Origin of the sequence: Brevibacterium sp. Marseille-P9724 (assembly GCF_902500275.1) — a bacterium.
Taxonomy (GTDB): domain Bacteria; phylum Actinomycetota; class Actinomycetes; order Actinomycetales; family Brevibacteriaceae; genus Brevibacterium.
The window spans coordinates 1-56519 of sequence record NZ_LR722996.1 but is presented as its reverse complement, the minus strand read 5'-3'; the positions used below and the strand labels follow the sequence as shown (position 1 = coordinate 56519).

At 63.5% G+C, this 56519-nt stretch carries 56 protein-coding genes, 2 pseudogenes and 1 riboswitch (1 of these 59 running past the window's edge); of the genes and pseudogenes, 11 read left to right on the top strand and 47 right to left on the bottom strand.

Translation table 11 applies throughout. The annotated features are described in order from the left end of the window. The 4 genes from infB to rimP form a co-directional block, all read right to left on the bottom strand. Nucleotides 1-2319, bottom strand: partial view of a translation initiation factor IF-2 gene (gene infB / locus GC119_RS08535; protein WP_151952910.1) — the 5' portion only. The gene continues 573 nt to the left of window position 1, outside the view; 2319 of the gene's 2892 nt are visible here — the first part of the coding sequence; its start codon is at nt 2317-2319; its stop codon lies off the left edge, out of view. A 110-nt stretch (nt 2320-2429) separates the two neighbouring features. After that, entirely contained in the window at nt 2430-2681 is a 252-nt protein-coding gene (locus tag GC119_RS11280; protein WP_226829380.1) for a YlxR family protein, read from the bottom strand. Between the two features lie 71 nt (nt 2682-2752). After that, nucleotides 2753-3712, bottom strand: a complete 960-nt coding sequence (nusA, locus tag GC119_RS08525) for a transcription termination factor NusA (RefSeq protein ID WP_070574291.1) — start codon at nt 3710-3712, stop codon at nt 2753-2755. 64 nt (nt 3713-3776) lie between these two features. Then, a complete protein-coding gene (gene rimP, locus GC119_RS08520) occupies nt 3777-4244 on the bottom strand; it encodes a ribosome maturation factor RimP (protein WP_070574289.1) in 468 nt (155 codons plus the stop codon). 107 nt (nt 4245-4351) lie between these two features. On the opposite strand from rimP, the gene GC119_RS08515 reads away from it, so the two are divergent. Both GC119_RS08515 and GC119_RS08510 read left to right on the top strand, forming a co-directional pair. Continuing rightward, nucleotides 4352-5239, top strand: coding sequence for a DUF4439 domain-containing protein (locus GC119_RS08515; RefSeq protein ID WP_151952909.1), 888 nt, complete (start codon nt 4352-4354; stop codon nt 5237-5239). Continuing rightward, entirely contained in the window at nt 5236-6255 is a 1020-nt protein-coding gene (locus GC119_RS08510) for an aminoglycoside phosphotransferase family protein (RefSeq protein ID WP_151952908.1), read from the top strand. Before GC119_RS08515 ends, GC119_RS08510 begins: the two co-directional genes overlap by 4 nt. Before the next feature lie 97 nt (nt 6256-6352). Here GC119_RS08510 and GC119_RS08505 read toward each other — a convergent pair whose 3' ends face one another. After that, nucleotides 6353-8176, bottom strand: coding sequence for a proline--tRNA ligase (locus tag GC119_RS08505; protein ID WP_151952907.1), 1824 nt, complete (start codon nt 8174-8176; stop codon nt 6353-6355). Between the two features lie 102 nt (nt 8177-8278). On the opposite strand from GC119_RS08505, the gene GC119_RS08500 reads away from it, so the two are divergent. After that, entirely contained in the window at nt 8279-8671 is a 393-nt protein-coding gene (locus GC119_RS08500) for an RNA-binding S4 domain-containing protein (RefSeq protein ID WP_151952906.1), read from the top strand. 76 nt (nt 8672-8747) lie between these two features. On the opposite strand, the gene GC119_RS08495 is transcribed toward GC119_RS08500, so the two are convergent. The 6 genes from GC119_RS08495 to dxr all read right to left on the bottom strand — a co-directional run bounded on the left by GC119_RS08495 (nt 8748) and on the right by dxr (nt 16815). Further along, on the bottom strand, nt 8748-9629 hold the full coding sequence (locus GC119_RS08495) for a DUF4081 domain-containing GNAT family N-acetyltransferase (protein WP_151952905.1): 882 nt from the start codon (nt 9627-9629) through the stop codon (nt 8748-8750). Beyond that, the gene (gene ispG, locus GC119_RS08490; protein WP_070574448.1) at nt 9626-10774 is read right to left on the bottom strand and encodes a flavodoxin-dependent (E)-4-hydroxy-3-methylbut-2-enyl-diphosphate synthase; all 1149 of its coding nucleotides are present in this window, start codon (nt 10772-10774) and stop codon (nt 9626-9628) included. The genes GC119_RS08495 and ispG overlap by 4 nt, the downstream gene beginning before the upstream one ends. Nucleotides 10775-10857: 83 nt before the next feature. Beyond that, nucleotides 10858-12909 (bottom strand): TRAP transporter permease, encoded by a 2052-nt coding sequence (locus tag GC119_RS08485; protein WP_083318918.1) that lies wholly within the window; start codon nt 12907-12909, stop codon nt 10858-10860. A gap of 94 nt (nt 12910-13003) precedes the next feature. Beyond that, on the bottom strand, nt 13004-14008 hold the full coding sequence (locus tag GC119_RS08480; protein ID WP_151952904.1) for a TAXI family TRAP transporter solute-binding subunit: 1005 nt from the start codon (nt 14006-14008) through the stop codon (nt 13004-13006). A 171-nt stretch (nt 14009-14179) separates the two neighbouring features. After that, nucleotides 14180-15613, bottom strand: coding sequence for a M50 family metallopeptidase (locus tag GC119_RS08475; protein WP_151952903.1), 1434 nt, complete (start codon nt 15611-15613; stop codon nt 14180-14182). After that, the gene (gene dxr / locus GC119_RS08470; RefSeq protein ID WP_151952902.1) at nt 15610-16815 is read right to left on the bottom strand and encodes a 1-deoxy-D-xylulose-5-phosphate reductoisomerase; all 1206 of its coding nucleotides are present in this window, start codon (nt 16813-16815) and stop codon (nt 15610-15612) included. The genes GC119_RS08475 and dxr overlap by 4 nt, the downstream gene beginning before the upstream one ends. 130 nt (nt 16816-16945) lie before the next feature. Here dxr and GC119_RS08465 point away from each other — a divergent pair, with 130 nt between their 5' ends. After that, the gene (locus tag GC119_RS08465; RefSeq protein WP_070574272.1) at nt 16946-18142 is read left to right on the top strand and encodes an acyl-CoA dehydrogenase family protein; all 1197 of its coding nucleotides are present in this window, start codon (nt 16946-16948) and stop codon (nt 18140-18142) included. 126 nt (nt 18143-18268) lie between these two features. Here the strand turns inward: GC119_RS08465 and GC119_RS08460 are convergent, their stop codons facing one another. The 6 genes from GC119_RS08460 to pyrH all read right to left on the bottom strand — a co-directional run bounded on the left by GC119_RS08460 (nt 18269) and on the right by pyrH (nt 23171). Further along, on the bottom strand, nt 18269-18919 hold the full coding sequence (locus tag GC119_RS08460) for a hypothetical protein (protein ID WP_151952901.1): 651 nt from the start codon (nt 18917-18919) through the stop codon (nt 18269-18271). 10 nt (nt 18920-18929) lie between these two features. Further along, complete coding sequence (locus GC119_RS08455) at nt 18930-19487, bottom strand: DivIVA domain-containing protein (RefSeq protein ID WP_151952900.1); 558 nt, start codon at nt 19485-19487, stop codon at nt 18930-18932. Between the two features lie 41 nt (nt 19488-19528). Beyond that, the gene (rlmN, locus tag GC119_RS08450) at nt 19529-20857 is read right to left on the bottom strand and encodes a 23S rRNA (adenine(2503)-C(2))-methyltransferase RlmN (protein WP_070777137.1); all 1329 of its coding nucleotides are present in this window, start codon (nt 20855-20857) and stop codon (nt 19529-19531) included. Nucleotides 20858-20923: 66 nt separating this feature from the next. Beyond that, on the bottom strand, nt 20924-21823 hold the full coding sequence (locus tag GC119_RS08445; RefSeq protein WP_226829376.1) for a phosphatidate cytidylyltransferase: 900 nt from the start codon (nt 21821-21823) through the stop codon (nt 20924-20926). Between the two features lie 19 nt (nt 21824-21842). Continuing rightward, complete coding sequence (gene frr / locus GC119_RS08440; protein ID WP_070574263.1) at nt 21843-22400, bottom strand: ribosome recycling factor; 558 nt, start codon at nt 22398-22400, stop codon at nt 21843-21845. A gap of 27 nt (nt 22401-22427) precedes the next feature. Beyond that, complete coding sequence (gene pyrH / locus GC119_RS08435) at nt 22428-23171, bottom strand: UMP kinase (RefSeq protein ID WP_070574261.1); 744 nt, start codon at nt 23169-23171, stop codon at nt 22428-22430. Nucleotides 23172-23336: 165 nt separating this feature from the next. Between pyrH and GC119_RS08430 the strand changes: the two genes are divergently transcribed. Then, the gene (locus GC119_RS08430) at nt 23337-24359 is read left to right on the top strand and encodes a YeiH family protein (RefSeq protein ID WP_070777135.1); all 1023 of its coding nucleotides are present in this window, start codon (nt 23337-23339) and stop codon (nt 24357-24359) included. Nucleotides 24360-24507: 148 nt separating this feature from the next. On the opposite strand, the gene tsf is transcribed toward GC119_RS08430, so the two are convergent. Both tsf and rpsB read right to left on the bottom strand, forming a co-directional pair. Beyond that, nucleotides 24508-25335 carry a translation elongation factor Ts gene (tsf, locus tag GC119_RS08425; protein WP_070574257.1) on the bottom strand — a complete coding sequence of 276 codons (828 nt, stop codon included), beginning with the start codon at nt 25333-25335 and terminating at the stop codon, nt 24508-24510. A gap of 41 nt (nt 25336-25376) precedes the next feature. Continuing rightward, on the bottom strand, nt 25377-26234 hold the full coding sequence (rpsB, locus tag GC119_RS08420) for a 30S ribosomal protein S2 (RefSeq protein ID WP_151952898.1): 858 nt from the start codon (nt 26232-26234) through the stop codon (nt 25377-25379). Between the two features lie 393 nt (nt 26235-26627). On the opposite strand from rpsB, the gene GC119_RS08415 reads away from it, so the two are divergent. Further along, complete coding sequence (locus GC119_RS08415) at nt 26628-27638, top strand: peptidoglycan DD-metalloendopeptidase family protein (protein ID WP_151952897.1); 1011 nt, start codon at nt 26628-26630, stop codon at nt 27636-27638. A 19-nt stretch (nt 27639-27657) separates the two neighbouring features. Here GC119_RS08415 and GC119_RS08410 read toward each other — a convergent pair whose 3' ends face one another. The 21 genes from GC119_RS08410 to GC119_RS08310 all read right to left on the bottom strand — a co-directional run bounded on the left by GC119_RS08410 (nt 27658) and on the right by GC119_RS08310 (nt 47547). Next, nucleotides 27658-28620, bottom strand: a complete 963-nt coding sequence (locus GC119_RS08410; protein ID WP_151952896.1) for a tyrosine recombinase XerC — start codon at nt 28618-28620, stop codon at nt 27658-27660. Nucleotides 28621-28642: 22 nt separating this feature from the next. After that, on the bottom strand, nt 28643-29851 hold the full coding sequence (dprA, locus tag GC119_RS08405) for a DNA-processing protein DprA (RefSeq protein ID WP_151952895.1): 1209 nt from the start codon (nt 29849-29851) through the stop codon (nt 28643-28645). Beyond that, nucleotides 29848-31479 carry a YifB family Mg chelatase-like AAA ATPase gene (locus GC119_RS08400; RefSeq protein ID WP_226829374.1) on the bottom strand — a complete coding sequence of 544 codons (1632 nt, stop codon included), beginning with the start codon at nt 31477-31479 and terminating at the stop codon, nt 29848-29850. Before GC119_RS08400 ends, dprA begins: the two co-directional genes overlap by 4 nt. Beyond that, complete coding sequence (locus GC119_RS08395) at nt 31469-31852, bottom strand: YraN family protein (RefSeq protein ID WP_070574129.1); 384 nt, start codon at nt 31850-31852, stop codon at nt 31469-31471. The genes GC119_RS08400 and GC119_RS08395 overlap by 11 nt, the downstream gene beginning before the upstream one ends. 153 nt (nt 31853-32005) lie before the next feature. After that, the gene (locus GC119_RS08390; protein WP_070574127.1) at nt 32006-32323 is read right to left on the bottom strand and encodes a DUF2469 domain-containing protein; all 318 of its coding nucleotides are present in this window, start codon (nt 32321-32323) and stop codon (nt 32006-32008) included. A 24-nt stretch (nt 32324-32347) separates the two neighbouring features. Then, a complete protein-coding gene (locus GC119_RS08385) occupies nt 32348-33013 on the bottom strand; it encodes a ribonuclease HII (RefSeq protein ID WP_151952894.1) in 666 nt (221 codons plus the stop codon). Continuing rightward, nucleotides 33010-33681, bottom strand: a complete 672-nt coding sequence (gene lepB, locus GC119_RS08380) for a signal peptidase I (RefSeq protein ID WP_070574123.1) — start codon at nt 33679-33681, stop codon at nt 33010-33012. The genes GC119_RS08385 and lepB (GC119_RS08380) overlap by 4 nt, the downstream gene beginning before the upstream one ends. Nucleotides 33682-33690: 9 nt before the next feature. Further along, nucleotides 33691-34290 (bottom strand): signal peptidase I, encoded by a 600-nt coding sequence (gene lepB, locus GC119_RS08375; RefSeq protein WP_151952893.1) that lies wholly within the window; start codon nt 34288-34290, stop codon nt 33691-33693. 57 nt (nt 34291-34347) lie between these two features. Beyond that, nucleotides 34348-34689 (bottom strand): 50S ribosomal protein L19, encoded by a 342-nt coding sequence (gene rplS / locus GC119_RS08370; RefSeq protein WP_070574120.1) that lies wholly within the window; start codon nt 34687-34689, stop codon nt 34348-34350. Nucleotides 34690-34932: 243 nt separating this feature from the next. Beyond that, the gene (gene trmD / locus GC119_RS08365; RefSeq protein ID WP_070574118.1) at nt 34933-35697 is read right to left on the bottom strand and encodes a tRNA (guanosine(37)-N1)-methyltransferase TrmD; all 765 of its coding nucleotides are present in this window, start codon (nt 35695-35697) and stop codon (nt 34933-34935) included. Then, nucleotides 35694-36200 carry a ribosome maturation factor RimM gene (rimM, locus tag GC119_RS08360; RefSeq protein ID WP_151952892.1) on the bottom strand — a complete coding sequence of 169 codons (507 nt, stop codon included), beginning with the start codon at nt 36198-36200 and terminating at the stop codon, nt 35694-35696. Before rimM ends, trmD begins: the two co-directional genes overlap by 4 nt. Nucleotides 36201-36567: 367 nt before the next feature. Further along, a complete protein-coding gene (locus tag GC119_RS08355) occupies nt 36568-36795 on the bottom strand; it encodes an RNA-binding protein (RefSeq protein ID WP_070574113.1) in 228 nt (75 codons plus the stop codon). A gap of 2 nt (nt 36796-36797) precedes the next feature. Next, on the bottom strand, nt 36798-37229 hold the full coding sequence (gene rpsP / locus GC119_RS08350) for a 30S ribosomal protein S16 (RefSeq protein WP_151952891.1): 432 nt from the start codon (nt 37227-37229) through the stop codon (nt 36798-36800). Nucleotides 37230-37398: 169 nt separating this feature from the next. Next, a complete protein-coding gene (ffh, locus tag GC119_RS08345) occupies nt 37399-38991 on the bottom strand; it encodes a signal recognition particle protein (protein WP_151952890.1) in 1593 nt (530 codons plus the stop codon). Nucleotides 38992-39120: 129 nt separating this feature from the next. Beyond that, the gene (gene ftsY / locus GC119_RS08340) at nt 39121-40239 is read right to left on the bottom strand and encodes a signal recognition particle-docking protein FtsY (RefSeq protein ID WP_151952889.1); all 1119 of its coding nucleotides are present in this window, start codon (nt 40237-40239) and stop codon (nt 39121-39123) included. A gap of 10 nt (nt 40240-40249) precedes the next feature. Further along, complete coding sequence (locus GC119_RS08335; RefSeq protein WP_193215642.1) at nt 40250-40639, bottom strand: hypothetical protein; 390 nt, start codon at nt 40637-40639, stop codon at nt 40250-40252. Between the two features lie 108 nt (nt 40640-40747). Further along, on the bottom strand, nt 40748-44290 hold the full coding sequence (gene smc / locus GC119_RS08330; RefSeq protein ID WP_151952887.1) for a chromosome segregation protein SMC: 3543 nt from the start codon (nt 44288-44290) through the stop codon (nt 40748-40750). A 27-nt stretch (nt 44291-44317) separates the two neighbouring features. Beyond that, nucleotides 44318-45382 (bottom strand): ThiF family adenylyltransferase, encoded by a 1065-nt coding sequence (locus tag GC119_RS08325; protein ID WP_070777649.1) that lies wholly within the window; start codon nt 45380-45382, stop codon nt 44318-44320. Beyond that, nucleotides 45379-46191, bottom strand: a complete 813-nt coding sequence (locus GC119_RS08320) for a thiazole synthase (RefSeq protein ID WP_083304123.1) — start codon at nt 46189-46191, stop codon at nt 45379-45381. Before GC119_RS08320 ends, GC119_RS08325 begins: the two co-directional genes overlap by 4 nt. 1 nt (nt 46192) lies before the next feature. Further along, nucleotides 46193-46429: a sulfur carrier protein ThiS gene (gene thiS / locus GC119_RS08315; protein ID WP_151952886.1), complete on the bottom strand. Its 237-nt coding sequence runs from the start codon at nt 46427-46429 to the stop codon at nt 46193-46195. Beyond that, the gene (locus tag GC119_RS08310) at nt 46426-47547 is read right to left on the bottom strand and encodes an FAD-dependent oxidoreductase (protein ID WP_151952885.1); all 1122 of its coding nucleotides are present in this window, start codon (nt 47545-47547) and stop codon (nt 46426-46428) included. Before GC119_RS08310 ends, thiS begins: the two co-directional genes overlap by 4 nt. Continuing rightward, a riboswitch (TPP riboswitch) is annotated at nt 47533-47639 on the bottom strand. (Overlaps the previous gene by 15 nt.) A 238-nt stretch (nt 47640-47877) precedes the next feature. Here GC119_RS08310 and GC119_RS08305 point away from each other — a divergent pair. Continuing rightward, nucleotides 47878-49440 carry an ATP-binding cassette domain-containing protein gene (locus GC119_RS08305; RefSeq protein WP_151952884.1) on the top strand — a complete coding sequence of 521 codons (1563 nt, stop codon included), beginning with the start codon at nt 47878-47880 and terminating at the stop codon, nt 49438-49440. Next, nucleotides 49437-50402 (top strand): roadblock/LC7 domain-containing protein, encoded by a 966-nt coding sequence (locus GC119_RS11080; RefSeq protein ID WP_226829372.1) that lies wholly within the window; start codon nt 49437-49439, stop codon nt 50400-50402. The genes GC119_RS08305 and GC119_RS11080 overlap by 4 nt, the downstream gene beginning before the upstream one ends. 100 nt (nt 50403-50502) lie before the next feature. On the opposite strand, the gene GC119_RS11275 is transcribed toward GC119_RS11080, so the two are convergent. Both GC119_RS11275 and GC119_RS08290 read right to left on the bottom strand, forming a co-directional pair. Then, on the bottom strand, nt 50503-50694 hold the full coding sequence (locus GC119_RS11275) for a zinc finger domain-containing protein (protein ID WP_370919386.1): 192 nt from the start codon (nt 50692-50694) through the stop codon (nt 50503-50505). 96 nt (nt 50695-50790) lie between these two features. Further along, nucleotides 50791-52266: a HEPN domain-containing protein gene (locus GC119_RS08290; protein WP_151952883.1), complete on the bottom strand. Its 1476-nt coding sequence runs from the start codon at nt 52264-52266 to the stop codon at nt 50791-50793. 625 nt (nt 52267-52891) lie between these two features. Between GC119_RS08290 and GC119_RS11270 the strand changes: the two genes are divergently transcribed. Beyond that, nucleotides 52892-53089, top strand: a complete 198-nt coding sequence (locus GC119_RS11270) for a helix-turn-helix domain-containing protein (protein ID WP_141759580.1) — start codon at nt 52892-52894, stop codon at nt 53087-53089. Between the two features lie 68 nt (nt 53090-53157). Here GC119_RS11270 and GC119_RS11190 read toward each other — a convergent pair whose 3' ends face one another. The 4 genes from GC119_RS11190 to GC119_RS08270 all read right to left on the bottom strand — a co-directional run bounded on the left by GC119_RS11190 (nt 53158) and on the right by GC119_RS08270 (nt 55637). Continuing rightward, on the bottom strand, nt 53158-53280 hold the full coding sequence (locus GC119_RS11190; RefSeq protein WP_256278268.1) for a hypothetical protein: 123 nt from the start codon (nt 53278-53280) through the stop codon (nt 53158-53160). Nucleotides 53281-53295: 15 nt separating this feature from the next. Further along, entirely contained in the window at nt 53296-54588 is a 1293-nt protein-coding gene (locus GC119_RS08280; RefSeq protein ID WP_070574087.1) for a nucleotide-binding domain-containing protein, read from the bottom strand. After that, a complete protein-coding gene (locus tag GC119_RS08275) occupies nt 54585-55187 on the bottom strand; it encodes an SLATT domain-containing protein (RefSeq protein WP_070574084.1) in 603 nt (200 codons plus the stop codon). Before GC119_RS08275 ends, GC119_RS08280 begins: the two co-directional genes overlap by 4 nt. A gap of 213 nt (nt 55188-55400) precedes the next feature. After that, nucleotides 55401-55637 (bottom strand): hypothetical protein, encoded by a 237-nt coding sequence (locus tag GC119_RS08270; protein WP_070574081.1) that lies wholly within the window; start codon nt 55635-55637, stop codon nt 55401-55403. 106 nt (nt 55638-55743) lie between these two features. On the opposite strand from GC119_RS08270, the gene GC119_RS08265 reads away from it, so the two are divergent. Continuing rightward, complete coding sequence (locus GC119_RS08265) at nt 55744-56136, top strand: arsenate reductase ArsC (protein ID WP_226829370.1); 393 nt, start codon at nt 55744-55746, stop codon at nt 56134-56136. Nucleotides 56137-56171: 35 nt separating this feature from the next. Here GC119_RS08265 and GC119_RS08260 read toward each other — a convergent pair. Beyond that, nucleotides 56172-56371: pseudogene (locus GC119_RS08260) on the bottom strand (zinc finger domain-containing protein); the annotation flags it as partial. Nucleotides 56372-56395: 24 nt separating this feature from the next. Here GC119_RS08260 and GC119_RS08255 point away from each other — a divergent pair. Continuing rightward, nucleotides 56396-56482, top strand: a pseudogene (locus GC119_RS08255) (zinc finger domain-containing protein); the annotation flags it as partial. Between the last annotated feature and the right edge of the window lie 37 nt (nt 56483-56519).

The following is a 56519-nucleotide window of genomic DNA, read 5'->3' as shown; positions in this document are numbered from 1 at the left end:
TTCGACAGCACCCGACACATCACCCTTGAGGATGAGGTTGAGCATGTCGATCTTGCCCTCTTCGATCGCCTTCGTGAAGTCTTCGAGGCTGATGCGCTTGCGGCTGCGCGCAGCTGCCGCGTTGCGCTCAAGAGCGTCGCGCTTCTCAGCGATCTGACGCGCCGTGCGGTCATCGCCGACGACCATGAACGAATCGCCTGCCCGCGGCACGCTCGACAGACCGAGCACCTGCACGGGACGCGACGGACCGGCTTCTTCTACCGTGTTGCCGTTTTCATCGAACATGGCCCGAACGCGGCCGTGGCTGGATCCGCAGACGATCGCATCGCCCTGGCGCAGGGTTCCGGAGTCGACGAGCACAGTTGCAACAGCACCGCGACCGCGGTCGAGCTTCGCTTCGATGGCGACACCGCGTGCTTCCCGGTCCGGGTTGGCCTGCAGGTCCAAGGCGGCGTCGGTGGTCAGCAGCACGGATTCGAGCAGTTCGTCGATCCCGGTGCCCTGCTTGGCCGAGATCTTCACGAACATGGTGTCACCGCCGTACTCTTCGGCAATGAGGTTGTACTCGGTCAGCTGCTGCATGACCTTGTCCGGGTTGGCCTCGGGCTTGTCGACCTTGTTGACCGCCACGACAATCGGCACACCGGCTGACTGCGCGTGGTTGAGCGCTTCGATGGTCTGCGGCATAACGCCGTCGTCGGCGGCCACAACGAGGACCGCGACGTCGGTGGCCTTCGCACCGCGGGCACGCATAGCCGTGAAGGCTTCGTGGCCCGGGGTGTCGAGGAAAGTCATCTTGCGCTCTTCGCCTTCGTGTTCGACCGTAACCTGGTAGGCGCCGATGTGCTGGGTGATGCCGCCGGACTCACGGTCAATGACGTTCGTCTTGCGGATCGCATCCAGCGTGCGCGTCTTACCGTGATCGACGTGACCCATGACGGTGACCACCGGCGGGCGAGGCTGCAGGAGGTCGTCGTCTTCGTCTTCAGCCTCTTCTGCTTCGAGGTCATAGCCGAAGCTTTCGAGCAGTTCGCGGTCTTCGTCTTCGGGCGAGACGATTTCGATCCTGTAGCCGAGCTCTTCGCCCAGCACCTTGAAGGTGTCTTCATCCAGCGACTGCGTGATAGTCGCCATCTCACCCAGGTGGAACAGAATCGTCACCAGGTTTGTGGGATCGGTTTCGATGCGCTCGGCGAAGTCCGCCAACGACGCACCGCGGCGCAGACGCAGCGGGGTGGAGCCGTCACCGCGGGGAACCTTGACGCCGCCGACTGACGGCGCCTGCATTTCCTCCATTTCCTGACGCTTAGCCCTCTTGGACTTGCGCCGGCGACCGGAGGGGCCACCGCGTCCGAAAGCACCCTGTGTTCCACCGCGGCCGGGACCGCGACGGCCTCCGCCGGGACGACCGCCGCCGCGCGGAGGACCGCCCGGACGACCAGCACCGGGTGCACCGGGACCGCCGGGGCCTCCGGGACCGCCCTGCCCGCCGCGGCCGCGACCGGGTGCGGGCTGGTTGAGCGCTGAGTTTTTGAGCATCGCCGGGTTGGGGCGAGGAGCACCGGGACGAGGACCGGGGCGACCGCCGCCGGGCTTCGGTCCGGGCTTGCCGCCCTGCCCGCCGGGACGCTGGTCGCCCTTCGGCATTCCCTGCTTGGGAGCGAAGGGGTTGTTGCCGGGGCGTGAGCCACCGGGGCGCGGGCCAGGGCGGGGACCCCCCGGACGAGGACCGGGCGTGGGCATGCCCTGCTTGGGAGCGAAGGGGTTGTTGCCGGGGCGTGAGCCACCGGGCCGAGGTGCTGCCGGACGAGGTGCCGGGGCTTCTTCGCTCTTTGCCGCCGACTTGGAACCGGGCTTCGCTGTGGGCTTGGGGGTTGGTTTGGGGGCCGCTGGCTTCTTGGCAGCCGGGGCCGACGGCTTCGGTGCGGCGGGCTTGGGAGCTGCCGACTTGGGTGCGGGTTTGGGGGCAGCCGGTTTCGCGGCGGTCGACTTCGCTGCCGGCTTCTCAGCGGCCGTCGATTCAGCAGTTGTCGCCTTTGCTGGGGTCGGCTTGGCTGCCGGCTTTTTGCCTGCCGTCGATTTTGTGCTGGCCGACTTCGCGGCGGGCTTCTTCGCCGCCGGTTTCTCAGCAGCCGACGCTGCGTCGGCTGCGGGCTTGTCTGCACCGTCAAAGGCCTCGCGGACCTTGCGCACGACGGGAGCTTCCAGGGTTGACGATGCCGATGTTACGAACTCGCCCATTTCCTGAAGCTTCGCAAGCACTTCTTTGCTTGTCGTTCCCAGCTCTTTTGCAAGCTGGTGAACACGGGGCTTAGCCACTTTTCTCCTGTCCGGGTCCCCTCCAGACAGGAGAGAACCTCATCGAGTCGGAACAGTGCTCATTTCACTGTCCACGTCCGTAAGTCTTGGGTGTCATTTCTGAGCACTCACTACTTGTTATCCATCTTCTGCAACCACTTTCCGTGATCTTCGTATGCGCTGCGCGGGATTCTCTGCTTGAAGGCAGCTGCGAATGCGCTCTTCTTCACTGCCTTTTCAAGGCAGTCTGCCTGCGGATGAATCCAAGCGCCCCTGCCGGGAAGCGCTCGGTCCTCATCGACTGCAATCCGAAGGGGCTCGGTTTGCAGCACCAGACGGAGGAGGTCGTTCTGCGGCGCTCTTGCACGGCACCCGATGCACATGCGTTCGGGCGCGCTGTTTGAAGAGACCACGCCGTTCAGTCTACAGCACGGGCTCGGCCAGCCTGTGGGCACTAGGCTTCGACGATGTCGATCTTCCACCCTGTCAGCTTGGCGGCCAGGCGGGCGTTCTGTCCTTCCTTGCCGATTGCAAGCGACAGAAGGTCCGGCCGCACATAGGCTCGTGCCATCTTCGAGTCGGCGTCCAGGACTTCGACCCGCTCGACTTCTGCCGGGCTCAAAGCGTTGGCGATGAAGGCGCACGGGTCTTCGCTGTAGTCGACGATGTCGATCTTCTCTGCACCGAGCTCATTCATCACCGCGCGCACTCGAGTGCCCATTTCCCCGATGCAGGCGCCCTTGGCGTTCAGCCCCGGCACGGTCGCCCGCACGGCGAGTTTGGTGCGGTGCCCAGCTTCGCGCGCAACCGAGACGATCTCCACCGAACCGTCGGCGATCTGGGGAACTTCGTGGGCGAACAGCTTGCGCACCAGGTTCGGGTGCGTACGCGAAACCGTAATCGACGGCCCCTTGTTTCCAGGGCGAACGTCAGCGATGAACACGCGGATGCGCCGTCCGTGCGGATAGTCTTCGCCCGGAACCTGTTCGTGCGGCGGCAGCAGAGCTTCGACTTCACCCAGGTCCACCTGGATCATGGCGGCGTTGCGTCCCTGTTGGATGATGCCGGAGGCGATTTCGCCCTCTTTGTCGCGGAACGATCCGAGCACGCCTTCGTCTTCAACTGCCCGCAGACGCTGGTGGATAACATTGCGGGCCGTCATAGCGGCAATCCGACCGAAGTCCTCAGGTGTGTCGTCAAACTCTCCGATGGGGTTGTCATCAGCGTCGAACTCCGTGGCCCAGATGGTGGCTTTGCCGGTTGTCAGGTCGATGTCCGCACGGGAGTCCGGGTAGTGGCCCTCCATGTTGTGGTACGCGCTCAGCAGAGCCTGCTCAATCAGGCCCACCAGCGTCGTCATCGGGATTTCGCGCTCGCTTTCAATCAGCCTCAGTGCGCCAAGATCGATGTCCACTGCCCGCTCCTCTTCTGTCCTGTCGGTCCTGTTCAACCCTAGTTCATGCTGGCGCAGTGCCGCATCAGCGGAACTTGAGAACCACCTGGGCTTTTTCAATTCCGTCGAATGAGAACTCCACCGGTTCACGGCCCGAACCGGGTTCGAGCACAATGCCCAATCCGGTCACCGCGGTCAGAACACCGGCTGTTTTCCTTCCACCAACAGGCCTTACTTCGATGGTGCGTCCGACGTTGCGGCGAAAGTGACGCGGTTCGGTCAGGGGTCGCAGCGCGCCCGGGGACGACACTTCGAGTTCATAGGGCTTGTCGTTGAACAGCGGGAGCGGATCGATCACATCGGAAATGGCGCGAGTGGCCTGTTCGATGAGATCCGAAGAGACGGCCTCAGTCGTGTCGCCTGCAAGATCCACTGTGACCGTCAATCGCCGGTGCACACCCGCGGCGTGCATTTTCACTTCTTCCACCAACAAGCCCAGTTCTTCCAGCGGGCCCGCGGCTGCCTGGGCGATGTCGTCTTCTGAATAAGCCATGCCCCTATTCTTGCTGCACGCCGAACACAGGGACAACGCACCCTCCGACAGGCCGCGGACGGGCTTTCACTTCACAGCTGGGCACCCGCGGCGAGTAGGATGAGCAGATGGCCAACACCCGCCCAAAGCACACCAGCAGGCGCGCATTCCTCGTGCTCAGCGCGACTGCTGCGCTGTCGGGATGCGGCCTGCGCCTGGGCTCGCCAGAAGACCGTATGCAGGCAGAAGCCGAAGAGTCCTCCCGCGGCCGGATTGCCGCAGTCCTGTCTTCCATTGACGACCACGACCACCAAGAAGAGCGCACCAGACTCACCGCCGCGATCGGTCCGCCGTGGTCTTCAGACAGAGCCGACTCCGCAGAGACTCCACAGCCGCAGAGCTTCGTTTCAGCCATGCACTCCATCGTCGACCTCGTGCTGCGCGACATTCACACACTCGGCGGCCCGCAGACGGCAATCATCATCGACGTGGCCGTCGGCGCATCGAACCTCGTACCGGAATGGAAGCCAATCCAGGAGCGCTTCGCCAAGCTTCCCGCACAGGGCTTCCCGGAACTCTCAAACCGACCGGCATACCGCCCCGACGGCGGCACCGACCCCCTGCGCGAATTCGCCAAGGCCGCGTTCAAAGCCTCCTACGGCTATTCCCAGGCGGCCCTTGCAGTAAAACCCGACAGCCGCGAGCGCACATTGGCAACCACCCGCATGGAAGCACTGGCCAACGCCGCCGCAGACGCCAACACGCTCCTGAAGCAGGCCGAACGCGAAGAAGCCGCAAACCGGCCCGCGTGGCGCCTGCCGCACAATCCGTCTGATCCGGCATCAGCGCGAAAACTCGCCCAACAATTGGAAGACACCGTCGCTGCCGCGCTGTTCGGGGTGTTCGAAGACCCCGCTGCGGTGTCCCTGGCCAGCCGCGAACTCAAAGCGAGTGCTGACGCTCGCATCGGCTTCGGCGGCTCTCAGCTGCTGCGCTACGAAGGAGAAGCCCAGTGAAAGTGCCCGCAGTGCTGCTCAATTCGGCAACGCAGACCCAAGGCGAAGAACGCGCACAGGCCTGGGCTGCGGCGCTGGACCACATTGTGTTCGAGCTGTTCGACCGGTGGAAGCTCACGGCGGACCCCCAGCCGGGCTCACCCTGGGCGGGCGCTGAAAGCCTCGTCATTCCGGTTCGGCTGCACGACGGTTTTCCCGCCGCACTGCGCATAGCCGCCCCGAACGCCGACAATCCGACCGTGCACGAACAGACCATTCGGGCGCTGCGCGCCTGGGGCGGACACGGTGCCGTGCGCATCATCGAAGACGACCCGTCCCTGCGCGCCACACTGCAGGAAAGGCTGCGCACCGAAGTCAATCTGTCGACAGAACCGCTGCACGCCGTAGCACCCATCTGGGGCCAGCTTGTGCAGGCGCTGCGGGTGCCCGGCACCAGCGGATTCGTGCGCGTGCAGGACATTGCCGCGGCGTGGCTCAAGCGCTTTGATGTCGATGTCCGCCTGGTTGAGGACTTCCCCGCCTTCACACCCGCCGACCAACAGGTGATCGCTACGGCCCTGTCGTGGACGAAAGAGCTCGCCGGCGCTGCCGACAGCTGGCTGCTGCACGCCGACCTGCACTACTACAACATCCTTGCAGGCAATCCCGATGCCGCCGGAATCGCCACGTGGAAGGCCATCGACCCTCAGCCGCTGACAGGCCCCACCGAATACATGCTTGCTCCGCTCATGTGGAACCGGCTGGGCGAAATCCCAGGGGCAGATCCCGAAGGGCAGGCTGATTGGCTGCGCGGCTTCGCTGCAGAGCTATCGCACTGCGCACAGATCAATCCCAGCGGGGCGATGGGCGCGTCCGTCGCTCGCGAAGTCCAGAACATGTTCTGGTATCTGCGCGCTGCCACAGAAGGCAGTCCCCGGCTGCTCGAAGACGCAGAGCGCTCGCTGTGGGTTGCCCGCGCGCTCACCGGAGTCAGCGTGCAGGGAATCACCGCTCAGCAGCTCAAACCGCTGGGCTGAGCCGCCGATCACAGAGCCAACGCCGGTGGCCCAGCCTTTTCGCGTGGGGCGCGGGCGTTGGTCTGCAGCTGACGCTTCGAGTGCCAGCACGTGACGGCTACAGAAGTTCGATGGCGTCCTGTTCGGCGTACTGCTGCCGCAGACGGGCGATGACTGCGTCGGCTGCCTGGTCGACAGGCAGTTCGGTCGATTCGCCCGTGAAGCGATCGCGCAGCTCTACGAGCCCTTCTGCCAGGCCGCGGCCGGCGACGAGCACGTTCGGCACGCCCAGCAGTTCGGCGTCGCCGAACTTCATGCCCGGTGAAACTTTCGGACGGTCATCGAGCAGAACCCGGAAACCGGCTTCTTCGATGGCCGCGGTGAGCTTCTCAGCAGCTTCCAGGGGTTCGTCGCCCTTGCCGGTGGCAACAATGTGAACGTCCGCCGGAGCCAAGTGCACCGGCCACAGCAGACCCTTGTCATCGGCGAACTCTTCGACCAGACAGGCGAGAACACGGGTGACGCCGATGCCGTAGCTGCCCATTGTGACAACACGGGACTTGCCGTTTTCATCAAGCACGTTCAAGCCGAGAGCTTCTGCGTAGCGGGTGCCCAGTTTGAAGATCTGGCCGATTTCAACACCGCGGGCCAACTGCAGCGGACCCGAGCCGTCCGGGGCGGGGTCGCCCTCGCGAATCTCAGCCGCCTCGATATAGCCGTCTGCGGTGAAGTCGCGGCCGGCGGTGAGGTTGAAGACATGCTTGCGGTCTTCGTTCGCTCCGGTGATCCACTGCGTGCCCTCGGAGACCCGGGGGTCGAGGAAGTAGCGGATGCCCGTCGAGCTCTCCGCACCCAGAACAGCGGCGTCCAGCGAGTTTCCGGGGCCAATGTACCCGGCCACGAGACCCGGGTGCTTTTTGAGATCGTCTTCGGTTGCCGGTTCAAGGTCGATTTCACCATCGCCGAGTAGACCGGTTCCGGCAGCGCGGTCGAGGTCGACCGCACGGTCGCCGGGCAGGCCGATGACGATGACTTCGCGTTCGCCGTCGGGGTGGATGAGAGCGCACACGACGTTCTTGAGCGTATCTGCCGCCGTCCACGGGCCCTCGGCGCGCGGGAAGACTTCGTTCGCACTTGCAACGAGAGTTTCGATGGTGCGCGAATCCGGTGTTTCGATGACCTGCGCTTCTGGCAGACCGTCAAAGGGCACCGGGGCGGCCAGCGGCGTGGTGACAGCCTCGACATTGGCGGTGTAGCCGCCTTCAGAGCGGACGTAGGTGTCTTCACCGACCTCCGTCGGGTAGAGGAATTCGTGAGTGCCGGAACCGCCCATCGCACCCGGGGTTGCTTCGACCACGACGTACGGCAGTCCCAGACGCGTGAAGACGTTGATGTAGGCCCGGCGCATGGCTTCGTAGGAAACGTCGAGGCCTGCGCCGTCGATGTCGAAGGAGTAGGCGTCCTTCATGATGAATTCGCGCCCGCGCAGCAGGCCCGCTCGCGGGCGAGCTTCATCGCGGTACTTAGTCTGAATCTGGTACAGGCTCAGCGGGAGGTCCTTGTAGGACGAGTAGAGGTCGGACACCAGCATGGTGAACACCTCTTCGTGGGTCGGAGCCAGGAGGTAGTCGTGCTCACGGCGGTCTTTGAGCCGGAATATGCCCTCGCCGAACGCGGACCAGCGGCCGGACTGTTCATAGGGTTCAGCCGGCAGCAGCGCCGGGAAGTGGACTTCCTGGCTTCCTGCCCGCTCCATTTCTTCGCGGACAATCGCTTCGACGCGTTCAAGGACTTTCAGGCCCAGCGGCAGCCACGAGAAGATACCGGGCGAGGTTCGGCGAATATAGCCGGCGCGGTGCAGCAGTTTGTGGCTTTTGATTTCGGCATCGGCCGGATCTTCTTTCAGTGTCCGGACGAACAGCTTCGACAGCCGCAGGGTCATGTGGGCTCCTTTATCGGGCAGGTATCGGGGCAAGATTATCACCGGCGCTACAGTTGTTCGCAGCATCTTCACCACCCGGTCGACCGCAGCGGAAGGAGGCCTATGCCCGAGCTGAACTTTGACGCCGGTGCAAGCCAGCGGATCGATGTGTGGCTCTGGGCCGTCCGCGCGTTCAAAACCCGGTCTTTGGCGCAGAAGCAGATCAAATCCGGGCACGTGCGCATTGACGGCGACCGCGCCAAACCCGCGGACAAGGTCAGAATCGGCCAGGTTGTCGTCATCCGCAGACCGGGCGCTGAGCGAGTGCTCACGGTGCAGGGCTTTCTCGACACTCGAGGACCGGCTTCTATGGCCGCGGCCTGCTACATCGACACGTCTCCCCCGCCGAACCCTCTGCTGCGCGCCCCGGTGCCCAAACGCGAAAAGGGCGCCGGTCGACCCACGAAAAAAGACCGCCGGGCCTGGGACCGGCTGCGCGGCCGCACTTCCCGCTGAACTCACGAGGTGCCGCCCCGGTCCCGCTGTCTGCTCGCCTGCACCGGCTTCTCACGAAAGCAGACCCGCTTGGATCTCAGTAGTTGACTGTCGCGAATGTGCCCACGGGAACGAACCCGGCTTTTGCATATGCGCGCAGGGCCGGCACGTTGTGGCTGTTGGCGTACAGCGTGACTGTCGGAGCAAAGCGACGCCGAATGAGAGCGGTTGCAGCAGCCATGGCGCGCGAAGCGAGTCCCCTGCCGCGATACTCGGGGTGCACCCACACACCCTGCACCTGAACTGACACACCCGAGCCGATCCCGATATCGGCCTTGAAGACGACCTGTTCGTCAGACATTCGGTTGGGCCACAGAGGCATAGGCTGCCCGGTGGGCCCGGTGCGTGCCGTGTAGCCAAGCGACAGTCCCCCGGCAATGAGAGACTCGACCCGCCTGCGATAACCCGTGCTTCCGCCTTCCAGAGGTGAGTGACCCACCTCTTCTTCGTACATCGCGACAGATGCCGGAAACACAACCTCCGCCTCGTACGGGGAGAACTGCCGGACCAGGGGGTCCGGCACAGCGGTCGGGGCGGCAAGCGCACTGAGCAGCGGCTGGTTGGGCCTGCGATCCCGAGGCGGACCCCAGTTCAGCCGGGAGGTCAGATCCAGAATCTGCTCGGCGGGCCCGACAAAAGACGACGGCCTGCGCCCCTCGTGGTTGAGGATTCCAGCCATAACGCGGTTGGTCTCAGGATCCGCGCCCAGGGGAACTATCGTGTTGCCCAGCCAGTAGGCGGCAACCGGCCGTCCGTCGCGAAAACACCCCACCATCCGGCCCGCGGGGCTGGCTATCTCCACTGTGCGCGAGCGTTCCAGCAGTGCCTGCAGGAAGACGTTCGCCGCGGGATCACGGGCGATCTCCGCGGCGAACCAGTCGGTGTGCTCATGCAGCAGCGGGGCTGCAAGCGTCGTCACCCGACGATGACCTCGGGCGGACCGGAAGGCTGGTCGGACTCTTCGGCAATGCGGTGGGCCTCTTCGATGAGCGTTTCGACGATCTTCGATTCCGGTACGGTGCGGATGACTTCGCCCTTGACGAAAATCTGGCCTTTGCCGTTGCCGGAGGCAACACCGAGGTCGGCTTCGCGAGCCTCGCCCGGGCCGTTGACAACACAGCCCATAACGGCCACGCGCAGCGGAATCTCCATGCCCTCAAGGCCGGCCGTGACCTTTTCTGCAAGTTCGAAAACATCAACCTGAGCCCGCCCACAGGACGGACACGACACGATTTCAAGCTTGCGCGGACGCAGATTGAGCGACTGCAGAATCTGTTCGCCGACCTTGACCTCTTCAACCGGCGGTGCGGACAGCGACACGCGGATGGTGTCGCCGATGCCCTTGGAGAGCAGGGCGCCGAAGGCGGTTGCAGACTTAATCGTGCCCTGGAATGCCGGACCGGCTTCGGTCACGCCCAGGTGCAGCGGCCAGTCGCCGCGCTCGGCGAGCATTTCATAGGCCTGCACCATGACGACGGGATCGTGGTGCTTGACCGAGATCTTGAAGTCGTGGAAATCGTGCTCTTCGAAAAGGCTCGCTTCCCACACTGCGGACTCAACGAGGGCTTCCGGGGTGGCCGAACCGTACTTCTCCATGATCCGCTTATCGAGCGAACCGGCGTTGACGCCGATGCGCAGCGACACTCCGGCGTCCGCGGCGGCTTTGGAGATCTCCTTGACCTGGTCATCGAACTTGCGGATGTTGCCGGGATTGACGCGCACACCGGCACAGCCAGCGTCGATGGCCGCGTAGACGTACTTCGGCTGGAAGTGGATGTCGGCGATGACCGGTATCTTCGACTTCTGGGCGATCGCGGGAAGCGCTTCGGCGTCATCAGCAGAAGGGCAGGCTACGCGCACAATGTCGCAGCCGGCAGCGGTGAGCTCAGCGATCTGCTGCAGCGTGCCGTTGATGTCAGTGGTCTTGGTGGTCGTCATCGACTGGATGCTGACCGGGGATTCCGATCCCACTCCGACGCTTCCGACCTTGATCTGCCGGGTCTTGCGGCGGGGAGCCAGAACAGGCGGGGGTGGTTTCGGCATTCCCAGATTGACCGATGTCACAGGCGGTTCCCTTTCGAACGAGGCTGCGGGGATGTGCACAGTTCTGCGGGCCGGGACCGTAGCCTGCGGCCCGCAGAACGATTCTAGACCCCGGCTCCTGTGGATGCGCCGAGAGTCTTCTTTCGCTCGGTCATCCGCTGGTAGATGGCCATGACGACCGCAATGGCCAGGCCGAGAAGCGACATTGCGATGACCGGGTAGACAAGGAGAAGGCCTGCAAGTGCCAGGATGACGGATTCCCACGCAACGAGTTTGCGGAAGTAGAACCCTGCGACAGCCGCTGAAAGCACAGCCATGCCCAGCAGCGCTGTCGCAAACACCGGGATGAACATGAGCGGATTCTGGTCGCCCTGGAACAGCAGCACCGGCTCCATCACGAAGACATAGGGCACGAGGAAGCCGGCGACAGCCACCTTGAGCGCCGTGACACCGGACTTCAGCGGGTTCGAACCGGCAATGCCCGAAGCCGCGTAGGCAGCAAGGCAGACCGGCGGGGTCACATCGGCAAGCAGACCGAAGTAGAACACGAACAGGTGCGCAGCCAGAATCGGCACATCGAAATTCGAAATGAGGATCGGCGCTGCCACGGTGGCCGTGACGACATAGTTGGCGGTGGTCGGCAAGCCCATGCCGAGCACCAGGCAGGCGATCATGGTGAAGAACATGACGAGGAAGAAGTTCTCGCCCGCGGCGGTGAGGATGCCGTCGGCCAGACGGCCGCCCAGACCGGTGGCGGTCACAATGCCTGCGACCATACCCGCAGTCGCACAGGCGGCAATGACGGGCAGAGCGGTCTTTGCGCCCTCTTCCAGCAGCAGGATCGTGTCCTTGAAGCCCAGGCGAGTGCTGGCGCGCAGAAGGCTGATGACGAAGGCAATGAGAATGCCCCACAGTGCGGCTTTCTGCGGCGTGGTGCCAGCCAGAAGCGTCACGATGATCACGCCCAGCGGCAGCAGCTGGTCAAGGCGCTTGAGCAGCATCTTCCAGCGCGGCAGTTCGTCCTTTGAGTAGCCTTCGATGCGCAGACGGCGCGCTTCGAAGTGCACCGCAAGCATCACGCCGGCAAAGTAGAGGAACGCCGGGACAATCGCAATGAGGATGATGTGCGAGTAGGGAACACCCGTGTACTCGGCCATGATGAACACGGCCGCACCCATAACGGGCGGCATGATCTGACCACCGGTCGACGCGGTTGCTTCGACCGCAGCGGCGAACTTCGGGCTGAAGCCGACCTTCTTCATCAGCGGAATCGTGAAAGAACCGGACGTCACAGCGTTGGCGACCGATGAGCCGGTCACGGTTCCCTGCATTGCCGAGGCGACGACTGCAGCCTTTGCCGGGCCGCCGGCGAAGCGGCCGGTCAGGCGGAATGCAAGCGAATTGAAGTAGGCGCCGATGTCGGTGCGCACCAGAATGACGCCGAAGAACAGGAACAGGAAAATGAAGCTCGAGGACACCTGGATCGGCACGCCGAAGATCGAGCGCGACGAATAGTAGGTCTGCTGCACCATGTTCTGCCACGTGGTGCCGTGGTAGCGCATGATCGGCGAGTAGTTGCCCAGCCAGAAGTACAGCAGCGCAACGACGGCGATGATGACGATCGGCAGGCCCACGCAGCGGCGGGTGGCTTCGAGGATCAGGAGGATCGCAACAAGCGCGACGATCGTGTCGAGAGTCGAATAGCCGTGGATCTGCACGCCGACACCCGTCAGATAGGTGTAGTTGGCAAGCAGGTAAACGGAGGTTCCCATTGCCAGCAGCGACAGCACAGTGTCAACTGAGAGAGCCGTGTAGTAGGCCTTGCGGTTCTTATCAGATTTCAGGCACAGGCTCCTGTGCAGCGGGTACAGCAGGAAGATGATGCCCATGGCCCCGCCGACGTGGATCGAGCCCTGGATCAGTGTGGGTCGAGTGCCGAAGAGCGCTGTGTACAGCTGAAAGACGGTCAGTGCGACAGACAGGACGAAGACGGCAATGCGCCACGGCCCCATGTCGGAGTTGATGCGGTGACGCGAAGCGCTGTCCAGGTCGCGCATGACCTTGTCTGCGAGGTCCTGCGCTTGTTTCTGGTCCATGGGCGCCGTGTCAGCGACGGGACTTGGGTCCGGGTTTTTGGCGGTATCGGAGGGAGTCATGATCTTCTGCCTGTCGTGGGGATGGTCTAGACGGCCCACGCGGCGACGGCGCTCAGCGCGCCGTCGCCGCGGTTGTCAGCCGAGGGTGAGAGGATCAGTTCTGGTCCTCGACGCCCTTTTCTTCGAAGTACTTCTTAGCGCCGGGGTGAAGCGGGACATCGCCGCGGCCGAGCAGAGCGTCTTCGGCTTTGATGAGCTTGCCCTGCGCCAGCGAGATCTTGCCGGCGTCTTCGTACAGCGACTTGGTGATGGCGTAGCCGTCTTCTTCGCTGATCTGGTTGGTCGAGCCGACGATCGTTGCGAACACGGTCACCGTCTGGACCGGGTCCTTGGCGAAGTCGTAGGAGCCGCCGGGGATTTCGTAGCTTTCGTATTCGGATTCAGCTGCGATCTTCTCGGCTTTGTCCTTGTCGATGGGAAGGAGCTTGACGTCGGCGTTGGCAGACAGTTCCGACAGCGCGGCAGCCGGGACGCCGAGGATTTCGATAGAGGCGTCGATGTTGCCGTCCTGCACCTTGGAGCGGGCATCCGCGAAGCTCTCTTCGTAGGGTTCGTAGTCGCCCTCCTTGAAGCCGTAGGCGTCGAGGATGAGCTTGGCAACCGCGGCGGTGCCGGAACCGGGTGCGCCGACGGCGATCTTCTTGCCCTTGAGATCTTCAACCGAGTCGAAGCCGCTCTTCTCAAGCGTGATGATCTGGGCGGCTTCCGGGTACAGCTGGCCCATCCAGCCGACGTTGCTGAGCTTGCCGACCTCTTCGAAATCGCCGGTTCCGCGCACGGCGTCGTTTGCAGTGTTCGACTGGGTGAAGCCCAGCTGAGCGTCGCCCTTGGCAATGCGGCCCAGGTTGTCTACAGAACCGTCGGTTTCGACGGCGTTGACCTTCAGGTCTGCGTCCGTGTCCTGCAGGAGACGGGCGTATTCGTTGCCCAGCGGGTAGTAGACGCCCGCGGTGCCGCCGGTGCCGAACGTCAGGTCCTTGGTGAAGTTCTCTTCCGGTGCCGCCGAGCCGCCCTCGGCTCCGCCGCGCTCACATCCGGTGAGTACGAGAGCGGCTGCGCTTGCGGCAGCTGCAATCTTGAGAAGAACGCTCTTCTTCATGAGGCTCCTATGTCTGGGCCCGCCGACGCAGAAACGTGCGGCAGGTCATACGTCCAAATGGCTGTGAGAAGAATAGCGCATCTTCTGGGCGCACTGCCAGAAATCCCTCAGCGGGCGCTCAGACAAGCTTCCTGCCGGTAGTTCTCCAGCCCCGGGGCTCAGCCGCAGGTGTCAGCCGAACAGCCTGACGGGCTTGACGATGTCGACGTAGACGAGCAGTGCTGTCATGCACAGCAGAATTCCCACGACCCCGTAGGTCAGGGGAAGCAGCTTTGCGGTGTCGAACGGGCCGATGAGTCCTCGACCGCGAGAGAGGTTGATCCTGCGGCGAGCTCCTTCGTAGAGGGCGACCGCGATGTGCCCGCCGTCCAGAGGAAGAAGCGGAACCATGTTGAACGCGAACAGGAACAGATTGAGCGATGCCGCCAGGCTCAGGCCCAGCTGCACCTTGTCGACCACCGCGAAAGCGTCTGCCGATACGATTTCGCCGGCAACTCGGCCCACACCGACCATGCCCATCGGCCCGTTGGGGTCGCGCTCCGCTCCCCCGAGAGCGACATTCCCGATCTGAACGAGTTTGACCGGCAGAGTCGCCAGCGCGGTGAAGGTCTGCCCGAGTGCCTTGCCCGCTTCGGCCGGGAACTGCGCCGGTGACAGCGGGTAGTGCTTCTTCTGCGGTGAGACCCCCAAGAAGCCGACGGTGGCGGTTTCCGGCTTTCCGTCGGCAGTGAACTTCTGTTTTCCATCGTCGTCGTAGACCGCGCGCTCAGTTTCGATGATGGGCACCTGCACAGTGTGCTCACCGCCGCCGCGTTCGTAAGCCACGGTGACGGTCCTGCCGGCGCTGTCGGCAATGATCTTCTGCACCTGCTCCCAGGTGTCTACCCGCGTACCGGCGACGGCGGTGATCGTGTCTCCCGGTTTGAGACCGGCAGCCTTTGCCGGGGCGGGAGTATCACCCGGCTGGCATTCGGCATCGGGCCCGCGCTTCTGTGCGGTTTCGGCGTCGACGGCACATTCAACAACCCCGGACAGCTGGGTGGACAGTCCCGGAACGCCGATGCCCATGAGCACAATGCCCAAGAAGACGATCCCGAGGACGAGGTTGACGGCGGGCCCGCCGAACATGACGGCCAAGCGCTTGGGAACCGACAGGGCGTAGAAGGTGCGGCCTTCTTCTCCCGGTGCGATTCCTCGATTGGAGAATTCTCGGGCGTCCTCCGCGCTCTGTTCGAACACGCGCTTTCGTCCGGCGCCCTGCTGCCCGCAGACGCCTTCAACCGCCCGGCGCTGGGCGTCGGCCTCCACAATGTCGTGTGCTGATTCGACTCCGCGCAGCTCCTCAGCCCGAGCGTGAACCGCCTGCTTCGGCGGATACATGCCCGGCATGGCGATGAAGCCGCCCAGCGGCAGCAGTTTGATGCCGTAGCGGGTTTCACCGCGCTTAAACGAAATCAGGGTCGGGCCGAAGCCGATCATGAAGTGGGTGACCTTCACCCCGAAGCGCTTGGCGGGCACCAGGTGTCCCAGTTCGTGCAGCCCAATGGACAGCCCGACGACTGCGAGCATGAAGACGATTCCCAATGCGTACAGCAGGGCGGTCATGAACGCTCTCCCCCGTGCGCTGCCCGTTCGGCCACCCACTGCTGGGCGAACGTGCGGGCCTCGCCATCAGCCGCCAAGACAAGCTCGGCCGTCAGCTTCCCGTTGTGCGGTGTGTGCGCATCGAGTGCTGCACTCAGCCCCCTGCTGATGTCGAGAAAGGAGACCTTCCCATCGTGGAAGGCATCCACCAGGATTTCGTTTGCCGCGTTGTAGACCGCCGGTGCGGTGCTGCCGATCCGGCCGGCGCGCACGGCCAAGCGCAAGGCGGGGAACGCATCGTGGTCAACCGGTTCGAATGTCCACTGTGTCGGCTCGTCCCAGCGGTTGGGTGCCGTGATGTTCGACAGCCGTTCCTCATAGCCGAGGGCGTAGGCGATCGGCAGCTTCATATCCGGCGGGCTGACCTGCGCGATCGTGGAGCCGTCGACATATTCGACCATGGAGTGAATCTGCGACTGCGGGTGGACGACCACACTGATCTGTTCGTAGGGAATGTCGAAGAGCAGATGCGCCTCAATGACCTCCAAACCCTTATTGACAAGCGTTGCCGAATTCGTCGTGATGACCTTGCCCATGTCCCACGTGGGGTGTTTCAGCGCCTGCTGCGGTGTGACCGCCTCAAGTTCAGACTCCGTCATCCCGCGGAAGGGCCCCCCGCTTGCCGTGATCACCAAACGGCTGACTTCTTCACGGCGGCCAGACCGTAGGGCCTGCCACACGGCAGAGTGCTCAGAATCGACCGGAAGCAGGCGCGCACCCGTTCGCGCAGCGACTTCCATGACGACATCGCCGCCGATGATGAGCGACTCTTTGTTTGCCAGCGCGACATCTGTGCCGCGCTCAAGGGCAGCCAGAGTCGCCGTCAGACCGGCGGCACCCGTAATGGCGTTGAGGACCGTATCGGCTTCGAGCTTCGCAACATCGTCAGCTGCCCGCGGCCCGACGAACACCCGCTCCACGGGGTTCGCAACCGAAGCGGCGGCCGCGGCAGATGCGACGGCCCGCTCCACCTCGTCAGCCGATGCGGCACCGACAGCACCCAGGGCAGTTGCGCGAAAGCGAACGGCCTGCGCGGCTGCGGAGGCAATATTCGTGTGGCAGACGAGACCGACTATCTGGAAGCGGTCAGGGTGGGCGCTGACGACGTCGAGGGTCTGCGTCCCAACGGAACCGGTCGAGCCGAGAACTGAGATGTGAAGCACCTGGCTATCTTGGCAGACGTCGCTGAACCCGCGCTCAGAGGGACCAGGGGATATTCGTCACAGAAAATACATATCTCGGCTATACTCTTTTTTGGAAGTCCTCCCTGAGCCCTCTGAACAAAGGAGTGAAATGGCCAAGACCTCACACCCGGACGAAATCCTCGGACTCAATCACCTCTTCTCGAAAGAAGAGCGCGAATGGGCTGGCATCGTCCGCAGCTGGCTGGATGAAAACGTGCGCGAAAAAATCGGCGACTGGTACCTCGAAGGCACCATTCCCGCGCGTGAACTCGCTGAAGGCCTCGGTGAGCTCGGCCTGCTCGGCATGCACCTGGACGGCTACACGCTGCCCGGCGCTTCTGCCCGCATGTACGGCATCGCCTGCCGTGAACTCGAAGCAGTCGACTCGGGCCTGCGCTCGCTTGTCTCAGTCCAGGGTTCGCTGGCGATGTTCGCCATTCACCACTGGGGCTCGGAAGAGCAGAAGGAAGAATGGCTGCCCCGCATGGGCGAAGGCAAGGCCATCGGATGCTTCGGCCTGACCGAACCGGATGTCGGATCGGACCCGTCGAACATGCGCACCACCGCCAAGCGCGACGGCGACGACTGGATCCTCAACGGCGCCAAGATGTGGATCACCAACTCCCCCGTCGCAGACGTCGCCGTCGTGTGGGCCAAGACCGACGAAACCGATGCCAAGGGCCGTCCCATGATCCGCGGCTTCGTGGTTCCCACCGACACCCCCGGCGTGGAAACCCCCACCGTCCAGCGCAAGCTGTCACTGCGGGCCTCCATCACCGGTGAAATCGTCCTGGACAACGTCCGCCTGCCCGGTTCGGCCGTCATGCCGAAGGCAGAGGGACTCAAGGGACCCCTGTCCTGCCTTTCAGAAGCCCGCTACGGCATCGTCTGGGGTGTCACCGGTGCTGCTCGCGACTCCCTGGAACAGGCACTCATGTACACCGGCAGCCGCATCCAGTTCGACAAGCCGCTGGCCGCTTTCCAGATTTCGCAGCAGAAACTGGCGAAGGCCTTCGGCCAGTACTCGAACATCACCCTGCTTGCGTCACACCTCGGCGATCTCAAGGACTCGAAGGACGGCGTGCGCCCCGAGCAGATTTCGCTTGGCAAGATGAACAACGTCGACACCGCTATGAACATCGCCCGCGACCTGCGCGCACTCTTCGGCGGTTCGGGCATCACCAGCGAATACTCGCCGCTGCGCCACGCCATCAACCTCGAAACCGTGCTGACCTACGAAGGCACACACGAAGTTCACCAGCTCACGCTGGGCCGTGCGCTCACCGGCATCAACGCCTTCGCCTGATCCACAGCTGAGGCACTGCTAACGCGAGAAGGCCCCGCTTCCGAACAGGGAGCGGGGCCTTTTCGCGGCTGTGAGGGCTGATGCGGCGACAGCCAGGCCGCCTGCTGTGAGTTCGGTTCGCTCTGATCAGCGCAGCAGAGTGCGCACTGCTTCGAGGCTTTCCAGGGCCGTAACCTCAATGCCGTCAAGGCGCATGAGCGTACGTCCGGGTCCCAGTGGCTCGGCGGCGGCGTGTTTGAAGGCCGCCTGCTTCATGAGCGTATCCACAGCAGACGGTGCGCTGTCCGGCCCATCGGCCAGCAGCTCCGCACCCTCAAAGTGCGTATCGAGTGACCGAGTGGCAGTGTGCATTCCAGCGCGCGCCTGCGATTCAGCAACGGCCTGCGCCTGATGCTGCACGGTTGCAGAAGATGCCGACCGCAGAATCGGCGCTTCTGCTTTCTGCCGCGGAGTCAGTCCCTTTGAACCGATGACAGCGCACGTGCCCACGCGCATTGCCCCGAGAACAGCCAGCAGCAGAGCTGTCGGCTTCAGCCCGTCTTCAACAATGAGCATCTGCGGGGCCGGTTCGGACACAGCGCGCATAATCCCGGCGAACTTCGCAGCGCGATCCAATGCGTCCTCATAGCTCAGTTCGCACTCGCCAGAGGCAAATGCCTCCCCACCGCGGCCCAAAGCAATCGGGTGGTCAAGCAGTTCGAAGACAGGGTTGAACGTCCCCTTGTCCCGTGGACCGTTGGTCGCAGGCTTGCGGAACCAATGCAGATCGGCGTTCACAGAGATCCCCTCAGTCGACAGAGGCCATGACTTCCACGACACGGTCGATGAACGCATCGACCTCGTCTTCATCGTAGGCTCGCTCACCGCGGCGGGTGCGGAACAGAACTCGGCGCACCTCGTCGACGCTCATCGCCCGGCCCTGTGTGAAGTAGGCGCTGATCTTGTCGCACAGTTGGTCGACCTCAGCGAGGTCATAGCCGATGGTGCGGTCGGCGGCAAGTTCGAACCGCTCACCGCGAGGACGCTCCAAACGGGCCTGCAGCGACCCGGCTGCAGAAGACAGTCTGTCCATCCACGCCTTTTCGCCCTCTTCGGCAATCAGCCGTTCGCGAGACGATTTGGCAAACGCGTCCTCCAAACGGTCGAGAGCCGCGTCGACAACACCGACGTGGTAGCCGCGGCGCACCAAATCGAAGCCCACGGTGCGCACTGCGCGAGCATCGAGATCACCCGGGCCGGGCTGTTCGCGCTCATAGGATTCGCGGGCTCGCTTGAAGAAGCTGTCAACCTGTCCGGGATCATAGCCGGACTTCCACCCCGACATCCTGGGGAAGCTCTTCTCCATGTGGTCTCCTCTTAGGTGATGCGTGCTGTGTTCGGCTTGTCTCAGTCCTCGCCGGACGCTGCCAGCTGACCGCAGGCACCGTCGATGTCCTGTCCGCGGGTGTCGCGAATGGTGGTGGGAATTCCGGCCGAAACCAGGCGGTCTACAAATTCCTGGGCAACCTGCGGTTCAGATGCGGTCCACACCGAGCCCGGAGTGGGGTTGAGGGGAATCGGGTTGACGTGCACCCAGCCCCTGCCTCGGGCATTGAGCTTCTTTGCCAAAAGGTCTGCCCGCCACGCGTGGTCGTTCATGTCTTTGATGAGGGCATATTCAATCGACACCCTGCGGCCCGTTGTGCGGTAGTAGTCATAGGCGGCGTCAATCGCCTCGTCGGCATTCCAGCGTGTGTTGACCGGAATCATCTCATTGCGCAGGCCGTCATCGGGTGCGTGCAGGCTCAGGGCGAATGTGACGGGAATGTCTTCGCTCATGAGTTTGCGGATGCCCGGCACCAGCCCCACCGTTGAAACCGTTATGCGCCGCGGCGACATTCCCAGGCCGTGCGGGGCGGCGTCGGTGAAGCGGCGGATGGCGTTCATGACGCGTTTGTAGTTGGCTAGGGGTTCGCCCATTCCCATGAACACGATGTTCGTCACCCGCTCTTGGCCAGCGGGTGTTTGGGTGGCAGAGGGTTTGGCGCCAGCGCTGGTGTGCGCACCGGGCTGAGCGCCTGCGTCGGATTCGCCGGATTCGTCGCCGACCGCGGCTGCCTGTTCGCCGAGCATGTTGATGTCCGGCTCCGCGGTCGGTGCGAGTTCCCCTGCGGCGATGGCCTGGTTGGCTCGGATGACCTGTTCGACGATTTCGGCTGTTGACATGTTGCGGGTGAGCCCCTGCTGGCCGGTGGCGCAGAACGGGCAGTTCATACCGCAGCCGCACTGGGACGACACACACAGGGTGATGCGATTGCGGTAGCGCATGAGAACGGATTCGACGAGTGCGCCGTCAAACAGACGCCACAGGAATTTGATGGTGTCGCCGTTCTTGGTCTTCAGCCGGTGGACCTCGCTCAGCAGCGGTGGGAAGAAGGCTTCGGCAAGAGCATCGCGCTTATCGGCCGGGATGTCTGTCATGAGCGCAGGATCGGTGATGTTGCGCTGGAAGTAGTGATTGGACAGCTGCTTGGCGCGGAAGGCAGGCAGACCGAGTTCGCGCACGGCGTCCTGTCGTTCCTCCATCGACATGTCGGCGAAGTGCCGCGGCGGCTGGGTCACGCGCGGTGCGCGAAAGTTCAGCAGCGGGCGGCCATCGCGGGTAGGCGTCTTGGATGTTGAGCCGTCTTCGTGTTCGACGACGGGGCGGACCTGTTTGCGACGCGTGTTGCTCATGACTCCCCTATTATTCCAAAGCTCCCGCGCCAGTGGCCCGAGGGGAGCGTGTGATCGTCGTCCTCATCAGCCTGTGGTGATGAACCCCGGCAGAATTGTGTAGAGCACGAGAACGACGGGGGCGCTGGGCAGGATCGAGTCCAATCGGTCCATGACACCACCGTGGCCCGGCAGCAGATTGCCCATGTCTTTGAGGTCCAGATCGCGTTTGATCATGGATTCCGAAAAGTCCCCGAGCGTTGCGAAGGCTGGGATCACCAGACCGAGAACAGCACCTTCCCACCAGGGCACGTGGAAGGCGAAAACGGCCATGCAGATTCCGACGGTCACGGCGAACACGGTCGAACCTGCATACCCCTCCCAGGATTTCTTCGGTGAGATCTTCGGGGCGATGGGGTGCTTGCCCCACAGCACGCCGAACACGTATCCCCCGGTGTCAGAGGACACGGCCAGGGCCAGGAACGTGATGAGCAGAAGATTGCCCTGCGGCTGGTGGAGGATGTAGACGATGAACGCCGCCATGAGCCCGACATAGGTCAGGGCGAACAGCGACAGGGACACTTCTTTGACCGGATTGGGCCGCCCGGTCATAAGCGAGACGAGCATGATGATGCCCGCTGAAAGGGTGAATGCGACCCATACGGCTTCGCGCCCGCCGAACCAGCTCGACAGCACGAGGCCGGCAGCTGCGGTCATGGTCAGCGGCCGGTAGACATCTGCCCCGGAGCGAGACAGCGCGGTGGACAGTTCCCACGTGGCGGCGAGAACCCCGATGATGGCGATGGCAAGGAACGCCGGAGGGTAGACGAGGAGGCTGACCAGCACGGTCCCGCCGATGCCCACGCCGACCCCGATTGCGGCAGGCAGGTTCCGTCCTGCTTTTCCGTAGTCTTTTTCCGCCGGAGGGGTGACTTCCTCAGGCGACGGCGTCTGCTGTGCTTCCGCGCTGTCGTCTGAGGAAGTCAAGGGTGATTGAGCAGTCAAGTCAGACTTCCATCAGGTCTTTTTCTTTGGCCGCAAGAAGCGTGTCGATTTCGTCGGTCTTGCGCTTCGTGAGCTCGTCGAGTTCGGCCAGGCCCGCCCGGACTTCGTCTTCGCCGAGGTCGCCGTCTTTCTGGAACTTCTCGAGGGTGTCCTTGGTGCGGCGGCGGACATTGCGGATGGCGACTTTGCCGTCTTCCGCGTAGCCGCGCACAATCTTGACGTACTCGCGGCGGCGTTCTTCGGTCAGCTCCGGCAGGACCACGCGGATGACGTTGCCGTCGTTGGCGGGGTTGGCGCCGATATCGGAGTTGCGCAGGGCGGTCTCGATGTTGCCCAGTGCCGACTGGTCGAACGGTGAAATCAGGAGGGTGCGGGCTTCGGGCACCTGGAAGGAGGCCAGCTGCTGCAGCGGGGTCGGCACTCCGTAGTACTCAACCTGAATATTGGCGAACAGCTGCGGGTTCGCGCGGCCGGTGCGCACGGAACCGAAGTTCTCCTGGGTGGCCTCTACGGCGCCGTCCATGCGGCCGCGTGCGTCCTTGAGCTCAGAATCGATCATTGTGTCTCCTATGAATAGTGCTGGCTCTCAGGCAGAGAGCACGGTGCCGATGTTCTCGCCCATGATGGCCGAGCGCAGATTTCCTTCGCCTTCCATACCGAAGACGCGCATAGCGACGTTGTTGTCCATGCACAGGCTGAAAGCTGTCGCGTCGACGACTTTGAGCCCGCGCTGCAGAGCGTCCTGGTAGGAGATGCTGTCGAGCTTCTGCGCCGTCGGATCTGATTTGGGATCGGCCGTGTAGACGCCGTCGACTCCGTTCTTGGCCACGAGAACTTCGTCCGCGTGGATTTCCAGCGCGCGCTGAGCGGCGACGGTGTCGGTTGAGAAGAACGGCAGGCCCGCACCGGCGCCGAAGATGACGACGCGATCTTTCTGCATGTGTCGCATGGCTCGGCGCGGAATGTAGCTTTCAGCGACCTGCGGCATGGGGATCGCCGTCTGCACGCGGGTGTCCACATCGAGCTGTTCCAGGAAGTCCTGCAGTGCGAGGCAGTTCATGACGGTGCCGAGCATGCCCATGTAGTCAGCGCGCGTGCGGTCCATGCCGCCGTTCTGCAGTTCGGCCCCGCGGAAGAAGTTGCCGCCGCCGACGACAATCGACATTTCGACTTCGCCGACAGTGGGCGCGATTTCACGAGCGACAGATGCGACGACATCGGGGTTCACGCCGACCGAGCCGCCGCCGAACACTTCGCCGGAGAGTTTGAGCAGGACCCTGCGCCGATGTGTGGCTTCGGGCTTCGGACTCTCACTCACGGTGTGCGGCATCTGCTTCCTTCCTTCGTTTGGATCGCTCCCAGTCTACCCATCCGCGCCTGCCGATTCTGCATTCCGCCTTGTGGCACGCAGACAGGCGCCCCGCAGCCGCTCTCAGCGTCCGAATCCACCGGGCCGAGTGCGGTGCCGACACCCGCGGGGAGCATAGTAGAGGGCGTGAATACATCCGTCGACTCACTCCCCTCACCGTCCGCGCTGTTGAAGCTGCTGCCGGGTCTTCTGCTGTGCGGCCTTGCCGCAGGTATTGCTTTCGCATTAGCCGCTGCAATTCCGCACACGGGTTCGGTTCTCATGGCCATTGTTCTGGGCGTGCTGGTGCGCAACCTGCTGCCTGCGCTGCCGGCGCGCTTTGACCCCGGGGTTGCCTTTGCGTCGAAACCGCTGCTGCGCGCGGCAATCATCGCCCTGGGCTTTCAGCTGTCGCTGAAGGACATCGCGGCCTTGGGCCCTCTCGTGATCGTGCTGGTCATAGTGCTTGTTGCGGGAGGCTTCTTCTTAAGCGTCGGCTTGGGCCGACTGCTGGGAGTGGGCCGTGACCTGTCAATGCTGATAGGCTGCGGTTTCTCGATCTGCGGTGCAGCAGCAGTCGCCGGCGCGCAGAGCACTCTGCGCTCTCGGAAAGAAGACACGGCGGCTGCCGTCGCGCTCGTGGTTCTGTTCGGAACCATCATGATCGGTGTGGTGCCCCCGCTTGTCGGTCTGTGGGACCTTGCCCCTCGCACAGCGGGCATTTGGACGGGGGCCGGTGTGCACGAAGTCGCGCAGGTCGCTGCGATCGGCGGCATTCTGGGTCCGGCAGCCCTTGAACCCGCGGTCATCGTCAAACTCGCCCGGGTGCTCATGCTCGCTCCGGTCGTGTTCTTCCTGGGCCGCTGGATGGTACGAGGCGGAGCTTCCGACAGCAGGGAATCTTCCGAACGTCCCCCTCTCGTTCCGCTGTGGGTCGCGCTGTTCATCGTCGCGGCTGTCACGACAACGTTCCTGCCTCTGCCCGGATGGTTCCTCACCGGCGCCGACTGGGTCCAGAAGATCTTTCTGACCGCGGCCATGTTTGGTTTGGGCCTCGGTGTTCATTTCCGGTCCCTTGTTCGCATGGGCCTGCGTCCTCTGATTCTGGCAGCCCTCGTGACCCTGGGGGTCGCCTCAGCCGCGCTGGGCGGCGCGCTTCTCGTGGCCTGAGAGGTACTGCGGGAAGAAGCAGCGGCAGGCAAGCGGCACCTCGTGAGTCTTCCCCGCTTATCCTGCCGACCACCGGACAGAAGAACCGCAGACGCAGAAATGCCCCTCGGCAGTCAGCCGAGGGGCATTTCTTCAGCAGTTCAGACGATCAGACGCCCACGCGGAAGCGCAGGAAGCCCTGAGCGTCGATACCGGCGTCCTTCAGAACAGCCGAGACCGGAGTCTTGGGCTCCTTGGCAAAGCCCTGGTCCAGCAGGCAGTTGTCCTTGAAGAATGCGTTCACGCGGCCTTCCACGATGTTCGGGATGGCCCGTTCCGGCTTGCCTTCGTTCTTGGCGGTCTCCAGGGCGACTTCGCGCTCCTTTTCGACAATCTCAGCCGGGACGTCTTCGCGCGAGAAGTACTTCGGCGACATGGCTGCGATGTGCACTGCGACATCGTGTGCAACCTGGTCGTCTCCGCCTTCGTAGGCGAAGAGAACGCCGACCTGCGGGGGCAGGTCCTTGTTGGTGCGGTGCATGTACTGCGCGATCGAAGGAGCTTCGATACGGCCCACGCGGCGCAGGTCGACCTTCTCGCCGAGCGATGCCCCGCCTTCGGTGATGATCTGCGAAACCGGCTTGCCGTCGATTTCGGTGTTCAGCAGGGTCTCAGCGTTGTCGGCGTTGTTCGACACGGCCAGGTCGAGAACCTCTTCAGCGAGCTTGCTGAAGGTGTCGGACTTGGCGACGAAGTCGGTTTCGGAGTTGAACTCGATCATGGTGCCGACGCCGTTTTCAACGCGGGCCAACACAACGCCGTCCGAGGTGGAACGGCCTTCGCGCTTGGCAGCGCCCTGCAGGCCCTTGACGCGGAGGATCTCAACGGCCTTGGCCTTGTCGCCTTCGGCTTCGTCGAGTGCCTTCTTGACGTCCATCATGCCTGCGCCGGTCTTTTCGCGCAGCTCCTTGATGTCAGCTGTGGTGTAGTTCGCCATGGAATCTCCTTTGGAAGATACGGGGTCGAAGGGACGTGGGGTCAGGCTTCGGGCTTGTCAGCGGCCTTGTCTTCGGACTTTTCAGCTTCAGCCTTGTCAGCTTCGGCCTTGTCTGCGGCGCCCTCGGACTTGCCTTCAAGGAGTTCGCGCTCCCATTCGGGCATCGGTTCGACGGCGGAAACGTTCTTTTCGCCCTCTTCGCTGCCGCCGTGGCGCTTGATGAGGCCTTCGGCGACTGCGTCTGCAACCACGCGGGTCAGCATCTTGACGGAGCGGATCGAGTCGTCGTTGCCCGGGATCGGGTAGTCGACAACGTCGGGGTCGCAGTTGGTGTCGAGGATGGCGATGACCGGAATGCCGAGCTTGCGAGCTTCGTCAACGGCCAGCTGTTCCTTCTTGGTGTCGACAACCCACACTGCTGACGGGGTGCGCTGCATGTCGCGGATGCCGCCGAGGGTGCGCTCGAGCTTGTCCTTTTCGCGGGACAGGATGAGCAGTTCCTTCTTGGTGCGGCCTTCGCCCGCGGCGTCCTCGAAGTCGATTTCTTCGAGTTCTTTCAGGCGGCGCAGACGACCGGCGATCGTCTGGAAGTTGGTGAGCATACCGCCGAGCCAGCGCTGGTTGACGTAGGGCTGGCCCACGCGCGCTGCCTGTTCTGCGATTGCTTCCTGGGCCTGCTTCTTCGTGCCGACGAAGAGGATCGAACCGCCGTGGGCGACGGTTTCCTTCACGAAGTCGTAGGCGGTGTCGATGTAGCCCAGCGACTTCTGCAGGTCGATGATGTAGATGCCGTTGCGCTCGGTGAAGATGAAGCGCTTCATCTTCGGGTTCCACCGGCGGGTCTGGTGACCAAAGTGAACGCCGGATTCGAGCAGCTGGCGAACGGTGACGACGGCCATGCCGTGGTCTCCTTTCTGTGCGCTTGCGCGCCTAGGGTTCCTGCGGTGAGCTTTGGGACTCGATCGCGGAACGGGTTTCGGTTGGTCCTGGCACCCGCGGACCTGCCGACGCGCTTTCCACTGGACTTGGAATCCATTGGGTGTGGACAGCGCGCACCTGCGGCAGATCGGTTCAATCGGATGCGCGAAGTCAGAAGCAGACACGCTTCTGCTGGTTCTATTCTACGGTGTCGCTCAACCTGGGCAAAACGGGCTGCTGAGTGCAGAGGCTCGCGAGGTGGAATTCAGAGGTGAATGTGACTCCCGTTCTCGTGTCTGGGGATTGCGGCGGGGTTTCCCACAGCTGTCTTCCGGGTCTCGCGGGTAGGGCATGATGCGCGCTGAACTGTCCGCATGAAAGTCATCACCTCTGCTCTATCTGCTGCTGTTTCTGTTGCCATAGCTTCTGTGTTTGCCGCACTGATCGTGGTGGGTGGGCCACATTCTGCCTACGCGCAGAACACCGACGGCGCCGAAGTCGACGCTGCGCACCGTTGGCTGACCCCCGTTCCGGGTCTGCAGATTGTGCGGGCTTTTGACAAGCCCGCACAGAACTGGAATGCGGGCCACCGTGGGATCGATGTTGCCGCAGCAGTCGGTGAGTCGATCCGCTCCCCCGCTGCCGGCACAGTCCGGTTTGTCGGGAAAGTCGCGGACAAACCGGTTATCAGTCTCGAGGTGGGCGGCTACGCAGTGTCGTTCGAACCCGTCGCGGGCACTGTGCGCAAGGGCGATCAGGTTGCTGCAGGGCAGGTGATCGGCACTGTTGCGGATACGTCACACTGCGCTGACGGCTGTGTGCACGTCGGGGTCTGGAAGGCGGACCGGGCTAAGGACTATGTGAATCCGGCTGGTTTCTTTGTTTCCGATGCCTCAATCTTGCTGCCCGAGGCGCAAGCACCTGACCGCCTGCCTGCCGCGGCGCCGGGAGGCTCGGTCGGGAAGTCAGGGGCCGGCGCGTGGGGCGGCTACAGCAACGGCCGCATTCCCACTGTGGCTCTGTGCCCGCTGCGGTCAGCGCCCGGCCACCGCCTGCGGTGTGATGCCGCAAAAGGATTCGATGCGCTCTCTGCGGCTTTTGCCCAGAGGTTCGGCCATCCGATTTCGGTGACAGATTCCTACCGCGACTACCAGACACAGGTGACGCTGAAAGCACGCAAGGGCAAGTGGGCGGCAACCCCGGGGCGTTCCAACCACGGGTGGGCATTGGCTGTGGACCTAGGCTCAGGCATCAACAGCTTCGGCACTGCGCAGCATAAGTGGATGAAGGCGAACGCATCCCGGTTCGGGTGGGTGCACCCGCCCTGGGCCCAGCCGTCGGGTTCGCTGCCTGAACCGTGGCACTGGGAGTTCCGCGCGGGCTGAGCTCCACCCGGTTCGGGTTTCATGCGCGCGGGTGGGCCTGCCGGTAGGTGTCTTTGAGCCGCTGCAGGGAAACGTGGGTATAGATCTGGGTGGAGCTCAGGCTGGCGTGCCCCAGCATTTCCTGCACCTGTCGGATATCGGCGCCGTTTTCCACCATGTGCGTGGCCGCAGAGTGCCGCAGTCCGTGTGGTGACAGCCGCGGGGAATCGCTGTAGCCGGCAGTTGCCCTGCTCACGACTTCGCGAACTTGGCGCGGGTCAATGCGCTTTCCGCGCACACCGACGAACAGGGCTTCAGGCTCTGCAGCCAGAGCTTCCCGCCCCTCGTCCAGCCACGCATTCAGCGCTGCTTCTGATGGACCGCCGAAGGGCACCCGGCGTTCTTTGCGGCCCTTGCCGAGCACCGTGATGAGCTTGTTTGCGAAGTCAACGGAGTCCAGGTTGAGGCTCGTCAGCTCAGATACGCGCATGCCCGTGGCATAGAGCAGTTCGACCATGGCACGGTCACGCAGCTGAACCGGGTTCAGATCCGATGCCTGCTCCGAGTCTTCACCAGCTGTCTGCCCAGTGTTGGCAAGTACGGTTTCCGCGGCGCGCTGTTTGAGCACCGCCGGCAGGCGGCCGGGCTTCTTCGGCGCCTGCAGGCGCTCGGCCGGTGATGCTTCGATGCGGCCGCTGCGGCGCAGGAATGTGAAGAACGACCTGACTCCCGCTATGCGGCGTGCCGCTGTGCTGGCAGAAGCTCCGTGTTCGTGGATCTCCATGAGCCACTGGCGCAGGTTTGCCAGTTCGACGTCACGCAGGGCGATCGGCTGACCGCCGGCTGCGCGCACAAGGAATTCGAGAACGGAACGCGCATCTGCACAGTAAGCACGCCGCGTGTGCTCGGACACTGTCTGGTGGACCGTGAGTTCGGATTCGTAGTCCTCCAGCGCCGAGGCGTACTCGGTCGGCAGTGCCTCGTGGGGAAGGTTCGAGGTCATAGGCCCAGGATAGCGGCTTGGGTCAGCGACCCTTCTGCCACGCGTCACCGCTGCGGTGTGCCAGTCCGGCAAGTTCGAGTGCGGCGAGCGCAGCCCGTGTGCTCTGCGGGTCCAGCCCTGCGCGTACCGCGAGGGTTGAGCAGTCGACTCCGCGCTGTACGGGAAGCGCGGAGAACACTTTGAGCTCAGCATCGCTCAGCCCGTCAGCCGGTTCGCGCTGCGCTCGGGCACTTTCGCGACTGAACAGTTCTGCAACATCTGCGGTGCCGAGCAGTTCGCGCACGTGGTCTGGTTCGGTCACGAGCACAGCGCCTCCTTCCCGAATGAGCCTTTGGCATCCGGCGGACTCAGCGTCGGAGGCCCGTCCGGGAAAAGCACCCAGGGGTCGACTGAGTTCAGCCGCATGGTGCGCGGTGTTGATCGCACCGGAACGCCACCCCGCTTCAACAACCACAACCGCAGTTGACAGGGCTGCTATCAGCCTGTTGCGGGCAAGGAACCTGTGCCGCATCGGCGTTGCACCCGGCGGGCACTCTGAGACCACCAGGTGATTTCGACACAGTTCTTCCAGCAGATCCGCATTGCCGCGCGGATACATGCGGTCCACTCCCCCGGCCATAAGCGCAATCGTTGAGGCCTGTCCGGCCGATGCGGCAAGGGCTCCGGCGTGGGCTGCCGCGTCGATGCCGAACGCACCGCCGGAAATGACGGTCGCCCGGTCACGGGCCAGTTCGAACGCCGTGTTCTTGGCAAGCGCTGTCCCGTAGCCGGTCGCCGCGCGCGCACCGACGAGGGCACACGAAACAGAAGTCAGGTCGTTCAGGTTTCCCGGCCCCCGCGCCCACAGGGCCGTGGGAGCGTCCAGGCCGAGATCGTCCAGCTGTTGTGGCCATTCGGCACAGCCCGGTGCAATGAGGCGAGCGCCCAGCCGTTCCATAATCCGCAGGTCGCGGTCAGCATCACAGTCCTGTCCGGTGATTCTGGTTTTCCACCGCTCGGCGGCTTTCGTCACCGCTTCTGTGCTCACGGTGATGCCGAAGTCGGCCGCGCAGCTTGCTATGAAGCTTCGTGCCCTGCTGTTATCGGGACCGTCGTCGCGGGCGGTGCTGCTGAGGGCGCGCCACGTTTCGGTCAGTCCTTCCGCGCGTATGCACACCGCGAGCATCCGGTCAGTCGGTTCAGCGGTGCGCATGAGATTGGCCGCGGCTCTCAGTTCGGCTGGGTCGGTCATAGCTGCTCCTGGGTTCTCAGCGCGGCTGCCGCCATGAGCTCATCACGGCCCGGCCGATCAATGCTGCGCAAGTCGGCAATTGTCGCGGCGATGCGCAGCACCCGGTCATAGCCGCGCATGGAGAGCGTTCCGCGTTCCAAAGCGGTGTCCAGGTGTGCTGTTTCCTGCGGGGTGAAGCGGAAGATCTCACGGAGCCGACTGCCGGGAGCGCGCGCATTGAGTGCAAAGCCGTCATCGCGATACCGCTGCGCCTGCACCCGCCGTGCTTCAGCTACCCGCCGCGCGACTTCTGCCGAGCCTTCTCGCTTTTCTTTTCTGTGCAGGTCCGCCGGACTGATCGGCTGGACCGTCAGCTGAATATCCACACGGTCCATCAGCGGCCCGGACAGCTTGGCCCGGTAGCGCCTTTTCTCAGTGGGACTGCACATGCACTGCCTGCCCGTCGAGCCTCCGCACGGACACGGATTGGCTGCCAGAACTAGCTGAAACTGTGCCGGAAGATCAACCGAACCCCACGCCCTGTGAATACTGCACACCCCGCTTTCCAAAGGCTGTCGCATGGCTTCAAGGACATCGCGGCTGAACTCGGGCGCTTCGTCGAGGAACAGCACTCCCCTGTGGGCTTTTGACAGCACCCCGATCATCCCAGGCTTGGAACCGCCCACCATTGCCGCGGCCGTTGTCCGATGGTGTGGAGCTTCAAAAGGCGGAACGGCGTTGAGCCCGCGATCGGGATCGAATGTTCCGTCCAGGGACTGCAGGGAGCAGGCTTCCACCGCCTCGTCAGGGGCAAGCGGCGGCAGCAGGCCCGGCAGACAGCCGGCGAGCATTGTCTTTCCCGCCCCCGGCGGCCCGCTCATCAACAGGTGGTGCCCGCCGGCTGCGGCGACTTCGAGAGCCCACCGGGCATCGTCTTGACCCTGCACGTCCGCAAGGTCCCCCGGCCGCTGCGGCTCGGCAGAGCGCCGACCGCTCAGCTGCACTGGCACGAGGTCTACGGGGCGGACGTGCCCGCCGAGGACTCTCACAGCGTCGGCCAGGCTTATGCACCCGCGCACATCGACATCGCCTGCCAATCGGGCTTCGCTTTCATTGGCCTTGGGCACGATCACTCTGCGCAGGCCTTCCCGCTGAAGCGCTGACACCATCGGCAGCACTCCGTTGACTGGGTGAATCCGACCGTCTAAGCCCAGCTCCCCAATGCACACGCACGATTGGGCGCTGTCGCGGCTGACCGCGCCTTCGGCGGCAAGAAGCGCTATTGCAATGCCCAGGTCAAACGCGGTGCCCGCTTTCTTCACGCTGCCCGGCGAGAGGTTCACCGTGATGCGCTGCGCCGACAAGCTCAGTCCCACATTCGACACTGCGGCGCGGACTCGTTTGCGCGCTTCCGACACCGAAGCGTCGGGAAGACCCACGATGTCGATGCCGGGCAGACCGTTGTTGATGCTCGCCTCCACCGCTACGACCGTCCCGGACAGTCCCCACAGGGCAACCGCGCTCGTAGCCCCAATAGCCCTCGCTTTCGGCTTGATGACGGTGTATGCGGGGGCTTCACTGCCGTCCCCGGGCCCGTCAGGCCGCGTGAAGGGAGCTTCGGCTGCCGGCGCCAGTGCTTCACCAGTCATGGAACACCTGCTCAATGTGGGTGAGCGTGGGCGCTTGGCCCCCGAAGCAGATTCCGATGACGTCAATCCGGTAGCTGGGTATGTAGCCCTTCTGCTGTGTCACCCAGCGTGTGGCCAGGCCCTGCAGGGTGCGCAGCTTATGGAAGTCGACGGCTTCCAGCGGATCACCGGAAAATGCAGTGGAACGGGTTTTGACTTCAACGAAGACGACGTCTTCGTCGTCATAGGCGATGATGTCGATTTCACCGTCGCGACACCGCCAATTGCGGTCGAGGATGATCCAATCGCATTCGCGCTCAAGGTAGATTGCGGCGATTTCTTCGCCCCGCGCGCCCAGCGTGGTGTTGTGTGGTTTTCTCTGCGGCTCATTCATGCCGCCAACAGTGCCCGGCGGACCGCTTCAAGAGGCACCCCATGGAAACTGCTGGGGATAACCGGGCCGCAGTCCACAGGTTCCTTAGCCGCAGTCAGCACCAGCCCAATTGCCCCGCCGACCACCACCTCGACCGCGGCAGCGGAAACAACCTCAGCCGTCGAGGTCCTCGGGCCCGGGGAAATCGCTCTTGGCGAGCTCTTCTATGTTGACGTCCTTGTAGGTCAGAATCCGCACATTGGTCACGAAGCGGGCAGTGCGCCACGTGTCCCACACCCAGGCGTCAGCCAGCGTGACCTCGAAGAACACATCCCTGCCGTCGGAATGCTGCTGCACGTCAACGGAGTTGGCCAGATAGAACCGCCGTTCGGTTTCCACAGCGTAGGAGAAGAGGCTGATGACGTCGCGGTACTCACGGTACAGCTGCAGTTCAAGATCAGCTTCAAAAGCTTCTAAGTCCTCGACGCTCATAGCCCCTACCCTAGTGTTCGGCCCTCAGAGGGCAAATGACCTGCGATGCCAGGGCGTGGGCCCCAGTTCGGCAACGGCCCGCTTGTGCGCGGGGCTCGGATAGCCTTTGTTTCCAGCCCAGCCGTAGCCGGGGAACTGCGCGTCGAGTTGAACCATCAGTGCGTCACGGTCGACTTTGGCGATGACGGACGCCGCCGCGATCGTCACAATCCGCCCGTCTCCCTTGATGAATGTGCGCACTTTCGGCACAACAGCATCAGCATCGGCAAACAGGTGGGCGTCCACAAGAGACGGTTCATAAGACAGCCAGTTGTGTTTGCCGTCCAGCAGCACAAGATCAGCTTCGGGAAGCTGTGCCAGCGCCCGCCTGCCCGCAAGTGCCAATGCTGCCGTCAGCCCGATTTCGTCAATCTCCCCAGCCGAGGCGAAGCTCACCTGCGCGTGCTCCTGCCAGTCGCGGACCGACTGGGCGACACCGGGTCGGCGTGCCGGGCTGATCTGCTTGGAGTCGTGGAGCCCTGCCGGAATGTGCTCAGCCCCGCCCAGCAGCTCATGCAGACAGAACCAGACGGCGCCCACGCCGACGGGGCCCGCGGTACAGCCGCGCCCCACCTCGTCCATTCCGATGACCCGCCGAATGCCCTCGTCGTACAGCTGCTTTTCGAGGCTGAGGTCGGTCAGTCCGTTCACGGGTTGGGCACGTCGGCGAAGACGTCGGTGGCAGCTTTGACCCGAGAGAAGCGGTCCAAGGGCCAGTTGATGACGAACACCGTGCCGACCACGTTGTCCTTCGGCACGAAAGGACCGCCGGGAGATTCGGTGTTGTAGCGCGAATCGAGTGAGTTTGAGCGGTTGTCGCCCATCACCCAGTAGCTTCCCTCGGGGACTTCCACGTTGAACTTGATGGCCGACGGGTCGGTTCCGCTCTTAACGTAGCTTTCGTCGATTGGCTGGCCGTTGACTTTGATTCGGCCCTGTTCATCGCAGCATTCGACTGTGTCCCCGCCGACGCCGATGACGCGCTTGATGAGCTGCTGGCCTGCGTTGGCGGGCACGAGGCCCAAGAATTCGAGAATCGGGTTCGGCTGATAGGTGCCGGCGGCAGCCGGCGGCAGCCATCCGCCCGGGTCGTCGAAGACGATGATCTGTCCGCGTTCAGGTTCGTTCCACGGCAGCTGGTTGACCATGATGCGGTCGTCAATCTGCAGCGTGTTCTCCATCGACGACGACGGGATGTAGAAAGACCGGACGACGAACGTCTTGATCGCGAAGGATACGACGAGTGCGATTACCGCGATGATGGCGATTTCACGCAGACCCCGCAGGGCCCTGCCGCCGTTCTTCTTCCGTTCAGTCACCGAGCCATCCTACCGCGAACCGCGCAGGTCGGACTCTCGGACAGTTCCTATAATCCGCTTCAGCGGCACCATTCCCCCGCCGGGCCTGCCCAGCAGGTTCCGCGAATCGGTCGAATTGTGCCTGTTGTCACCCATGAGCCACACCCGCCCCTCGGGCACCCGCACGTGGAATTCGATGTCCGAGGCGGAGCCGGACTGGTCTTTCAGGTACGGCTCTTTCAGCACCTCGCCGTTGACCGTGAGGTGTTTGCCCTCACAGCAGACGACCTCATCTCCGCCGGTGCCGATGACGCGCTTGACGTAGAAGACGTCTTTCGGTCCGATGCCGAACCACGATGCGATGTTCTGCACCCCGCCGGGGCCCGTGCCCGGCAGCATGCTGCCGCGACCGTCGAAGACGACAACATCGCCGCGCTCGATGTCGGCTGACAGTGCGGGCATGCGCCACACCGTTATCTTCTGGCCCGGCTGAAGTGCAGGCTCCATGGATTCGGACGGTATGGTGAACCGCTGGACGACGAAGCCGCGCAGAATGCCGGCCAGCAGAAGTGCGGCAATGGCCAGCCAGGCGATCACGGGCAGGATTCTGCGTGTGCGTGATGTGTGCATGTTCTGGATATGACAAAGGGCGCGAACCCGGCGGTTCGCGCCCTCAGTGCGTCATACTCAGCGCTTCTCGCGAATGCGAGCGGCCTTGCCGTGACGGTCGCGCAGGTAGTACAGCTTGGCACGGCGAACGTCACCGCGGGTCAGCACGTCGATCTTGTCGATCGTGGGTGCGTGGACCGGGAAGGTGCGCTCGACGCCGATGCCGAAGCTGATCTTGCGGACGGTGAAGGTTTCGCCGACGCCCTGGCCGTGGCGGCGCAGAACAACACCGCGGAACACCTGGACACGCGAACGCGAGCCTTCGATGACGCGCACGTGCACATCAACGGTGTCACCGGCTTTGAACTTGGGAATGTCGGTCTTCAGCGAAGCCTTGTCGAGAAAATCAAGTTTCTGCATGGGTTTCTCCTGCATGCGCGCCCCGGATCGTACATGCGCGTGTCATTATCCGCGGCAAGCGGATGGGCGGATGGTCTGCCGGATGGCCCTGCGGCTTTCCCTTGTGGACTTGCGAGCCCTCCGAGGCAGGCTGCAGTCAGCAAACACAGAGGCTCAGTTTAGTGCACGGGCGCGGGACTGACCAACTCGGGGCCTCGAGGATCTCGCGAAGCCGATCGGCTCCTGCCGCGCCAGCCGTTCCTGTCAGTGCTGGCGCAGCTGCGCTTCCAAGTAGGCCCGGTCTTTTTGGCTGAGGTTGTCCCACAGCTTTTCGAGCATGTCCGGCCGCACTTGACTCGTTCTGAGCAGCCGCTGTTCATAGCGCCAGCGGGCAATTGCCGCGTGGTTTCCCGACAGCAGCACCTCGGGGATCGCTCGACCCCGCCATTCGGCGGGTTTGGTGTAGGCGGGATATTCGAGCAGCCCGTCTTCGTGGCTTTCCTCATCGAGTGATTCCGGATTGCCGATGATTCCGGGAATCAGCCGGGCAATGGCTTCGATCATGACGAGAGCGGCGACTTCGCCGCCGTTGAGCACATAGTCGCCGATGCTGACCAGTCGGACGTCGAATCGGCCGTCGTCGCCTGCCCACTCGATCACCCTCTGGTCGATTCCCTCGTATCGACCGCACGCAAAGACAAGGTGCTCACGCTGAGCCAGTTCGCGGGCAGTCTTCTGCGTAAACGGAGCGCCTGCGGGGCTGGGCACGATCAGCAAGGGCCGCTCGGCCGTTGTCGAGGTTCCTTCGAGTGTGCTTTCAAGGGCCAGGGCCCAGGGTTCGGCTTTCATCACCATCCCGGCTCCCCCACCGTAGGGGGTGTCGTCGACCGTATGGTGGCGGTCGGCTGTGTAGTCACGCGGGTTGCTCACCCTCAGATCAAGGTGGCCGTCCCTGCGGGCCTTGCCGATGAGCGAAAGGTCAAGGGGACTCAGGTAGTCCGGAAAGATGGTGAGGACGTCAAGCCTCACGATTCGCCGTCCTGCGGCAGCAGACCTGCCGGCGGGGTGATGGTGATCGTGCCGGCGTCGATGTCGACGTGCGGGACGATTTCCTCAACGAACGGCACCAGAGCCTCGGCACCGGCGCTCAGCGTGATTTCGAGGAGGTCTTGGGCGGGGTTGTTGATGACGTCGGCGACCGTGCCGATCACCGCACCGTCTTCAACAACGTCAAGGCCGATGAGGTCGGCGACATACCAGGCACTGTCGTCATCGTCGTCCTCAGCTTCAACGCTGATGAGTGTGTTGCGGACTTCCTCTGCCCGCGTGCGATCGCTGATTTCCGCAAAGGTCAGCAGCAGGCGATCACGGTGCCACCTGGCACGGGTGAGGGTGAGGGTGCCGATGTCCGGCTCGGTGGCGAATTCACTGCCGACGAGAAAGCGCTCGTCGGGATCATCGGTGCGGACCTCGACGGTGAACTCACCGCGGATGCCGTGCGGTTTGCCCAGGCGGGCGACAACTTGACTCACAGGGGCCTTTCACAGCTTGACGAACCCCTCCAGTGTAACGGCGGGCGGCAGTTGCCGGGCACGCCTGGCACCGGCGCAGCCAAGCCCCACCCCACAGAGGATCCGCCCTGCTGAACCAAACCTCCGCCTCGGCCCTGTTTCGCACCCGCACACCCTCCAGCAACAAAAACACCCGAAAAGAGCGGTGGCTGACGGGAGTTTTTGTTGCTGGAGGGTGGGTTCCTTGCGGCTGAAGCGCAGATCCCGGTTAACGGGAGTCTTCGTGTGCAGATCAACCGCCTGCGTGCCTGCTCATTGGCGCCCAAATGCAACAGCGCCCCGGGGAGGTTTCCCTCCGCGGGGCGCTGTTAGAAGACTGCGAGTGTGATCAGGCTTCAACGAGGTCGACGCGCACACGGTCGCCCGAAATGGCGTTGACGACCTTGCGCAGCGATTTGGCGGTGCGCCCGGCACGTCCGATGACACGACCGAGGTCGTCAGGGTGGACGCGCACTTCGAGGGTCGTACCGCGACCGCCGCTGCGCTCCCTCACGGAAACGTCGTCTGGGTTGTCGACGATTCCCTGCACGAGGTGTTCAAGCGCCTGCGCAAGCATGATCAGGCCTCTTCTGCTTCTTCGGCAGCGGGTGCTTCTTCAGCAGCGGCTTCGGCGTTTTCCTCAGCCGGAGCTTCCTCAGCCTTGTCTTCCTTCGGCTTGATGACCGACTTGGCTTCGGGAGCTTCGAATTCCTGCTTTTCAGCCTGACCTTCGACCCGGTTGGCGGTGTCGCCTTCGCCGGTGAACTTAGCCCAGTCACCCGTGAGCTTGAGCAGAGCCTTGACCTGGTCGGTGGGCTGAGCACCGACGGAGAGCCAGTACTGTGCGCGCTCCGAGTCGATCTTGATGACCGAGGGGTTGTAGGTGGGCTGGTACAGACCGATTTCTTCGATCGGACGGCCGTTCTGGCGGGTCTTCGAGTCAGCCACGACAACGCGGTAGTGCGGTGCGTGGACCTTGCCGATGCGGTTCAGACGAATTTTGACTGCCACTTCTGTGGTGTCTCCTTTTGCAATCAGGGTGAAGATCCGAACGCGCAACGTGGGGATGTCGGCGTTTCGTTTCCTCGTGTTCCAGCCTGTCCGCTGGCTGAGAGGGATCAGCGGGCAGACAAGTACAGCAGATTATTGTGCCAGAAAAGACGGCGGCTTTCCACCGGGTTCACTTCGAGAAGCCGCCGAAGCCCTTGGGCAGCTTCGACAGGTCGAACTCTTCGTCGTCACCGAGGTCGATGCCCCCGAAGGCCGCACCCTGCTGGCTGGGTGCTTTGCCCTCGCGGCGCAGCTGCGCTTCGCGTTCCTGCTGGGCGCGCTTTGCGGGATTTCCGGACTTGCCCGCCCCGCTGCCCTTCTTCTTGCCACCGGACTTGCGGCGCTGCTTTCGGCCTGCGCCAGCCCCGGCGCCGGGCATTCCCGGCATGGCGGGCATTCCCGGCATCGACGGCATACCGCGGCCGCCGCCCATCTGCTTCATCATCTTCTGCATGGCGGCGAACTGCTCCATGAGCTGATTGACTCGGCTCACCTCAACACCGGCACCGCGAGCGATGCGCGCACGGCGCGACCCGTTGAGGATCTTGGGGTTGGCGCGTTCGGCCGGGGTCATCGAGCGGATGATCGCTTCGATGCGGTCGAATTCGCGTTCGTCGAACTGTTCGATCAGCTGCCGGTGCTGGGCCATGCCCGGGATCATGCCGAGCATCTTCTTCATCGAACCCATCTTGCGGATGGCGCCGATCTGCTTGAGGAAGTCCTCCAGGTCGAAGCCTCCGCCGGATTCGACCTTCTTGGCGAGCTTTTCAGCTTCTTTCTTGTCGAAGGTGCGCTCGGCCTGCTCGATGAGCGTCATGATGTCGCCCATGTCGAGGATCCGGTCGGCCATGCGGTCCGGGTGGAACTGTTCGAAGTCCTTCAGGCCTTCGCCGGTCGAGGCGAACATAATGGGCTTTCCGGTGACTTCGGCAACCGATAGGGCGGCACCGCCTCGGGAATCGCCGTCGAGCTTCGACAGGACGACACCGGTGAAGTCGACTCCTTCGAGGAAGGCTTCTGCGGTCTGGACTGCGTCCTGGCCGATCATGGCGTCGATGACGAACAGGACTTCGTCCGGGTTGACGGCGGCACGGATATCGGCGGCCTGCTGCATGAGCTCCTGGTCGATGCCCAGGCGTCCGGCGGTGTCGACGATGACCACGTCGTGCAGCTTCTGACGCGCTTCTTCGATTGAGTCCTTGGCAACTGCGACGGGGTCTCCCACCCCGTTGCCCGGCTGCGGTGCGTAGACGGGCACGCCTGCGCGACTGCCCATCACCTCAAGCTGGTTGACGGCGTTGGGCCGCTGGAGGTCACAGGCCACCAGCATGGGGCGGTGGCCCTCCGCGCGCAGCCAGTGGGCGAGTTTTCCGGCCAGCGTCGTCTTACCGGCACCCTGCAGACCGGCGAGCATGATGACCGTCGGCGGCTTCTTTGCGAACTCGAGCCGGCGGGTCTGTCCGCCCAGAATTCCCTTGAGCTCATCGCCGACGATCTTGACGACCTGCTGGCCGGGGTTGAGCGCCTGCGAAACCTCTTCCGAGAGCGCACGTTCGCGCACGCGCCCCGTGAAGGAGCGCACTACCGACAGCGCAACGTCAGCATCGAGAAGCGCGCGGCGAATTTCGCGGATAGTCGCATCGACATCGGCTTCCGTCAGGCGGCCTTTGCCGCGCAGATTGCGGAAAGTCGCTGTCAGGCGATCGGAAAGAGAGTTGAACACGGGTTCTGACTGCCTTCGTATGTGGACTGAAACTCAACAGACAAGGATAGACGATGCGCCGGTCCCGGCTTCTCAGCAGTGGCGCGCCGACCCCGGCTGTCCTCCAGCTGCGCGGCAGCCGGGAGCCTGTCAGGATTCGAGCAGAGCGTCGACAAAGCCCTCGGCGGTGAACGGCGCTAGGTCGTCTGCGCCTTCGCCCAGGCCGATGAGCTTGACGGGCACGCCGAGGGCGCGCTGAACGGCGACGACGATGCCGCCCTTTGCCGTCCCGTCGAGCTTGGTGAGGACAATGCCGGTGATGTCAACCGACTCGGCAAACACCTTGGCCTGCTGCATGCCGTTTTGGCCAGTGGTGGCGTCCAGGACGAGCAGCACCTCGTCGACGTCGTGGCCTTCGCCCAGGGGGCGGGTTGCTACGCGCTTGACCTTGCCGAGCTCATCCATGAGGTCGCGTTTGTTCTGCAGGCGACCGGCGGTGTCGATGACGACAACATCGGCGCCGTCGCGCTTGCCCTGTTCTACCGCGGCGTAGGCCACCGATGCGGGATCGGCGCCCTCTTCCCCGCGAACCGTTTCCACCCCGACGCGGTCACCCCACGTGGTGAGCTGTTCTGCCGCTGCCGCACGGAAGGTGTCTGCAGCTCCGAGCACAACCCTGCGGTCTTCGGCTACGAGAACGCGGGCGATTTTGCCGACGGTCGTCGTCTTTCCGGCACCGTTGACACCGACCACCAGCATGACGGCGGGGTCTCCGGCCTCGCGAGCGGCTTCGGAGCCAGCCACATTGAGCGTGCGGTCCATGGTCGGGTCAACGACTTTGATGAGCTCTTCGCGCAGCAGCGGCCGCAGGTGTTCGGGATCGCGTGTGCCCAGCACCCGCACCCTTTCACGCAGCGAGTCGACCAGTTCGGCGGTCGTGTCGACGCCGAGGTCGGCCATGATGAGGGCATCTTCGACGTCCTCCCAAGTCTGTTCGTCCAGGGTGTCCTGGGACAGCAGGGTCAGCAGACCTCGGCCGAAGACGTTGTTGGACTTGGCCAGTCGAGCACGCAGGCGGGCCAGGCGCGTGGTTGGTTCGGTGGGAGTTTCATACCGCCGCTCTTCTTCGACTTCGGCGGTGTCCTCAGTGAGATCCGGAACGTGTGCTGACGGGGTGCGCCGTTTGGTGCGCGCAGGGCCGAAGAGCACGAAGCCCGCGGCAATGAGAACAATGGCCAGAATGATGCCGACTGTGACAAGAGTGTCCATGGCACCCAATCTAGCGGAACAGAATCTGCAGCGTGGTGCTCAGCCCCGTGCCGGTATCCGGGACTTTCCAGTGCCGAGTGCGCGGACGCAGGGTCAGCAGGTTCGGTGCCGCATGGCGCCTGGGCTGCGGCACGAGCACGTAGTGGTGGTCGGCCATTGCGGTGACGGCCGCCTGTTCGCGCGTGGGGAGGTGAGCGGTTTCTTCCTCTGATCCGAAGAAGCCGTAGTCGTCGTAGCCGGTCCACGAGTGCGGCAGGCGGAAGCGCTGTGACGAACTGGGTTTGATTCGCCCTTCTTGGCGCAGGCTCGGCAGAGCCACGGCGAGCACGATGACGATGCCGAGCGTCAGGATGATCGCCAATCCGACGAGGAGTATGAGAAAGCTGGCCAGACCAGCCATCAGCACCCCGTGATCGGGCGGTTGCAGAACATGGGCAGAGGCTCCTTGACGGCGTATACGTGCATTTCTTAGAAGGCCAGCTTAGTGGGACCGAGCTGAGAGTTCTATTCAGGGATCGCCAGCGGCACCTCGAACACTGCTGACCAGCCTCTGTGAGACGACCTTGGAGATCCCGTCCCCGCCCATTGTGACGCCGTACAGCGCGTCGGCGATTTCCATGGTGCGCTTCTGGTGGGTGATGACGATCAGCTGTGAACTCTCCTGCAGCTCTTTGAAAACCCCGAGCAGTCTTGAGAGGTTGACGTCGTCGAGGGCTGCCTCGACTTCGTCCATGACGTAGAAGGGGCTGGGCCGGGCTTTGAAAATCGCCACGAGGATGGCAACTGCGACGAGCGACCGTTCCCCACCAGACAGCAGCGACAGCCTGCGAACCCGCTTCCCGGCCGGCCTGGCAAACACCTCGACCCCGGTTGTGAGCATGTCGTCTGGGTCTGTCAGCGACAGTGAGCCTTCGCCGCCGGGGAACAGCCGACTGAAGATATCGGTGAACTCCCGCGCAGTGTCGGCGAAGGCTTCCGCGAAGACCTCTTTGACGAGCTCGTCGATCTGGCTGACCATGCCGCGCAGATCCTCGCGGGTCTCTTCGATGTCGTTGATCTGCTTTTCCAGATAGTCGTGACGCTCCTGCAGCGCTGTGAACTCTTCGAGCGCCAGCGGGTTGACCTTGCCGATGCGCTTCATTTCGCGTTCGGCTTTTTTCTGCACGCCCTCCACTTCGGTGCGCACAAAGGGGCGGGTGGGCAGTTCGTCGCCGTCGACGTCCGCGGTGAAGTCCGGGACGTCGAGGTGGGGGCCGAACTGTTCTATGAGGTTCTGGGCTGACAGGCCGATTTCCTGTTCTGCTCGCCGGTTGAGCTCTTCGAGCCTGAGCACGAAGCGTTCGCGTTTGAGTGCCGCGGCGTGTTCGGCCTCTGCGAGTTTCGCCAGTTCCCCACGCTGTTCATCGAGGTTTTCGCGCAGCTTTTCAGCCTGTTCGCCGGCTGCGGTGCGGCTCTCCTGCAGCGCGGCGTGTTCGGCTTCGACGCTCTTTTCCCTTTCGGCCAGGTGCTGTGCGAGCTCTTCGGCCACCTCGCCTGCGGCCTGAGTTCTGTCCGCCAGAAGTTTCCGCGCCTGCTCTTCACGCTGCAGGCGTTCGCGCTCAGCCTGCTGGGCTCGGGCTTTGCGGCGCAGGCTGTCGATGCGATCGGCCAGGAAGCGCACGCGGTCATCGGCTGAGCGGGCTGCGATTCGGGCCTCCATGACCTCTTCGCCCAGCTGCGTGTGTTCTTGCGCCAAGCGGTCGCGGTCTTCGGTGCCGGGTTCGGCGTCAACCGTGTCGAGTCCTGCCAGTGCCGCCTGGGCCTTTTCGCGCTGTTCTTCGGCTTGGGTTTGTCGTTTGTCCAGCTGTGCGCTGCGTGCGTCGAGGCGCTCGACTTCGGCTTCGAGAAGCTGCACGCGTTCGGACGCTGCCGTGACGGCGCCCTGTGCCCGGATGATGCGCGCTTCTGCATCGCGCCGAGCTTCCTGAGCCCGCTGCTCCTGACTGCGGGCCTCCCGGAGGGCTTCGCGGAGCCTCTTGACTTCTTCGGCTGCCTCTGCGGCTGCCAGGGCGAGCTCGTCGATGCCGCCCTGAGCTTCGGCCAGCGCGTTGCGGGCTTCGGCGCGGGCGGCTTCCGCACGACCGGAACGGCGCACGCGGTGGGTCTCGATGACAGTGCCCGACCGGGTCACGCACGTCAGGTCGGGGTGTTCTTGCAGCAGGGCGAGCGCCTGCTCGGATTCTTCGACGATGACAGTGCGGCTGAGCACAGCGCGCAGTGCTGTGCGCAGTCCGAGGTTGGATGCGCTGACCACGTCAACGGCTCGCCGGGCGGAACCGATCGCGATCGGCTCTGGAGAACCCTCGTGAGAGTCGGCGCCGATGACGGTGTCGACGTCAGTGCTGCCGTCCGTGTTCTCCAGCAGCGCCAGCCCCGCCTGGTGGGTGTCTGCGAAGAGAGCTTGGGCGAAGGGGCCAAGCGCTGCCGCGGCGGCTGTTTCAAAGCCCGCTTCGATTTCGAGGAGGTCTTCCACTCGCCCGGTGACACCGTCGATTTCAAGGGCCAGAAGGTCATCTGCGGACGCCGAATGCGATGCGCTGATCTGCAGGGCCTCAATCCGGGCCTCCGTCTTGCGCAGCTCGCCGGTCAGTTCGGCGCTGCGGGTGTCGGCTTCGTCAACAGCGGCTTGGGCGCGAGCGGTCGCATCAGCTGCGGCCTGCACTGCGTCATCCACTCCGGTCTGTTCCTGTTCTAAATCGGCCACGGCGGCTTCTGCCCGCTGCGCTTCGGCGCGTGCGCTCTCGATGTCCGCCAAAAGCTTCTCGCGTGCAGGTGCGGCTTCGTCCTTTTCGCGAGAGATGCCCTCGAGTGCCCGCTGGGCGGTTTCGACATCAGATTCGAGTCCGGCCCGGATGCGGACCTTTTCGGCGATCTCCGCACGTGCGGCTTTCAGTGCTGCTTCCGCCGTGTCGAGTTTGCCGGAGATTTCGTTTCTGGCTTGGGCGAGCTCTTCGAGGCTCTGGGCCCGTCTGCTCTGCTGGTCTTCGGCGTCGCTGAGTTCACCGCGGAAGTGCTCGGCCCTCTCGAGGAGGGCTTCGGGCGCGTCGCCGCTGAGCTTCTGCGCGGGCGTGCGCAGAAACTCCACGCGGTCGCGGGCGCGGCCGGCTGCCGCTGTGGCTCGCGTGGCGGTCCGGCCGAGTCTGCGCAGCAGCTGGGCCAGCCGGTCGTTGTCCTGTTCTGCTTTCACTGCCGAAGCGCGTGCTTCGGCAATGTCCTGTTCGAGCTGTTCAATGCGCGCTTGCACGACCTGCCGCTGTTGGGATTCTTCCCGCGCGTTTCCCGTGTTCTGCAGCGCTGCCTGTGTTTGGACGATGTCGTCGGCCAGCAGGCGAGCACTTGCGTCGCGCAGCTCGGCCTGCACGGTCGCGGCCCGCTGTGCGGCACGTGCCTGTTTGCCCAGCGGACCCAGCTGCCGGGCCAGTTCTGCACGCAGGTCCTGCAGACGGTCGAGGTTGGTCTGCAGGCCGTTGAGTTTGCGGACGGCTTTTTCTTTGCGCCTGCGGTGTTTGAGAACGCCCGCGGCCTCTTCGATGATCCCGCGGCGCTCAAACGGATCGGCGTGCAGAACCTGGTCCAGCTGTCCCTGGCCGACGATCACGTGCATTTCTTTGCCCAGACCGGAATCGGACAGCAGCTCCTGAATATCCAGCAGGCGCGCCGGTGCGCCGTTGACGGCGTATTCGCTGCCGCCGGAGCGAAACAGCGTGCGGCTGATGGTGACTTCCGTGTAGTCGATCGGGATGGCCCCGTCGGCGTTGTCAATCGTCAGACTGACTTCGGCTCGGCCCAGCGCCTGCCGCTTCGAAGTGCCGGCGAAGATGACGTCCTCCATTTTTCCGCCTCGGAGGTTCTTCGCACCCTGTTCTCCCATGACCCACGCGAGCGCGTCGACGACGTTCGACTTGCCCGAACCGTTTGGTCCGACCACACACGTGATGCCCGGTTCGAGTTCGAGCCGGGTGGCAGACGCGAACGACTTGAAGCCGCGCATCGACAGGGTTTTGAGGAACATTCAGATCAGCATAGCCGCCAAACCGCCTCAAACCGCGTTTATGCCGCCGACAAGACTGGCCGCGCCTTCGTGCATTCCCCTGGCTTTGAGAATGTCGAGTGCCTGCAGCGAGCGCACACCGGCCTGACAGAACAGCACCGTCAGCGGCGCATCGGACTTCGGAAGCTGTGCCCCTTCCAGGAGAGCGCTGAGCGGAACACTGTGCGCTCCGGGAATGGTCCCTGCGGCGTATTCGCGGGCTTCGCGCACGTCGATCAGCAGGGTGGGCTGGCCTGCCCGCAGGCGCGCTTCGAGGGCGGCCGGGGTGATGACGGCGGCGGAGTCGAGGTGGTCGACCGGTGCCCGCTCCGGGTCAGCGGCAACGGTGAGGGTTCGCATTGTGCTGGCCAGCCCGTCATAGATGAGAACGGAGCCGAGTGCTGGTTCGCCCACGCCGGCCAGAAGCTTGATGGCCTCCATCGTCATCAGCGTCCCGATGATTCCCGGCAGCACCCCGATGACTCCGGCTTCCGCACACGTGGGTGTGGATCCGGCGTCAGGGGCTTCTGGGTAGAGGTCGCGGTAGGTGCCGGTCTTGCCCGCCCAGAAGACGCCCACCTGGCCCGAAAAGCGCAGCACCGATCCCTGGATGACGGGTTTGCGCAGCATTTCGCACGCATCGGAGATGAGGTAGCGGGAATCGAAGCTGTCGGTGCCGTCTATGACAAGGTCAGCATCCCGCAGCACGTGCAGGGCGTTCTTGGCTGTCAGCCGGTCGGTGTGCAGGGTCAGTTCGATTCCGGGGAACAAACCGCGGCACACATCGGCTGCAGATTCGGCTTTCAGCCTGCCGATGTCGGATTCGGAGTGGATGACCTGGCGGTGCAGATTGCTGCGTTCGACAACATCGTCATCAATGATTTCGAGGTGGCCAACCCCCGCGGCGGCCAAATACTGCATCACAGGCGCTCCGAGTCCTCCCGCACCGACAACCGCGACCCGAGACTTCAGCAGCCGGGCCTGGCCTTGTTCACCGAAGCCGGCCAGGCCCATCTGCCTGCGGAAACGCTCAGCATCCTCCGGTGTCAGTCCAAGCGGCGTGTTATCGCTCACTGCGTGACCCCCATTCCGCGGAATCCTTCGGCCGGATCATGGCCGGTGACAAGCCCGTCGAAGCTGCTCGATGCAACAGCACCGTGTCGGCGCGTGGGGATCCTGCCGGCGCTTCGGGCCCAGCCGCCGGCTTCGACGGCCAAGCGCATAGCCCTTGCCATGGCGACGGGGTCTTCTGCACGCGTGACCGCACTTGCCAGAAGAACAGCCGAGCAGCCCAACTCCATTGCCAGCGACGCCTCGGACGCGGTGCCGATCCCGGCGTCCAGCACAACGGGAACAGAGGCGCGCGAGCAGATGAGTTCGATGTTGTGCGGATTGAGAATGCCCAGACCGGACCCGATCGGGGCACCCAGCGGCATGACGGCCGCAGCCCCGGCGGATTCGAGCCGCTTGGCTACAGCCGGGTCGTCCGAGGTGTAGACGTAGGGTACGAAGCCGCGCTCGGCGAGCATTTCGGTGGCTTCCAGCGTTGCAATGACATCCGGCAGGAGGGTTTTTTCGTCTGCGATGACTTCAACTTTCACCAGCGGGGTTTCGCAGGCTTCCCGGGCGAGTTCGGCGGTGAGCACTGCGTCCGCCGCGGTGTAGCATCCGGCGGTGTTCGGCAGCACCTTGATGTCCAGGTCGGACAGCATGGCAAACAGCGAACCGGCTTCTGTGGGGCTGTAGCGGCGCATGGCGACGGTAGTCAGTTCGGTCCCGGACTCCTGCAGGGCGGCACGCAGGTTCGCGTGGTCGACTGCCCCGCCGGTTCCCATGATCAGCCGGGATGTCAGAGTGGTCGGTCCGATTGTCAGCGGCTGCACGTCAGCCTCCCTGCACTGCTGTGACGATGTCGATGACGGCACCGTCTTCTACTTCCGTTCGCACCCAGCGTGCGCGCGGCACGACAGCGCCGTTGAGTGCTGCCGCGATGCCCGGTCGGCTGCCGTCGGCGGGTGTTCCGTCGGCTTTGAGCTGCGTGTTGGTCGTGCGGGCCACGACGTCAAGCACCGTGAGCCTGCCTTCGAGTTCCTGCACTGTGCCGTTGACCGTGATGCTCATGGGATTTTTCCTTCCGGGTGGGTCTCGGCGGCCTGGGCCGCCAAGCGGGAAATATAAGGGGTCAAAAGGATTCCGTGGCGGGACAGTCCTCCTGCGACGACAACCGCCGAGGTGCCAGCGGGGTTCGCTTCCGGTCCTGCTGACGAGTGGCAGGGCACCTCGGTCCGTGTGACCACCGGCATGTCGTCTTCGGCTGTCGGGCGGGCGCGGGTTGTCACGTCAACGAGGTCGCAGTCGCGCAGACCGGGAACGACGGTGACGGCGTCAGCCAGGAGGTCTGCAACACTGCCCAGGTCGGTTTCAGGGCGGTCTTCGCGCACGGATGCGCCGATGACGATTTCGCCGTTTGCCCGCGGCACAATGTAGACGCTTCGGCCTGCGACCACGGCGCGGACTGTCCGCTGCACAAGCGGACCGAAGCGCAGGCGGCTGTCGGGGGTGCGCACGCGGATGACGTCTCCGTATACGGGGCGCAGGGTCGGCTTGGCATCTTCGGGCAGGCCCGCGATCCCGGCGATGCCCATGCCCGCTGCCACGACAGTCGTGTCGAATGGGTGCTGTCTGCCGTCGGCGGTTTCCACTGTCGCCCCGGCAATGCGGGTGACGCGCTGGCGGACCACGGGACTCGACTCCAGTGCGCCGAGCATGACCTCCATGAGCCGGCGAGGGTCGATGCGGAGGTCACCGGGGATTTCGGCTCCGGCTGCCAGGCCGGGCGCCAGACCGGACTCAAGGCGGGCGAGCCCGCTTCCGGGCAGGTGATTGAATGTCAGACCGCGTGCGGCGTAGGCCCGCTCCATCCGCTCAAGGTGTTCGCGATCTCCGGAGTCTGCTGCCACCAGGAGTGTTCCCGCAGTTTCAAAGCCGACAGCCTCCGGGGCAACACCGAGCATTTTCAGAAACTCCGGGTATTCCTCGAGGGCCTTCTGCATAGTCGGCAGCAGACCGTCCTGGCCGAACTGGACTTCGGCGACTGGGGCGAGCATGCCGGCGGCCGCATAAGATGCTCCCAACGCCGGTTCGGGGTCGAAGACAGTGATGTCATGACCGCGGCGCTTCAGCCGCACAGCTGTGGCGAGTCCGAGAATTCCCGCCCCGATGACCGCTGTCTTCACCATTCTCCTCACGTCGGCATGATCCGCTTCGAGTGCTGATGGTCGGCCGCTTCGCCCTCTCAGCCGGGCGTGTCCCGGCTCCCATGAACCGCCCTCAGAGTAAGCCGCCCGCGGTGACGGAGCAAAAGCTGAGGAAGCACCGCTGGCAAGGTCCGGAAGAAACAAGCCTCATTAAGAAATATGTAGGCTCTCCGCTTAAAAGCGTCGGCGGTCTTGCGAACACGTGTAGACTGCCTTTCGCGTACGCCGTACCGAAACTCCGCACATTCGGGGGATCTGGCACGGCACCAGGCACGGGCACGAACACTGAATCTGCAATGAAGTGGAGGCTTAATGACCAGCGATGTTGTTTTGACGGTTGAGGGGCTGACTGTCAAACACGGGTCTCAAACCGCTCTCGATGATTTTTCATTCACGCTGCAGCGGGGCGAGATTCTCGGCATTGTCGGTGCCAACGGCGCCGGCAAATCTACACTTCTGAAGGTTCTTTCCGGCGGCATCATCCCCGACGAGGGCACGATCACCCTCGCAGATGAGAAGTTCGCCCCGGAAACCGAAGCCGAGGCCCGAGCCATCGGCGTCGGCTACATCCCTCAGCGCATCTCGGTGGATGAGGACCAGACCGTCTACCACGCGATGTTCCGCACCTCGTACCTGTCGAAGCTCACGGATGAGGAAAAGCGCGCTGAAGCAACCCGCCTCCTGGAAGACAACGGGGTTGCCATCTCTGCTGACGAGCAGATGCGCGACCTTGTTCAGGCCGAGCGCACAATGGTGGAGATCCTGCGGCTGGCCAACGAGGAAACGGCCCTGATCCTGCTGGATGAGGTTTCTGCTTCCTTCAACGACCACGAAATCTCGCTGGTGCACGACCTCATCATCCGCCTGTCCAAGCAGGGCCGCGCCATCATCTATGTTTCCCACCGCCTGGACGAACTGCAGTCACTGTCGAACCGCATTGCAGTGATCAGAGACGGCAGGCTTCGCTCAATCCTGGTTCCCCGCGAAGCTGACCGCGACACGATCACAGTCGAAATCTTCGATACCGAAGCTCCCGTTCCCACCAAGAAGCGCGGCGAGATCGGCGATGAGATCCTGCGGTTCGAGGATGTCGCCCTCGACGACAAGCTCTCACCGACCACGTTCTCCCTCCACAAGGGTGAGATCTTCGGCATCACGGGACTGCGCCGATCCGGTGTGGAACAGCTGGCCGACATCATCAGCGGCAAGGCTGCCCACACCTCCGGCACGATTGTCGTCAACGGCGAAGAGAAGAGCTTCTCCAGCCCGGAAGATGCACTGCGGGCGGGAATCTTCACCCTGGGAGAAACTGACGGTCAGGTTGACTACGGCGAAGGCAATAACCTCGCGTCCGAGTACTCCAAAATCGACGAAGACGATCAGTCGTTCACCGACCAGGTCCAGAGCTTCAGGGAACTCGTCAGCACCCTCCAGGAGCTGCGGGTCAAAACTCCGAGCATTCACCGCAAGGTCGGCGAACTGTCCGGAGGCGACCAGCAGAAGCTCGCTGTCGCCAAGTCCCTGCACAGCGATGCGAACATCTTCGTGCTCAACCAGCCCACCCGCGGAGTTGACGAACTTTCGCGCCAGGCCGTGTACAAGCTCCTGGAAGAGGTCACCAGCCGCGGCAGCGCCTGCGTCCTGCTGTCATCCGATATCAGCGAACTGCTCGCCCTGAGCGACAGAGTCGCTGTTATGCGCGAAAACAGGCTCATCGGCCCGCACGAGACCGACAGCTTCACAGAAGACACAATCATGATGATCGCCCTGGGCTACACCCCGTTCCGCACAACAAGCAAGCGACGCTCGTCATCGAACACCGAAGAAACCGCCGAGGAGACCACCGACGCTGGTGTTCAAGGTGAGATTGAATGAGTTTCAACTTTCTTCGCCGCTCACCACAGCAGCGAGATGAAGTGCAGACTGACGAACCCTATGTGCCCGATATTTCACACGTGATGCAGACCCCGCCGAACTCAGATACCCCCACGCCAGCCTCTCCGCAGACCGGCCACCACTACGGCGCCCTACAGCCTCAGGTCGCTGCCGGTTCAAACTATCCAGTGCGGCCGTGGCAGGAAGAACCGCCGGGCCCCGGGCGCGCCTTTCACACCGACCTGGACGACTACGACGCCCCTGAATCTTTCGAAGTTGACTACCCAGACACTCCTGATGATCCCCCGCCAGTTGAAGCAGAAAGCGCCGACGACCCACCCCGCGACCATTTTGCGATAACCTTTGACAACGCAGGCGAACAGGATCTCCCAGCTGAGACCTACACCACCGAAAGCCCCGCAGAGGACCTTTCGGCCGAACCCACGCCGTTGTTCACTGAAGTGCGCGGTTATACTACTAGTGCCAATAACGAAGGACCTCAGTTCCTGCAGAGCTCTGAAGGAACTGAGCACTTCGACGATTCTTCTTCCGAGGAGACCGATCCTCGGTCAGAAACGAAAGAGAACACTATGTCAGCAAATATTCAGGCGTCGCTTCGCAGCCTCCTCGAAATCGAAGGCGCTACGGGTGCCGCAATCGTCGACATCGCCTCGGGCATGGAGCTTGGAACCGGCGGCAGCCCGAACTTTGACCTCAACGTCGCCGCTGCCGGCAACTCGAATGTTATTCGCGCAAAGCTTGCCACCATCGCCGACCTGGGCATCAACGAGCACATCGAAGACATCATGATTACGCTCGAATCGCAGTACCACCTGCTGAGCGTTCTCAACACTTCGGCAACAGAAGGCCTGTTCATCTACCTCGTCCTGGACCGCCGTCACGCGAACCTGGCACTCGCACGCCACAAGCTGCGCAAGCTTTCCGAGCAGATCTCAGTCTGATCCGAGGTTCAGCCCGAACTGCTTGAGCAAAAGGGCCTGTGGGAGCAGCGTCCGCTGTCCCCACAGGCCCTTTTGCTATCGGTTTTCGTATGGTTGCGGTTCAGTACCGCCGCTGCGGTTTCTGGCAGGCGGGACACCAGTGGGATGTGCGCCCGGCGATCGTGCTGCTGCGCACAGTTTCACCGCAGCGGGTACACGCGGTGCCGGCTTTTCCGTAGACGCCGAGGCTGCGGTCGAAATATCCCGATTCGACTCGTTTATGACCCTCACCAATGGCCAGTCGAGTCGTCATTCCAGTGGTGATTCGATAGGGACTCGACTCCCCTACGCGGGCTGGCTAGGCCGTCAGTGACGTGGTCGAGCGTACTGCTCCTCACATTCGACGAGCTCACGCTTCGGGCGTCACGAGCTCCGCCCTCGCCCAACGCGCGATCATCCGGAGTTGTGGATGCTCGCTCACGATCGCTCGCTGACGGTCTGCGGGCAGCCCGATCTCGTGCAGGAGATTCAGGATCACCACGCCCGTCGTCACCTCGACGACGGCGACGAGCTCGTCGAACTCGTGCCTGGGGGTGCGTCCCTCGTGAGCCAGGTCGTTGCGGGCCTTTACCGTCCTGCTGGCCCATCGTTCAACATCAGGAACGAGCACCGACACCGCCTCCTGGTCAGGCCGATTGACAAGAGCCTCGAGCCGGTCGCGGAGAGTCATGTCGTTGCGGATCGCGGACTTGAGCCGCTCCCGCTGATCCTCCGGAGCGACCTCAAGCATCGCCTCGCGCATCTTTTTGAACTCAGCGTTCGGCATCGGGAGCTCTTCGATTCCGAGCGCCCGATGGAGGGCTTCGGCAGCGCCGACCGCCATGAGAAGACGGCTCTCGACGTACTGCGCTGGCGCGTACAGGAGCGCCAAGATCAGGTCCGTCGAGGCCCGGAGGCGATTATGCACCGCACACCATCGCGGGACGATCTCCTGGAAGGGGATGTCACTGCAGGTGAAGAACACTCTGCGGTGCTCGATGGCCTTTGCATCCCGCTCCCCCACGGCGGCGGGCGAGTAGAGCACCTCGACATAACGCTCCATCGGATGCCGTTCGGCCCCCGGCCCGTCTGCCTTCAGTTTCAGCCGCAGCCAGATCACCCCGGCAGCACGATGGGTCGCGAGCGAGATCAGGTCCTGCAGAGACTTCGCGGACGCAAGCGCTTCCTCGAAGGAGCACGCGTCCGGCGGAGCGATCTGCAGGAAGACCGTGTCGCGGATCCGCGCGGTCGTTCTCCCGCGAAGCTCGTCGACGTACGGAGGATTGCGAAGATGCTCGAGTGAGTACTCGGTGCCGTCGACCAGGACCGACGTCGATTCCAGCGGCTTCGCACTGATAGAGCCGCTGCCATCGAACGGCGTCCCGCCTGGGCCGCCGATCGACGACGAGAAGACCCCGTCTGCCGCCCAACGACCGACGTCCTCGACGGAGATCTGAAGTCCTTCGAACAGTGCAGCTTCCGTGTTCGCCGCGTGGACGCCGATCAGCGCGGATTGAGCCGAAACCACCTGCTTGTCGGGGCTCTTCACCCGCGCGCCGAAGGATCGGTTCGTGCTCGTCGGGATGCACCCAAGGAGGGTGATCTCCCTCTTCTCAGCGACGCCGAGTATGACGTCCCACGACCGTGTGCCTTCATGCACATGCATCACGCCTGGTCGGGGCGACGTCATGACCCGGTCCTCGAAGGTGCCGATCAACGTTAGTTCCGCACCGCCGTCGCGGTCGTATCGCAGCACGCCCGGGACACGCTCATCCGGCGCGTCGGGCAACCACCACAGCCCAGACCACTCGTGGGAATCGACCAGATGCAGCGGCTCGGTCGGCATATGCGTCCCCCCCTACAAGACTGATGCCCCGGGGGTCCGGGCCAGGAGGCCCGGACCCCCGGGGCATACGCCTTCGATTCTAGCAGTGCGGGCTGCTCAGCCCGCCTGGCGAGACTTCACGAAGATACCCCTGTAGGCACCCCCACGGCCTCCCCGCCGACCCTACGTCTCGTCCGCTTCGCCTGCTTCTCTGCAAGATGATCGTGAAGCCCTTACGCAGAGCGCTCTCCTGGCCGCGTGTCAGCGGCTGAGCGGTGGCTCGGATCCTTCGAACATGCTCCTCCCGAGCCGCGTGACCGAACACCTTGTCGAGCTCAGAGACCCAGACCCAAGCCTTAACCGTGTGCCGCCCATCGCGAGCCGTGGACGCTTCTATGCGCGCCGTCAGAACCCCAACCTTGATCCGTCGGCAAATGGCCTGCGGGCTACATGACTCGCGATCTGCAACCGCGGAGATGTTGCCCCACTCGTCGCTCGACCCCATGCCCTACTCGCTCCTTCGCATTGCCCGGAGCCTGACACAACCGCGATCACCCCGGACCGACTAATGTGACTCACAGTCCGTGGACTCATGGTCATCGTAGCGAAACCGTTGAGATAAGAGGGAGTCCGCGCACCGCATCGCATTCGGCGAGCATCTCAGCGAACTCTGCCAGGAGCAAGGCTGGGCCTCACAGGAGGCCTTCGCCCACCACGTCAGTCTCGACCGCACCTACAAAGCGGCCTGGAGCGTAGCCGTCGCAACCCAACGCTCGACATCATCTTCAAGCTCGCTCACGGGCTCGATGTCTCCCCCGCGGAGCTCCTCGCGACCACCAACTGAATGCTCGCGCCTTGGGAGGCCCGTTCAGCCACGAAGCTCTGCTGCGGGATGAGGCATCCTTTCGTTCATCAACCCCGAGGACCAAGGGATTCCAGGTGGTACTCGAAATGGAACATGTACGTTGCGTCGTAGTCGTGCCCGTACGAACCAGCGCCTCGCCCCATGACCTCGGCGAATGACGCGGGTCTCACACCCAACGCTCCCTTCTACGAATCGTTATTGGTTGAGATCGGTACGTCGATGGCATCACGCGCGACAACGATGCCGTCCTTGAGGATGTAGCACTCGACGACGTGGTCGCCGCGAAAGTTCGTCTGCTCATGTCTGGTGCCCGGACGGCTCGACGGAACGATCTGACCACGGATTTTGTTGCGCCGCTCGGCCTCGTAGCCCTGGTTCAGTACCTTCCACTTGACCTCGTACGGCTCGGGCACCGTGCACTCGACGATGATGAAGTCGAGCCCCTTTCGAGCAAGGAGTGGAGTCTTGTCTCGAAGCATCGTCCGCAGCAACATTGTGCGGAATCCGTTCTGCGTGACCTTGCAGTCGATGGCTACCGAATACGCGATGTCGACCGGATAGAGGTGCTCGACGAACTCCTCCGTGTCGTCGAACGTGCGATCAGTCTTCGTGTCGGCCAGCGGCACCGCCGTACCGAACACTTCACGCCACTTCCTGTTCGCGGCGGCCTTCCCCTCCAGTTCGATCGCTTCGAGGCACCGGCTGTAGGCCTTCTTGGCTTTCGGTTGGAACCGCGCCTTCACAGCCACCCATTGCTTGCTGCCGAGGGCAAGGTAGCGCTCTTGGTTCGGCTCGTTCGCGAGAAACTCAAAGAAGTCGCGGACCATGAAGTCGAACCAGAGCGGCCCCTTGTCGTCGTACTCGCTCGTTGTCGAAAAGAACCGGTGGACGAGGGTGTCTATGAGCAGGCCACCCATGGCTACACCGTTCGCATCCTTCCATGCCCGCGCCATCCGAGCCAGGTGCCGCATGTTGTTCGACGTGCGGTCGTTGCACTCCTTCGTCGCAGCGATCTCGTCGTGCGGCTTCGTGAGCTTCCAACCTTCAGATTTCGTGTCCGGGTAGTCGAAGCTGCCATCGGCGTTCTCGAACGCCGGCTGCACTTCGAACTTGAACTTGTTGGTCGTGAATTGCACGCGCGCGACGCACTGGTCGACGCGTACGTCGGTGTTCGGATACCGCTTCGTCAGAACGTCACGGACCCGGTTCAGAACTCGCCGTGGTCCGTTCTCGTCGTCATAGCTCGAGCGCAGACCACTAGGGAGAATGAAAATCAGGTCAAGGTCCGAGACGCTGCGGATCGCAGTGTGCCGGCCGTAGGAGCCGACCATCAGGCGGTGCGCCGTGGAGCCCTCGATCGACCGGAAGTCCTCGTTCAGAGCCTTGATGATCGCATCGCGGCGCATGGCGATCGTCGTGCTGGCGTCGCCGACCTTCAGGTTCTCGAGCAACTGACCGAAGATCTCAGAGACCTTCATCCTCGCGAGTCCTCCTCATTCATTCGGAGCTTCTCGGGAAGGAACGGGTCGATCTCGTCGGACGTGAACGTGAGCTCTTCCCTCTTTTTCAGTCCGCCGGTTGCCTTGTCGAATGCCTTCTTCCACGTTCGTGGTGCTGTGGCGTACACGACACGGGCCGCCTCTTGAAGTTCGTCTCGGCGCGCGCGAGCATCAGTTGTGGAGACCGCGCCCGACATGAGGTCTGTGATCAGCGACAGGTAGGACTCACGGACATCCCAGAGCTTCGAAGCCGCGTCACGGTGTGCCTCGGCCTCCTCGTGGAACCTGAACGTCTTGGTGCTGAGGCTGAGGGCGGAAACCAAAAGCGCGGCGAACGACGTCGCGAGGCCCGCCAGCTCAGGGTTGACAGTCGCCCCCAGTACTGCGGCGAGGAAAGTCCCCGAGCTGGCCGCGGTGAGCGCAACGAGGACACCCTGCTGCACGCGGTGCCTCTTAAAACAGAGGTCCGCCTGTTTCTCGTGCGTCTTGTGGCTGTACACAACACGGCCGTAGGCCTCCCGCACCTGGGCGAGCAGATGATCATCGGGGCCGACCTCGGCGGACTGTCCATCTGTCATGTCTCTCCGTTCATACTCTCCACGGACGTGTCTCCGCTGACGACCGCTTCGAGGAGAGGCGACAGGGCATGAGTTTTGGCTAGCGTGGTGATCTGCGCGCGACCAGCCAGAAACATCTTCCGGGCCATCACCCCACCTCCGTGTTGTCACTTCGAACACTAGAACGAGCCACTGACATCGAACTCGCACGTCGACCGTCGCGCTTCGAATAGATCAGTAGTCGTTCGCGAGACCCGACTCGTACAGCGCCTTTGCGCTATGCGCATCACGAATGGCCTGGCGCACGGATGCTTTCGTGATGTCCAGGACCCGAAGTGTTCCACCCGTCTCAGCGACCGATTCAATACGTCGGAAGTCGCCGGGGAATCGCTCGGCGAACTCTGCGAGGCCTCGCAACTTCGGCAAGGCGTCCGACATGTGGTGTCCGTGCGGGTCGACGAGATCGGCCACGACCTTCCCGTCGCGGGACGTGGGTGTGGTACCGCGTCACGCCGTTGGGTCACAGCGCGGCTCTGGCGTTGGACGAAATCTGCGCCCCGAATGGAAAGGATCGGAAGTGAAGAAGCACTCAGTGCTGTTCGTGTGTGTGCACAACGCGGGCAGGTCTCAGATGGCCGCGGGGTGGCTGCGTGCACTGAGCCCGAACTTCGAGGTTCGTTCGGCAGGCTCGGCGCCTGCCGCTGAAATCAATCCCGCTGCAGTCGAAGCTATGCGTGAGGTCGGGATCGATATCGCCGGCCAGCAGCCGAAAAGACTCAGCGAGAACGACGTGGCAGAGTCTGATGTTGTCATCACGATGGGATGCGGCGACACCTGCCCCATCTTCCCGGGAAAACGGTATGAGGACTGGCAGGTCGATGATCCCGCCGGCCAGTCGTTGGAGTTCGTTCGAGCAGTTCGCGACGACATCCGCCAGCGGGTGGAAGCGCTCATCGCCGAATTCACGTGAGCCACCGGGCCGCTCAGGGCAGGCCGGTGGTGTCATTACCGCCGCTGGGCATTCTGGCACCCGGGGCACCAATGGGATGTGCGTCCGGCGATCGTGCTGCTCCGCACACTTTCCCCACAGCGAGTACAGGGGCTGCCCGCCTTCCCGTATACGCCAAGGCTGCGGTCGAAGTATCCCGATTCGCCATTGAGTTGACGTACAGCTCGTCGAAGCTCGTTCCTCCAGCCTCGATGGCCGCGCAGGCAGGCCCTGCGGACGCTGCGGGGCGACCGTTCGGCGCAGCGCCGTCGCAGGACGCTCATCCCACTGGTGTCCCGCCTGCCAGAAGCCCCAGCGGCTGCGCTGAGCGGCCGAGCCTGCTGCGGGCTCGGCCGGCTGTCGCG

Coding starts and splice junctions, on each gene's coding strand:
- GC119_RS08415 (WP_151952897.1), top strand. CDS start 26,628: ATGAAAGTCATCACCTCTGCTCTATCTGCTGCTGTTTCTGTTGCCATA.
- GC119_RS08280 (WP_070574087.1), bottom strand. CDS start 54,588: ATGAAGGTCTCTGAGATCTTCGGTCAGTTGCTCGAGAACCTGAAGGTC.
- lepB (WP_151952893.1), bottom strand. CDS start 34,290: ATGCACACATCACGCACACGCAGAATCCTGCCCGTGATCGCCTGGCTG.
- frr (WP_070574263.1), bottom strand. CDS start 22,400: ATGATCGATTCTGAGCTCAAGGACGCACGCGGCCGCATGGACGGCGCC.
- GC119_RS11280 (WP_226829380.1), bottom strand. CDS start 2,681: ATGTGCATCGGGTGCCGTGCAAGAGCGCCGCAGAACGACCTCCTCCGT.
- GC119_RS08455 (WP_151952900.1), bottom strand. CDS start 19,487: ATGGAGAAGAGCTTCCCCAGGATGTCGGGGTGGAAGTCCGGCTATGAT.
- GC119_RS08305 (WP_151952884.1), top strand. CDS start 47,878: ATGACCAGCGATGTTGTTTTGACGGTTGAGGGGCTGACTGTCAAACAC.
- GC119_RS11275 (WP_370919386.1), bottom strand. CDS start 50,694: ATGACGACTCGACTGGCCATTGGTGAGGGTCATAAACGAGTCGAATCG.
- tsf (WP_070574257.1), bottom strand. CDS start 25,335: ATGGCGAACTACACCACAGCTGACATCAAGGAGCTGCGCGAAAAGACC.
- GC119_RS08505 (WP_151952907.1), bottom strand. CDS start 8,176: ATGACCCTGCGGCTGTCGAAGCTGTTCGTCCGGACACTGAAAGAAGAT.
- GC119_RS08400 (WP_226829374.1), bottom strand. CDS start 31,479: ATGACTGGTGAAGCACTGGCGCCGGCAGCCGAAGCTCCCTTCACGCGG.
- GC119_RS08390 (WP_070574127.1), bottom strand. CDS start 32,323: ATGAGCGTCGAGGACTTAGAAGCTTTTGAAGCTGATCTTGAACTGCAG.
- thiS (WP_151952886.1), bottom strand. CDS start 46,429: ATGAGCATCACGGTCAACGGCACAGTGCAGGAACTCGAAGGCAGGCTC.
- rpsB (WP_151952898.1), bottom strand. CDS start 26,234: ATGGCCGTCGTCACCGTTCGCCAGCTGCTCGAATCCGGCGTTCACTTT.
- GC119_RS08480 (WP_151952904.1), bottom strand. CDS start 14,008: ATGAAGAAGAGCGTTCTTCTCAAGATTGCAGCTGCCGCAAGCGCAGCC.
- GC119_RS08275 (WP_070574084.1), bottom strand. CDS start 55,187: ATGACAGATGGACAGTCCGCCGAGGTCGGCCCCGATGATCATCTGCTC.
- GC119_RS08355 (WP_070574113.1), bottom strand. CDS start 36,795: ATGCTTGCGCAGGCGCTTGAACACCTCGTGCAGGGAATCGTCGACAAC.
- GC119_RS08475 (WP_151952903.1), bottom strand. CDS start 15,613: ATGACCGCCCTGCTGTACGCATTGGGAATCGTCTTCATGCTCGCAGTC.
- GC119_RS08465 (WP_070574272.1), top strand. CDS start 16,946: ATGGCCAAGACCTCACACCCGGACGAAATCCTCGGACTCAATCACCTC.
- GC119_RS08410 (WP_151952896.1), bottom strand. CDS start 28,620: ATGACCTCGAACCTTCCCCACGAGGCACTGCCGACCGAGTACGCCTCG.
- GC119_RS08485 (WP_083318918.1), bottom strand. CDS start 12,909: ATGACTCCCTCCGATACCGCCAAAAACCCGGACCCAAGTCCCGTCGCT.
- GC119_RS08310 (WP_151952885.1), bottom strand. CDS start 47,547: ATGGTGAAGACAGCGGTCATCGGGGCGGGAATTCTCGGACTCGCCACA.
- rlmN (WP_070777137.1), bottom strand. CDS start 20,857: ATGAGCAACACGCGTCGCAAACAGGTCCGCCCCGTCGTCGAACACGAA.
- dprA (WP_151952895.1), bottom strand. CDS start 29,851: ATGACCGACCCAGCCGAACTGAGAGCCGCGGCCAATCTCATGCGCACC.
- GC119_RS08395 (WP_070574129.1), bottom strand. CDS start 31,852: ATGAATGAGCCGCAGAGAAAACCACACAACACCACGCTGGGCGCGCGG.
- GC119_RS08515 (WP_151952909.1), top strand. CDS start 4,352: ATGGCCAACACCCGCCCAAAGCACACCAGCAGGCGCGCATTCCTCGTG.
- ftsY (WP_151952889.1), bottom strand. CDS start 40,239: ATGGACACTCTTGTCACAGTCGGCATCATTCTGGCCATTGTTCTCATT.
- pyrH (WP_070574261.1), bottom strand. CDS start 23,171: ATGCCGCACACCGTGAGTGAGAGTCCGAAGCCCGAAGCCACACATCGG.
- GC119_RS11080 (WP_226829372.1), top strand. CDS start 49,437: ATGAGTTTCAACTTTCTTCGCCGCTCACCACAGCAGCGAGATGAAGTG.
- rimP (WP_070574289.1), bottom strand. CDS start 4,244: ATGGCTTATTCAGAAGACGACATCGCCCAGGCAGCCGCGGGCCCGCTG.
- rplS (WP_070574120.1), bottom strand. CDS start 34,689: ATGCAGAAACTTGATTTTCTCGACAAGGCTTCGCTGAAGACCGACATT.
- smc (WP_151952887.1), bottom strand. CDS start 44,290: ATGTTCCTCAAAACCCTGTCGATGCGCGGCTTCAAGTCGTTCGCGTCT.
- GC119_RS08335 (WP_193215642.1), bottom strand. CDS start 40,639: ATGGCTGGTCTGGCCAGCTTTCTCATACTCCTCGTCGGATTGGCGATC.
- GC119_RS08290 (WP_151952883.1), bottom strand. CDS start 52,266: ATGCCGACCGAGCCGCTGCATCTGGTCGATTCCCACGAGTGGTCTGGG.
- GC119_RS08500 (WP_151952906.1), top strand. CDS start 8,279: ATGCCCGAGCTGAACTTTGACGCCGGTGCAAGCCAGCGGATCGATGTG.